We start from the raw sequence: 57,063 nt of genomic DNA, 5'->3' as shown, positions 1-57,063 counted from the left end.
GTACGAGGAGCTGGTCCAGCTGGTCCGCACCGGCCCGCCCCGCTTCTCGCCGTTCTCGCTGAAACAGGTCGACGAGTTGTCGAACACGGTCGAGTTCTACGTCCACGCGGAGGACGTCCGCCGGGCGCAGGCCGGCTGGACGCCGCGCGAGCTCGACCCGGTCTTCCAGGACACCCTGTGGTCCCGGCTGGAGCGCACCGCCCGCCTGATGGGCCGCAACGCCCCGACGGGCCTGGTGCTGCGCCGCCCGGACGGCCGGACGGCGGTCGCCCGCCGCGGCACGCCGGTGGTCACGGCGACCGGTGAGCCGTCCGAGCTGCTGCTGCTCCTGTACGGCCGGCAGGGCGCGGCGCGGGTGGCCCTGGACGGCGACCAGGACGCGATCGCGAAGCTGCACGGGGCGAAGCGGCTCGGCATCTGAGCGGCCGGCCCGCACCGGCGCGGAGGACCCGCCCGTGACCGGGGCCGCCCCGGCCCGTGCGTACGCCGACGCCGTGGCGGAGGCGTACGCCCTCCGCGCCGACGTCCCGGACCCCGGGACCCGCGCCCGCGCGGATCCGGGCGGCGGCGCGCCGTCCGCCGCGGTGGGCGCTCCCGCAGGGACCCGGCGGGTCCGGAACCGCTGCCGGGGATCCGGCGCGCCCGCGGTGCCGTCGGGGGCCGCGTCGCACACACGGACGGCGACCAGCAGCGGCCCGGACACGGCGATCAGCAGCCCGGCGTCACCGCACCGGGTGTCCCGCCTCCCGCAGCGTCTCCTTCACCTGGCCGATCCGCAGGTCCCCGAAGTGGAAGACGGACGCCGCCAGCACCGCGTCCGCGCCCGCCGCGACCGCCGGCGGGAAGTCGGCCGGCTTGCCGGCGCCGCCGGAGGCGATGACCGGGACGGTGACGTGCTTGCGGACCGCCGCGATCATCTCCAGGTCGTAGCCGTCCTTGGTGCCGTCGGCGTCCATGGAGTTCAGCAGGATCTCCCCCGCGCCCAGCTCCGCGGCCCGGTGGGCCCACTCCACCGCGTCGATGCCGGTGCCGCGGCGCCCGCCGTGCGTGGTCACCTCGAAGGTCCCGGACCCGGTGCGGCGCGCGTCCACCGACAGCACCAGCACCTGACGGCCGAAGCGCTCGGCGATCTCCCGGATCAGGTCGGGGCGGGCGATCGCGGCGGTGTTCACGCCGACCTTGTCGGCGCCCGCCCGCAGCAGCCTGTCCACGTCCTCGGCGGTGCGGACGCCGCCGCCGACCGTCAGCGGGATGAACACCTGCTCGGCGGTGCGGCGCACCACGTCGTACGTCGTCTCGCGGTTGCCGGACGACGCGGTGATGTCCAGGAACGTCAGCTCGTCGGCGCCTTCGGCGTCGTACACCTTGGCCATCTCGACGGGGTCGCCCGCGTCGCGCAGGTTCTGGAAGTTGACGCCCTTGACGACCCGGCCGCCGTCCACGTCCAGGCAGGGGATGACTCGGACCGCCAGGGTCATGAATCCACGGCTCCTCACAGATGCCGCCGGGGACGGCCGTCCCCGGCGGGAAGTCTTCAGCCTCTGAAGGCTTCCAGTTCCACCGACACCAGCACGCGCGGATCGACGAAGCCCTCCACCACCAGGAGGGTCGTCGCCGGGCGTACGGAGTCGAACAGTTCCTTGTGGGCCCGGCCCACCTCGTCGACGTCCCGCGGATGCGCCAGGTACACGCACGTGCGGATCACGGACCCGATGCCGAGCCCGAACTCGCCGATCGCCTCGACCGCCGTGGTGAAGGCCACCTTGGCCTGCTCGTAGGGGTCGCCCTCCCCGTACAGCACGTCGCCCTTGAAGGCCGTCGTGCCCGCCACCAGGACGCGGTCGCCCGCCGCGACGGCACGTGCGAAACCGAAGGACTCCTCCCAGGGGCTTCCGCTCTGCACACGCCGCACGGCTTCGTTCATGACGACACAGCCTCCAAGGCCTCTTCCAGGGTGAACGCCTTCGCATAGAGCGCCTTCCCGACGATGGCCCCTTCGACACCGAGCGGGACGAGGCCGGCGATCGCGCGCAGGTCGTCCAGCGACGACACGCCGCCGGAGGCCACCACCGGGCGGTCGGTCGCCGCGCAGACGTTCTTCAGCAGCTCGAGGTTGGGTCCCTGCAGCGTGCCGTCCTTGGCGATGTCGGTGACGACGTAGCGGGCGCAGCCCTCCCGGTTGAGGCGCTCCAGCGTCTCGTACAGGTCCCCGCCGTCGCGGGTCCAGCCGCGGCCGCGCAGCGTGGTGCCCCGCACGTCGAGGCCGACGGCGATCTTGTCGCCGTGCTCGGCGATGACCTTGGCGACCCACTCGGGGGTCTCCAGGGCGGCCGTGCCGAGGTTGACGCGGGTGCAGCCGGTGGCCAGGGCGGCGGCGAGGGTGTCGTCGTCGCGGATGCCGCCGGACAGCTCCACCTTGATGTCCATCGCCCGGGTGACCTCGGCGATCAGCTCCCGGTTGTCCCCGGTGCCGAACGCGGCGTCCAGGTCGACCAGGTGCAGCCACTCGGCGCCCGACCGCTGCCAGGCCAGGGCGGCCTCCAGGGGGGAGCCGTAGGAGGTCTCCGTGCCGGACTCGCCGTGCACCAGACGGACGGCCTGGCCGTCGCGGACGTCGACGGCGGGGAGGAGTTCGAGCTTGCTCACAGTGTTCCGATCCAGTTGGTGAGGAGCTGGGCTCCGGCGTCGCCGGACTTCTCGGGGTGGAACTGCGTGGCCCACAGGGCGCCGTTCTCCACGGCCGCGACGAACGGCTTGCCGTACGTGGACCAGGTGACCTTCGGGGCCGCCATCGTCGGGTTGTGCGTCTGGAGCCGCCAGTCGTGGACGGCGTAGGAGTGCACGAAGTAGAAGCGGGCGTCCGCGTCCAGTCCGGCGAACAGCTCCGAGCCGTCCGGCGCGTCCACGGTGTTCCAGCCCATGTGGGGCACGACCTCGGCCTCCAGCGGCTCCACCGAGCCGGGCCACTCGGCCAGGCCCTCGGTCTCGACGCCGTGCTCGATGCCGCGCGCGAAGAGGATCTGCATGCCGACGCAGATGCCCATCACGGGGCGGCCGCCGGACAGGCGGCGTTCGACGATCCAGTCGCCGCGCGCCTCCCTCAGCCCGTTCATGCAGGCGGCGAAGGCGCCGACGCCGGGCACCAGCAGGCCGTCGGCGTTCATGGCCCGGTCGTAGTCGCGGGTGATCTCGACGTCGGCCCCGGTGCGCGCGAGGGCGCGCTCGGCGGAGCGGACGTTGCCGAAGCCGTAGTCGAAGACCACGACCTTCTTGGCGGCGCTCATCAGTTCCACACCTCCAGCCGCATGACGCCTGCGAGCAGGCACATCGCGGCGCCGATCGAGAGCAGCACGACGAGGCTCTTCGGCATCTGCTGCTTGACGAAGGAGATGATCCCGCCGACCAGGAAGAGGCCGACGACGATCAGGACGGTCGACAGTCCGTTCATGGCCCTACAGCGCGCCCTTCGTGGACGGGAGGATCCCGGCCGCGCGCGGGTCCCGCTCGGACGCGTACCGCAGCGCCCGGGCGAGGGCCTTGAACTGGCACTCCACGATGTGGTGCGCGTTGCGCCCGTAGGGCACGTGCACGTGCAGCGCGACCTGGGCCTGCGCGACGAAGGACTCCAGGATGTGCCGGGTCATGGTGGTGTCGTACTCGCCGATCATCGGCGCCATGTTCTCGGGCTCGGTGTGCACGAGGTAGGGGCGGCCGGAGAGGTCGACGGTGACCTGGGCGAGGGACTCGTCCAGCGGGACCGTGCAGTTGCCGAAGCGGTAGATGCCCACCTTGTCGCCGAGGGCCTGCCGGAAGGCGGCGCCGAGGGCGAGGGCGGTGTCCTCGATGGTGTGGTGCGAGTCGATGTGCAGGTCGCCGTCGGTCTTCACGGTCAGGTCGAACAGGCCGTGCCGGCCGAGCTGGTCGAGCATGTGGTCGTAGAAGCCGACGCCCGTGGCGATGTCGGTCCTGCCGGTGCCGTCGAGGTCGATCTCGACCAGGACCGAGGTCTCCTTGGTGGTGCGCTCCACGCGTCCAACGCGGCTCATGTGCTCTGCTCCTTCTTCAACTCACGGACCGCGTCGAGGAACGCGTCGTTCTCGGCCGGCGTCCCGGCGGTGACCCGCAGCCATCCCGGTACCCCGTTGTCCCGGACCAGGACACCCCGGTCGAGGATCCTCCGCCAGGCGGCATGCGCGTCCTCGAACCGGCCGAACTGCACGAAGTTCGCGTCGGACTCGGTCACCTCGTAACCGATCGCGCGCAGCTCGGCGACCAGCCGGTCCCGCTCGGCCTTCAGCTGTTCCACGTAACCGAGCAGCGTGTCGGTGTGTTCCAGCGCGGCCAGCGCGGTCGCCTGCGTCACGGCCGACAGGTGGTACGGCAGCCGGACCAGCTGGACGGCGTCCACGACCGCCGGGTGCGCGGCGAGGTAGCCCAGGCGCAGGCCCGCCGCGCCGAACGCCTTCGACATCGTGCGGGAGACGACGAGGTGCGGGCGTCCGGCCAGCAGCGGCAGCAGCGAGTCGCCGTGGCTGAACTCGATGTACGCCTCGTCCACGATCACCATGGACGGCTTCGCCGCCTGCGCGGCCTCGTACAGGGCGAGGACCGTCGCGGCCGGGACCGCGTTGCCGGTGGGGTTGTTGGGGGTGGTGACGAAGACGACGTCGGGGCGGTGCTCGGCGATCGCCCGCTCGGCGGCGGCGAGGTCGATGGTGAAGTCCTCGCCCCGCGGCCCGGAGATCCAGCCGGTGCCCGTGCCGCGCGCGATCAGGGCGTGCATCGAGTACGACGGCTCGAAGCCGAGCGCGGTGCGGCCCGGCCCGCCGAAGGTCTGCAGCAGCTGCTGGATGACCTCGTTGGAGCCGTTGGCGGCCCAGACGCTCTCGACGCCGACGGCGTGCCCGGAGGTCTTCGTCAGGTACTCGGCCAGCCGGGTGCGCAGTTCGACCGCGTCCCGGTCCGGGTAGCGGTTGAGGCCGCGGGCGGCCTCGCGCACCCGCTCGGCGATCCGCTCGACCAGCGGCTCGGGCAGCGGGTAGGGGTTCTCGTTGGTGTTCAGCCGTACGGGGACGTCCAGCTGGGGCGCGCCGTAGGGGGACTTGCCGCGCAGCTCGTCCCGTACGGGGAGGTCGTCGATTCCGAACGTCACTTGCTCTCCGGCACCTTCCAGTCGAACCGGGCCTTGATCGCCGCGCCGTGCGCGGGCAGGTCCTCCGCCTCCGCCAGCGTCACCACGTGGTGCGCGACCTCGGCGAGGGCGTCCTTGGTGTAGTCGACGACGTGGATGCCGCGCAGGAAGGACTGGACGGACAGGCCCGAGGAGTGGCAGGCGCAGCCGCCGGTGGGCAGGACGTGGTTGGAGCCGGCCGCGTAGTCGCCCAGCGACACGGGCGCCCAGGGGCCGACGAAGATCGCGCCGGCGTTCCTGACCCGGTCGGCGACCGCGGCGGCGTCGGCGGTCTGGATCTCCAGGTGCTCCGCGCCGTACGCGTCGACCACGCGCAGGCCCTCGTCGACGCCGTCGACCAGCACGATCGCGGACTGCTGCCCGGACAGCGCCGGACGGATCCGGTCCTCGACGTGCTTGCTGGCGGCCACCTGCGGCTCCAGCTCCTTCTCCACCGCGTCCGCGAGCTCCGCGGAGTCGGTGACCAGGACGGCCGCCGCGAGCGGGTCGTGCTCGGCCTGGCTGATCAGGTCGGAGGCGATGTGCACCGGGTCGGCGGTGGAGTCCGCGAGGATCGCGATCTCGGTCGGGCCGGCCTCGGCGTCGATGCCGATCCTGCCGGTGAAGTAGCGCTTGGCGGCGGCGACCCAGATGTTGCCGGGGCCGGTGACCATGTTGGCGGGCGGGCAGGACTCGGTGCCGTACGCGAACATCGCGACGGCGGTGGCGCCGCCGGCCGCGTACACCTCGTCGACGCCGAGCAGCGCGCAGGCGGCGAGGATCGTCGGGTGCGGCAGGCCGCCGAACTCGGCCTGGGCCGGGGAGGCGAGCGCGATCGACTCCACCCCGGCCTCCTGCGCCGGGACGGCGTTCATGACGACGGAGGACGGATACACCGACCGGCCGCCGGGCGCGTACAGCCCGACCCGCTCGACCGGCACCCACTTCTCGGTGACCGAGCCGCCGGGCACCACCTGGGTGGTGTGGGTGGAGCGGCGCTGGGCGCGGTGGACGAGGCGGGCGCGGCGGATGGACTCCTCCAGGGCCGCGCGCACGGCCGGGTCGAGCTCCTCCAGGGCGCGGGTGAGGGCCGCGGCCGGGACCCGCACCTGGTCGAGCCGCACGCCGTCGAACTTCTCGGCGAAGTCGATCAACGCCGCGTCGCCCCGATGATGCACGGCCTCGCAGATGGGACGCACCTTCTCCAGGGCGGCCTGAACGTCGAAGTCGGCTCGGGGCAGCAGGTCGCGCAGGGCGGGGCCCTCGGGAAGGGCGTCGCCGCGCAGATCGATTCGGGAGATCACGGAACCAATTCTCTCAGACCCGCGTCGCGGCCCGTTCGCGCGTATCAGTGGCTGATACGCGTCCCTCGCGGACCGGCGGCCGGAACGGCCCCGCGCGGAACCCGGAAGATCTTCTTCACGTCTTGTGTTCGGGACGTCACCCACCGGGCATGAACGGCTGTACGAAAGCGGTGGGAGGCGAAATCCGTGGGAAGCCCGAGGACCAGGGAGGCGGACAGGGACGTGAGCGAGGAGACCGGCCTGCGCGCCGGGGATCCGCCGGAGAGCCTGACCGCAGCGGAGGCCGGCATGTGGCAGGCCTTCCGCAACGGCAGCGTGTACGACCTGAGCAGCGGGGACACGGTGCTGGACGATCCGCACGGCCTGCACCCCTGGGGCCCCGAGCGCACCGTGCGGGCCCGGGTCGTCTGCTGGCTGCTGCTGGACGGCCCGCCCGCGCTGGCCGGCCGGGTGCCCTCGCTGAAGCTCGTCGGCGTGCAGGTCAGCGGCACGGTCGATCTCGCGGGCGGCACCGTGGAGCCCTACGTCGAACTGCGGGGCTGCCGGTTCGAGCGGGAGATCCTGCTGCCGGAGACCCGGTTCACCACCGTACGGCTGGTGGACTGCTCGATACCGCGGCTGGAGGCGGCCCGGCTGCACACCGAGGGCGATCTGCACCTGCCGCGCTCCCGCTTCCACCGGGGCATCCGGCTCACCGACGCGCAGATCGGCACCGACCTGCTGCTCAACCAGGCGGTCGTGCACCGGGACCACAGCGGCCGGTCGATCGCCGGGGACGGCATGACGGTCGGGCAGGACCTGCAGGCCGAGATGCTGGAGTCGCACGGCGAGCTGAGCCTGCGCGGCGCCCAGATCGGCGTCTCGCTGAGCCTGCGCGGCGCCCGGCTGGCCAACCCCTCCGCGCGGCTCGCGCTGAACGCCCCCCAGCTGACCGTCGAGCGCACGCTGTACCTGACCCCGGCGGGCGTCGGCGCCCACGCGATGAGCGGGATGACCCCGGCGCGCGGGACGCGCGTCCAGCGGTTCGACTGCCAGGGCGGGGTCCGGCTGGACGACGGGCGGTTCGGGGACGCCGTCGACCTCGAGGACGCCCGGTTCACCCTCACGGACGACCAGGAGCTGTCGCTGCGCCGGGTGCAGACGCCGGAGTTACGGTTCCTCGGGGAGCATCCGGCGCGCGGCCGGGTGGTGCTGTCGGGGGCGCGGATCGTCAACCTGATGGACCGGGCGGACAGCTGGCCGGGCCCGGGCCGGCTGCACATGGGCGGCTTCTCCTACGAGAACCTGGTGCCGCGCGGCCCGTTCCCGCTGGCCGAGCGGCTGGAGTGGGTGGCCGCGGCGACCGCCGAGTACAACCCGGAGCCCTACGAGCGCCTGGCCACCGTGCTGCGGGCGGGCGGCGAGGACGAGGACGCCCGCGAGGTGCTGCTCGCCAAGCAGCGCCGCCGCCGCGAGAGCCTGCCGCTCGCCGCCAAGCTGTGGGGGTACGCGCAGGACTGGACGGTCGCCTACGGGTACCGGCCGGGCCGGGCCGCCGTGTGGATGGCGGTGCTGTGGGCGGCGGGGTCGGTGGCCTTCGCGTACGCCGCTCCCCCGCCGCTGAAGCGGGGCGAGCACCCGGCGTGGGACCCCGCCCTGTTCGCCCTGGACCTGCTGCTTCCGCTCATCGACCTCGGCCAGGTGGGCTTCTGGCGGCTGAGCGGCGGCTGGCAGTGGCTGGCGACGGCGATGATCCTGCTGGGCTGGATCCTGGCCACGGCGGTGGCGGCGGGGGCGACGCGGCTGCTGCGGCGGGGGTAGGGCCCTGGCGCTGGCGGCCGGACGCGGGCGGGCCGCGGGGGGGCGGGCGGGGCGGTGCGGGAGCGGAGAGGCGGCGGCGACGCGCGCGGCCCGGGACGCCGCCGTCGCAAAAGTTGTTGAACACTCACGTTTTTGCCGTTCCTTGACCACTCGGTGTACAACTTTCCGCGATTTCCCCGCACGCTCTGGCGCCGCCACCGGCTGCGGTCCTTCAATGGTCGGCACCATGGCTCTGCTCCGCCCGTTCATCCGGACGCCCCGGATGCCCAGAACCCCCTCCCGTCCCGCCACCGGGCCGCGCGCCGACGACGAGGTGCTCCTCGACGCGCCCGACGCCCGGCTGAGCCCGGCGCTGGTGGCCGCCGCGCAGGGCGACCACGGCCCGGCCGCCGGGCTGCTGTCCGGCACCCGCGCGGCGGCCGAGTGGGAGCGCCGCGACCGGTACGTGACCCGGCTGGCCGCCTTCGCGCACGCGCGCCCCCAGTGGTGCGAGGACTGGCTCGCCGCCGCCCCGCGCGATCCCGACGCCCTGCTGGTCGGGGCCCAGCTGGCCGTGGACCGCGCCTGGCGGTCGCCCGCCCGGGCCGAGCTGCTGCGCGAGGTGAGCCCGCTGATCACGGCCGCCGCGAAGGCCGACGACCGCGATCCGGTGCCGTGGCGGCTCGCGCTGGACCACGCGCGCGGGGCGCGCGCCGGGCACACGTACTTCGGGGAGCTGTGGGCGGCGGCGGTGCGCCGGGCCCCGCACCACTACGGCTGCCACGTGGCGGCGCTGCGGTACCTGGCCGAGTCCTGGCACGGTTCGCACCGCGAGTGCTTCGACTTCGCCGACCGCGCCGCGCAGGACGCGCCGGCCGACGCGCTCGTCCAGGCGCTGCCGCTGTGGGCGGCATTCGGCTACCTCACCGACGGGTGCGGTCCCGGGGTGCCGCGCGCGCGGCTGGACGCGGCGGCCGACCGGGCGATCGCGCTGTCCGCCCGGCTGGTGCCGGCCGACCCCTGGCCGGCCCGGATGCGGAATCTGCTGATCTTCGTCCTGGTGCGCCTGGAGCGCTGGTCGGACGCCTCGGAGCAGCTGCGGCTGACCGGCCCGTACGCCACCTCCTTCCCCTGGGACCGGGCCGCGGAGGACCCGCTCGGGCACTTCCTGCAGGTGCGCGCCGAGGTCCGGGCGGCGGCGCCCGGGCAGCGGTCGCGGCAGCCGCTGCCCGGGCTCGGCGGACACGCCCGCGCCGGCGACCATTAGGCTTCGCCTCGTGACCACCGTCCGGCTCCCCCTCTTCCCCCTGAACTCGGTGCTGTTCCCGGGGCTGGTGCTTCCGCTCAACGTCTTCGAGGAGCGCTACCGCGCCATGATGCGCGAGCTGCTGAAATCCCCCGAGGACGAGCCGCGCCGGTTCGCCGTCGTCGCGATCCGCGACGGCCACGAGGTGGCGCCGAGCGCCCCGGGCATGCCCGATCCGACGGCCCTGCCCGAGCGGGGCCCCGCCGCCGGGTTCGGCCCCGACCCGGCCAGGGCGTTCCACAAGGTGGGCTGCGTGGCGGACGCGGCGACGATCCGGGAGCGGGCCGACGGCACCTTCGAGGTGCTGGCGACCGGGACGACCCGGGTGCGGCTGCTGTCGGTGGACGCCTCGGGCCCGTTCCTGACCGCCGAGCTGGAACCGCTCGCCGAGACGCCCGGCGACGAGGCCGAGGCGCTGGCCGAGGGGACGCTGCGGGCCTTCCGGCAGTACCAGAAGCGGCTGGCGGGCGCGCGGGAGCGGTCGCTGGCGGCCGGCGCCGACCTGCCGGACGAGCCGGGCGTGGTCTCCTACCTGGTGGCCGCCGCGATGATGCTCGACACCCCGACCAAGCAGCGGCTGCTCCAGGCCCCGGACACCGCGTCCCGGCTGCGCGACGAGCTGAAACTCCTTCGCTCGGAGACGGCCATCCTCCGTACGCTGCCGTCGTTGCCGGCGTCGGACCTGACGCGCGGCCCGACAAGTCTGAACTGACGCACGAAACTGGCGAGGTGCCGGCCGGATATGGCGAAGAAGGCCAAGAAGCAGCAGTCGGGTGGGACCCCCGCGACCGTGGCCCTGGCGGCCGCGGGCATCACGTACACGGTCCACTCCTACGACCACGACCCGTCCCACCCGTCCTACGGCGAGGAGGCGGCCGAGGCGATGGGCGTCCCGCCGGACCGGGTCTTCAAGACGCTGGTCGCGGACGTGGACGGCGCCCTGACGGTCGCGGTGGTCCCGGTGGCGGGCCAGCTGGACCTGAAGGCGCTGGCGTCGGCGGCCGGCGGCAAGCGCGCCACGATGGCCGACCCGGCGCTCGCGGAACGCACCACCGGCTACGTCCGCGGCGGCATCTCCCCGCTGGGCCAGCGCAAGAAGCTCCCGACGGTCCTGGACGCCTCCGCCGCCCGGCACGACACGATCTGCGTCTCGGCCGGGCGCCGCGGCCTGGAGGTCGAGCTGTCGCCCGGCGACCTGGCCCGGCTGACGGACGCGGTCCTCGCTCCCATCGGACGCGCGTGATCCGTCGCCGGGCACGCCCCTCCCCCGGCCGGACGGGGCGCCCGCGCGGCCGGCCGGCGCACGCGGCGGGTCCGCGTACCACGGCCGCCGGCCGGCGTGCGGCCGTGGCGCGCGGACCCGCTCGGGGCGCCTACGCCGCCGGGGGCTTCCCGTACGGCTGCTGCCGCGCCTCGTACGGCTGCGGGTACGGATCCGGGTCCCGCGGCCCGAACAGCGCCGTCAGCCCGAGGTGGACGACCAGCGCCGCCAGCGGCCACGCCAGCAGCGCGCCCTTCGCCCCGAGCCGCAGCGGCGCCGGGAACGTCACGCCCTTGCCCACGGCCTTCGCGTGGGCGATCACGTCCTGGGCGGGCCCGAGCCACACCCCGACGCGCCACGCCAGCAGCGACCCGAGCAGCCCTCCGACGCCCAGCGCCACCACCAGCGGCACGCCCCCGCGCCGCCGCAGCAGGAAGACGGCGACGGCGCTCACCAGCCCGAAGGCCAGCGCCAGCAGCGTGAACGTGCCGTCCACGCCGACCGCCTGCTCGCCCTCGGTGTCCTTGAGGTAGACCACCCAGTTCCGGCCGGTCACGTCACCGACCAGCGGCACGCTCGGCGCCAGCCGCCACCACAGCACCCCGAGCAGCGCCCCGGTGAGCGCCACCGCCGCCGCGACCACGGCGGCCTCGCGCACTTCGGCCCTCGTCCCGGGGCCGTCCTGTCCGTACGCGTCCGACGGGGCGCCGCCGGCGGGCGGCGGCACCTGCCGTGCCCGGGGCGCCTGGGAGGCGGAGTGGTCGTGCGGGGGCGGAGGCGGAGTCAGAGGTGCGGTCACCCTGCCATCGTGCCAGGCCCGCCTGTGCGGCGCGGCACCGGAGGCGGGCCCGTCCGTCACCGCACGGCCGCCCGGCGGTACGCCCAGGTGGCCACCGCCAGCGACACCACGCCGACGGCCGCGCACACGGCGAGGTCGCCGATCACGAACGCCCAGTCGGGCCGGTCCCCGAAGGTCCGCGCGAACGCCTCCACGCCGTACGTCGAGGGCAGCAGGTCCCGGGCGAGGCGCACCGCCTCCGGCATCCGGTCGGCCGGCAGCACCCCCAGCAGCAGCGCCGCCGACATGCCCAGCTGCCCGAGCAGGGTGGCCAGCTCCGGCCGCGGCGCGAGCAGCCCGAGCGCCGCGCCCAGCCCCGCCAGCGCGGCGCCCGCGAGCGGGATCACGGCCGCGAGCACCCACAGGTGCGCCAGCGGCAGCCCGAACAGCACGCAGCCGAAGACGGCGGTCACCACGGTGCCCGGCACGGTGAACGAGGCGTACGCGCCCGCCGCGCCCAGCACCACCGCCGCCGGCGGCACCGGCAGCGTCGCGTAGTGGTCCAGCCCGCCGCTGGCCCGCAGCTGCCCGAAGTACTGGGCGAGCAGGTTCAGCGCGACGAAGGCCACGACGAGCACCGCGGACCCCGCCACGACGGCCTGCGCCTCGTCGCCGCCGTCCACCACCCCGCGCATCAGGATCATGATCCCGACCGACTGGAAGGTCGCCACGAACAGCAGCGGGATCCGCGCGACCCGGGCCCGGGACAGCTGCGCCCGGTACACCGCCGCCAGCGACGGCCACAGCCGCGCCCGCGGCCCGAGCTCGGCCGGCCCGGCGGCCTCCTCCACGGCCAGGGCGCGGCCCGGCAGGACATCTGCGGGTACGGCACTCACGTCGCGCTACTCCTCTTCGCTCCGGCCCCGTTCCGTACGGACACGGCGGCCGGCCCACTCAAGGCCCCTCGGTTCACACCTTCACCAGCCCCTGCTGCGCGGCGCCGCCCAGCGCCAGGTACACGTCCTCCAGGCTCGGCGTGGCCAGCGTGAAGTCGTCCAGGGCGGCGAAGGCGGCGCCGCCGGTGACGGTGGCGACGACCGTCCGGGCCTCCTCCGGCGCGAGCCGCAGGGTCCAGCGGCGGCCCGACTCGGCGGCCCGGTCGCGCAGCGCCGCGACCTCGGGGACGTGCAGCGGCGCCGTCTCGCGCCACACCAGTTCGACCCGCACCTCGCCGGCGACCTGCTCCTTGAGCCCGGCGGGCGTGTCGCAGGCGATCACCCGGCCCCGGTCGAGGACGGCGACCCGGTCCAGGACGGTCTCGGCCTCGATGACGTTGTGGGTGACGAGCAGCACGGTCGTGCCGCGCTCGGCCCGCCGCCGGTCGACGGCCGACCACACCGCGCGCCGCGCCACGGGGTCCATGCCGGTGGTCGGCTCGTCGAGGACGAGCAGCGGCCGCTCCCCCACCAGCGCGGCGGCGAAGCAGGCCAGGCGCCGCTGCCCGCCGGACAGCTTCTTCAGCGGGCGCCCGGCGATCGGCGCCAGGCCCAGCTCGTCCAGGACGGCGTCCCGCTCGGCCCGCGCCCGCCGCGCGTCCAGGCCGCGCAGCCGCCCGGTGGTCTCGGCGGCGAGGGACACGGTCAGCTCGTCGAGGGCGGTGGACTCCTGCCCGAGGTAGGCGAGGATCCGCGAGGCCCGCTCGGGGTGGCGCACGATGTCGTGCCCGAGGATCTCCACGCTGCCGGCGTCGGGCCGCATCAGCCCGGTCAGCTGCCGCACCAGGGTGGACTTGCCGGCGCCGTTCGGCCCGAGCAGCCCGAAGATCTCGCCGCGCCGGATGTCCAGCCGCACGCCGTCGGTGGCGCGCACCTCGGGCGTCGCGGGTGTGCCGCGCCGGCCGCGGACCGCGGGATAGGTCTTGGTCAGCCCGCGCACCACGCACACGACGTCGTCCCGGTGCCGGGGTGCCTGTGCCGCGCGCGTACTCACAAGGGACGAGCCTACGGGGTCGGTGCCGCCCGTCCGTGCCCGGGTCGGTCCACCGCGGCACGCCCGCCGGCGCGGATCTCACTCACCGGCGGGTGCGCGCTCGGTCCCCGTGCGCAGGTCGACCTCCCGCCAGAACCCGGCCCGGATGGCGTACCGGTCGTGCTCGTCGATCTGGTCGTCCTTGTGGGCGAGCAGCCCGAAGCGGGCCGCGTAACGCAGCAGTTCCCCGTCGATGCGGTGCGGGATGCGCGGATACATCCCGGACAGCTTCTGCAGCACGCTCCGGTCGCCGAGCCGCTCCACCCAGCGGCGGGCGAACACCTGGCCCACCTCGTACGGGTCGCCGCCGACGGTGGTGATGTCCTCCTCGCGGTCGGCCCACCGCTGCTCGGCCGTGGTGAGCTGGGCGAGCGTCGGCATCGAGGCGGCCTCGGGGGGCTCGGCGGGGGGCCGGTCGACCCAGCCCTTGTCGGAGGACCAGCGCAGGGTGGCGGTGGCGGGCACGGCCGGCTGGGGGCCGGGGGCACGCAGGGCGGCCAGGTCCTTCGGCGTGGGGACGGTCTTGGCGGCGGGCACGCGCTCCTCGGCGCCGTCGCGCACGGCGCCGTCCGCCGCCGGGTGCGCGGCTTCCTCGGCCGTCCGCCCGGCCGCCGCCGCGAGCGCGGACTCGGGCAGGGGCGCGGAGAGGATCGCGGCGATCTCGGGGCGGGGCGCGGGCGGCGGCGCGCACACGCCGGTGAGCTCCTTCGGGCGGACCGCCCTGGTGATCCACGTACGGTCCAGGACGCGCCGCTCGTCGGCCTCGGCGACCAGGTCCTCGGACTGGTTGTAGTCGCCGTCGGCGGCCTGGACGGCCCACAGGTGGACGGCGACGCCGTGCTCCTTGGCGGCCATCATGCCGGGCAGCAGGTCGCCGTCGCCGGTGACGAGCACGATGTCGGAGCAGGCGCGGTTGCGGGCCAGTTCGGTCAGTTCGGCGTGCATCGCGGCGTCCACGCCCTTCTGCGCCCAGCGGCCGTCGCTGCGGGTGAGCGCGCCGAGCCGGACGGTGACCCGGGGCATCACGCGCAGACGGCGGTGCTCGGGCTGGGGGACGCGGTCGGGGGCGCCGTCGAACCAGTAGATGCGCAGCAGGGGGCGGCGCGTGTCCGACTCGGCGCGTTCCCGCAGCCCTTGGACGAGAGCGGCGTGGTCCACGGTGATGCGGGACCGCGAGGGCTCCCCGGCGAGGAGACTGGCGGCGGCCCCCAGCAGATACCCGGCATCCACCAGGACGATGCAGCGGTCCACGCGATCCACCCTCTTTCCGGGAGGTTTGCTTCGGGCTTGCTTCGAGTCTGCCCGACCACGCGGGGGTTAACGGCTCGAACTCGATCTTCGGCGTGGCGTTTCGGCGCACGGCGGCCCGACGAACCCTGTCACAGAAGGTAATTGTCCGACATGCGTTCTTTATCCGCTTGTGTGAATCTGGTCCCGGCCCTGGCCCCTAGATCCCCCGCAGGAGGCAGATCACCATGGCCAAGAACAAGAGCCGTAACCGCAAGCAGCCGCAGGTCGAGCGTGCCGCGCAGGCGACCCGGCCGTCCGGGGTGGAACCGCAGGACGAGCAGCGCGCCCCGCAGGTGGTGCCCGGTGACACCGTCCGCAAGCGGCAGAAGCGCTTCGGTCACAACTGACGGCGGCGCTCCGGTCGCGACGGCCGCCGCGCGACGGCCGCGACGGACACCGCGCGGCGGCCCGTCGCACGGCGCGGCCCGTCCGCGGTCCGCGCCGTGCCGAGGGGCGCACCCCGCCGCGGGGTGCGCCCCTCGCGCGCGTCGGGCGTCCGCGGGCCTCAGCCCGCGAGGCAGGACGGGCCCAGCAGCACCTTCAGGTCGCCGTAGAGCGCCGGGTCCGGCTTCACCCGGTGCCGGTCCAGGCGCAGCACCGTCGTCTTGCCCGGGCCCTGGAGCTTGATCCGCACCTCGCTGTCGCCCTTGTGCTGGCTGAGGATCTCGCCGAGGCGGCTGACCATGGGCGGGGTGACCTTGACCGCGGGGATGGTGAGGACGACGGGCGCGTTGCTGCCCGCGGCCGACAGGTCGGGGACCATCAGCTCCATCGCGACGAGCCGGGGCACGTCCTCGCGCTTGTCGAGGCGGCCCTTGACGAAGACCACGGCGTCCTCGACGAGTTGGGTCGACACCAGCTGGTAGGTGGCCGGGAAGAACATGCACTCGATGGAGCCGGCCAGGTCCTCGACGGTGGCGATGGCCCAGGCGTTGCCCTGCTTGGTCATCTTGCGCTGCAGGCCGGAGATGATCCCGCCGATGGTGACGACCGCGCCGTCGGCGAAGTCGCCGCCGGTGAGCTGGGAGATGCCGGCGTCGGCCTTGTCGGCCAGGATGTTCTCCAGGCCGAACAGCGGGTGGTCGGAGACGTACAGACCGAGCATCTCCCGCTCCTGGGCGAGCAGGTAGGTCTTGTCCCACTCCTCGGTGGAGAACTCCACGTCCAGGCCGAAGCCGGGCTCGTCGCCGGTCTCCTCGCCCATGCCGCCGAACAGGTCGAACTGGCCCTCGGCCTCCTTGCGCTTGACCGCGACCACGTTGTCGATCATCGGTTCGTACTGCGCCATCAGGCCCTTGCGGGTGTGGCCGAGGGAGTCGAAGGCGCCCGCCTTGATCAGCGATTCGGTGGTGCGCTTGTTGCAGACCACCGCCTCGACCTTGTCCAGGTAGTCGGGGAAGGAGGTGTACTTCCCCTTGGACTTGCGGGTCCTGATGATCGACTCGACCACGTTGGTGCCGACGTTGCGGACGGCGGACAGGCCGAAGAGGATCACGTCGTCGCCCTGCGCGGCGAAGTTCGACTCGGACTCGTTGACGTTCGGCGGCAGCACCCGGATGCCCATGCGGCGGCACTCGTTGAGGTAGACGGCCGACTTGTCCTTGTCGTCCTTGACCGAGGTCAGCAGGGCGGCCATGTACTCGGCGGGGTGGTTGGCCTTCAGGTACGCGGTCCAGTAGGAGACCAGGCCGTACGCGGCGGAGTGGGCCTTGTTGAACGCGTAGCCGGCGAAGGGGACCAGCACGTCCCACAGCGCCTGGATCGCCTCGTCGCTGTAGCCGTTCTTGCGGGCGCCGGCCTGGAAGATGACGAAGTTCTTCTCCAGCTCCTCCGGCTTCTTCTTGCCCATGACGCGGCGGAGGATGTCGGCCTCGCCGAGCGAGTACCCGGCGATGATCTGGGCGGCCTTCTGCACCTGCTCCTGGTAGACGATCAGGCCGTAGGTGACGTCCAGGACCTCCCTGAGCGGCTCCTCCAGCTCCGGGTGGATCGGGGTGATCTCCTGCTGGCCGTTCTTGCGCAGGGCGTAGTTGATGTGCGAGTTCATGCCCATCGGGCCCGGCCGGTACAGGGCCGAGACGGCGGAGATGTCCTCGAAGTTGTCGGGCTTCATCATGCGCAGCAGGGAGCGCATGGGGCCGCCGTCGAACTGGAAGACGCCCAGGGTGTCGCCGCGCTGGAGCAGCTCGAAGGTCGTGGGGTCGTCGAGCGGGAGGCTCAGGAGATCGATGTCGATCCCCTTGTTGGCCTTCACCATCTTGACGGCGTCGTCCATGATCGTGAGGTTGCGCAGGCCCAGGAAGTCCATCTTCAGCAGGCCGAGCGACTCGCAGCTCGGATAGTCCCACTGCGTGATGGTCACGCCGTCGGTGTGCCTGACCCAGACCGGGACGTGCTCGGTGATCGTCTCGCTGGACATGATCACGCCGGCGGCGTGCACGCCCATCTGCCGCACTAGGCCCTCCACGCCGCGCGCGGTGTCGATGACCTTCTTCACGTCCGGCTCGTTCTCGTACATCGACCGCACCTCGCCCGCCTCCGAGTAGCGGGGGTGGCTGGGGTCGGTGATGCCGGACAGCGGGATGCCCTTGCCGAGGACGTCGGCGGGCATGGCCTTGGTGATGCGGTCGCCCATCGCGTACGGGTAGCCGAGCACGCGCGCGGCGTCCTTGATCGCGTTCTTGGCCTTGATGGTGCCGTAGGTGCCGATCTGGGCGACCTTGTCGGCGCCGTACTTCTCCGTCACGTACCGGATCACCTCGGCGCGCCGGCGCTCGTCGAAGTCGATGTCGACGTCGGGCATCGAGATGCGCTCGGGGTTGAGGAACCGCTCGAAGATCAGGCCGTGCGGGATCGGGTCGAGGTCGGTGATGCCGAGGGCGTAGGCGACGATCGAGCCGGCCGCGGAGCCGCGGCCGGGGCCGACGGCGATGCCCTGGCGCTTGGCCCACATGATGAAGTCGGCGACCACGAGGAAGTAGCCCGGGAACCCCATCTGGATGATGACGTCCATCTCGTACTCGGCCTGCTTCATGCGGTCCTCGGGGATGCCGCCCGGGTAGCGGCGCTCCATGCCGCGGCGGACCTCCTCCTGGAACCAGGTGACCTCGGTGTAGCCCTCCGGGATGTCGAACTTCGGCATCAGGTCCCGCTTCTGGAACATGCCGGTGGTGTCGACCATCTCGGCGATCAGCCGGGTGTTGGCGCAGCCCTCCTGCCAGGCGTCGGAGGAGTCGATGGCGTACATCTCCTCCGTGGACTTCAGGTAGTAGCCGGTGCCGTCGAACTTGAAGCGGTCCGGGTCGGAGAGGTTCTTGCCGGTCTGGATGCACAGCAGCGCGTCGTGCGCCTGGGCCTCGTGCGCGTAGGTGTAGTGCGAGTCGTTGGTGACCAGCGGGGGGATGCCGAGCTTCTTCCCGATCTCCAGCAGGCCGTCGCGGACCCGGCGCTCGATCTCGATGCCGTGGTCCATCAGCTCCAGGAAGTAGCGGTCCTTGCCGAAGATGTCCTGGTAGTCGGCGGCGGCCTTGAGGGCCTCGTCGAAGTGGCCGAGGCGCAGCCGGGTCTGCACCTCGCCGGAGGGGCAGCCGGTGGAGGCGACGAGCCCCTCGGACCACTGGGCGATGGTCTCCTTGTCCATCCGGGGCCACTTCTGCAGCCAGCCCTCGGCGTAGGCGTCGGAGGACAGCCGGAAGAGGTTGTGCAGGCCCGTCCTGTCGATCGCCCAGATCGTCTTGTGGGTGTAGCCGCCCGAGCCGGAGACGTCGTCCTTCTTCTGGTGCGGCTGGCCCCACAGGATCTTGCGCTTGTTGCGCCGCGACTCCGGGGCGACGTACGCCTCGATCCCGATGATCGGGGTGATCCCGGCCTTCTGCGCGGAGTGGAAGAAGTCGTACGCCCCGTGCAGGTTGCCGTGGTCGGACATGGCGATGTGCGTCATGCCCATCTCGTTGCAGGCGTCGAACATGTCCTTCAGCCGCGCGGCACCGTCCAGCAGCGAGTACTGGGTGTGGACGTGCAGGTGCGTGAACGGCGGCTTCGACACGTGCGGCCTCCAAGGGAAACGCCGGGCGACGGGGTGCGGACGGTCTGGGGGGACAGCGTCGAAGTCTATGCCTCGGCGCCGACGGACGCGGGCCCGACCCGCGTACCTTCGGGCGGGGGCCGCGGGCACTCCCGCGGACCGCCGCACGTTAGGCAGGGGACGGACCAGCCGTCCCCGAACGTCACGCACCAGGAGGCACCCAGCGATGCCGGTCCCGCAGCTCGACGACGAGCACCGCGGCGAGGAGATCCTCGCCGTCTTCGACACCGCCTTCGGCGAGCTCCTGGCCGCCGACCCGGCCGCGTTCCGCGTGAAGTTCCGGAAGATGGCGGCCTCGGCCTTCGCCTTCTACCGGGGCACGGCGTGCCTCTTCTACCACGACCTCGACCGGGAGGGCGCCGGGAGGGCGCTCGGCGGACCGTACCTGGACGAGCGCACCTCGCGCGTGTGGATCCACGGCGACCTGCACGCGGAGAACTTCGGCACGTACATGGACGCCACCGGCCGGCTGATCTTCAACGTCAACGACTTCGACGAGGCCTACGTCGGCCCCTTCACCTGGGACCTGCAGCGCTTCGCCGCCTCCATCGCGCTGATCGGCTACGCGAAGGCGCTCGGCGACGACCAGATCACCGACCTGGTGCGGGTGTACGCGGGCGCCTACCGGGAGCGGATCCACGCCCTGGCCACCGGCGCCAAGAGCGACGAGGTGCCGCCGTTCACCCTGGACACGGCCCAGGGCCCGCTGCTGGACGCGCTGCGGGACGCCCGCTCGCTGACCCGGTTCGGGCTGCTGGAGTCGATGACGGAGATCCGCGACTTCGAGCGCCGCTTCGCCCCGGGCGGCGGCTCCGTCGAGCTGGACGCGGCCACCCGCTACAAGGTCCTCGCCGCCTTCGACGGCTATCTGGAGACGCTGCCGGAGTCGTCGCTGGCCCGCCCCGACTCCTACCGGGTGAAGGACGTCGTCGGCCGCCGCGGCATCGGCATCGGCTCGGCCGGCCTGCCGTCGTACAACATCCTCCTGGAGGGCTCCACCGACGCCCTGGAGAACGACGTCGTGATCTACCTCAAGCAGGCCCAGACCCCGGCCGTCTCCCGGCATGTGACGGACCCCGCGATCCGCGGCTACTTCCAGCACGAGGGCCACCGCACGGTGATCTCCCAGCGCGCCCTGCAGGCGCACGCCGACCCGTGGCTGGGCTGGACCGAGCTGGACGGCGCGGGCCAGCTGGTCGCCGAGATCTCGCCGTACGCGGTGGACCTCGACTGGGGCGACATCGACGACCCGGCCGAGATCGCCCAGGTGGTCGCCGACCTCGGCCGGGCCACGGCGACGATGCACTCGGCGGCGGACGACCAGTCCGGGGAGTCCCTGGTGCCGTTCTCCACGGAGCGGGCCATCGACGCGGCGATCGCCGCCGACGAGGAGGGCTTCGCCCCGCTGCTGGTCGACTTCGCGCACGACTACGGCGCACGCGCGCGGGCCGACCACCAGATCTTCGTGGACCTGTTCCGCAACGGACGGATCCCGGGACTGTGACGGAAGGATCTCTCACAGCGATCCTTTAGGGTTCTCTTACCGGATCGCGTGACAGACTCTCCTCTCGCTATGGACATATCCGGGACCCAGCTCAGAGCCGTGCGCGCGGCGCTGTTCACGGCACTCGTCGTGACGCTCAGCACCGCGTCGCACGTGCTGCTGTCCCGGGTCCCGCTGCCGCTGAACACGGTGGCCGCGATCGCCGCCGCCGTGTTCGTCCTCGCGTACGCCCTGGCGGGCCGCGAGCGGGGCTTCGGGCGGATCGCCGCGCTGCTGATCCCGCTGGAGCTGGCCGCCGACACGGTCTTCACCACCGGCCAGCACGTCTGCTACGGCCGGGCGGGCGGCCCGGTCGCGGGCCCGCTGCGCTCGGTCGGCTTCGACGTGCTGTGCGGCGACGGCACCAGCGTGGGCGCCCCGCTGGCCCGGGTGACCGGCGCCCCCACCGGCGGCGACCGGCTCGCCGCCCTGCTCGCCCACGCCGAGCCGGGCACCGCCTGGCTGCTGCTCGGCGCACACGTCGGCGTCGGCCTCCTCGCCGCCGCCTGGCTGCGCCGCGGCGAGCGGGCGCTGGCCCAGCTGCTGCGGGCGGTGGCCGTGACCACGTTCCGGCCGCTGCTGCTGGCGGCCGCGGCGGTGACGGTGGGCCGGCCGCCGCGCGCGGGCCGCCCGCCGCGCCCCGGCCACCGCCCGGCCGTCACCCGCGGCCGGATCCTCGCGTACTCCCTGGGACGGCGCGGACCGCCGCGCTCGGCCGGCGCCGTCTGACCCGGCGCCACCGAAGCCCCCGCAGTCCCCCCGACCCACCCCGCACACGACGTGTGCGCGTCCCCATGGAGACACCACCATGAGCAAGCGGAACAGCCAGGCGGCGAAGACGGCGGCCCGTGAGCGGCTGCGCGCCGAGCGCGAGCGCGAGGCCAAGCGCGCCAAGGTCAAGCGCCAGATCGTCGTCGCCTGCTCCCTCGTCGGCGTCCTGGCGATAGCCGGCGGCATCGGCTACTGGGTCGTCCAGGCCAACAAGCCCGGCCACTGGGAGGCGGCCCAGGACGCCAAGCTCGTCAAGCCGGCCAACACCACCGGCGAGAACGGCACGACCGTCGTCATCGGCGAGTCGAGCGCCAAGAAGACCCTGGAGCTGTACGAGGACCCGCGCTGCCCGGTCTGCGCCCAGTTCGAGCAGGCCGTCGGCGAGACCGTCGAGAAGGACGTCGAGGACGGCAAGTACAAGGTCCAGTTCGTCGGCGCCACGTTCATCGACGACAGCACCAACGGCGAGGGCTCCAAGAACGCCCTCAGCGCCCTGGGCGCCGCGCTGGACGTCGGCCCGGAGGCGTTCCTGCAGTACAAGTCCGCGCTGTACTCGGCGAAGTGGCACCCGGAGGAGTCCGACGACAAGTTCAAGGACGACTCCTACCTGATCGAGGTGGCGGACACCGTCGACGCGCTGAAGGGCAACAAGGAGTTCCAGGACGCCGTGAAGAACGGCACCTACGACCGGTGGGCGCTGGAGATGTCGGAGAAGTTCGACGACAGCGGCGTGCGGGGCACCCCGACCCTGAAGATGGACGGCAAGGCGCTCACCACCTCCGCGGGCGGCCCCCCGATGACGGCGGAGGAGTTCACCACGGTCGTCGACGCGGCGCTCAAGGGCTGACCCGCCCCGTCACCGGTCCGCCGGCCGACCGCCGGGGAAAGAGCGGGCGAACTTTTGCCGGTTCGCCCGCTCTCGCGTGTACCGATCAGTAACCTGATCGGCCGTGACCAGTCGACACAGATCATCCGAGACCGTCCACGAGGCATCCGAACGCGCCCGCGGGACGGGCTCGTTCGCCCCGCGCCGCCGTACGGTCGTCAAGGCCGCGGCCGCCACCGCCGCGCTGACCGGCCCGCTCGCCGCCACGGTGCCCGCCCGCGCGGCCGCCGTCCCCGTCTTCCTGCACGGCGTCGCCTCCGGGGACCCGCTGCCCGACGGCGTCCTGCTGTGGACCCGGGTGACGCCCGCGCCCGAGGCGATACCCGGCTCCGGCCTCGGCCCGGACACCGAGGTCGGCTGGGTCGTCGCCCGGGACCGGGCGCTGACCGACGTCGTCGCCGAGGGCTCCGTCACCGCGACCGCCGCCTCCGACCACACCGTGAAGGCCGACGTCCGCGGCCTGGAACCGGCCACCGACTACTGGTTCCGCTTCACCGCCGGGGGCGCCGCCTCCCCCACCGGCCGCACCCGCACCGCCCCGGCGGCGGACGCGGCCGTGCCCAACCTCCGCTTCGGCGTGGTCTCCTGCGCCAACTGGGAGGCCGGCCACTTCGCCGCCTACCGCCATCTCGCGGCCCGCGGCGACCTGGACGCCTGGCTGCACCTGGGCGACTACATCTACGAGTACGGCACCGGCGAGTACGGCACGCGCGGCACGGTCGTGCGCCCCCACGCGCCCGCCCACGAGATCCTCACCCTCGCCGACTACCGCGTCCGGCACGCCCGTTACAAGACCGACCCCGATCTGCAGGCGCTGCACGCGGCGGCCCCGGTCGTCGCCGTCTGGGACGACCACGAGATCGCCAACGACGCCTGGTCGGGCGGTGCGGAGAACCACACCGAGGGCGCGGAGGGCGCCTGGTCCGCCCGCCAGGCCGCGGCCAAGCAGGCCTACTTCGAGTGGATGCCGGTGCGTCCGGCGCTCGCGGGCACCACCTACCGCCGGCTGCGCTTCGGCAGGCTCGCCGACCTCTCCCTGCTGGACCTGCGCTCCTTCCGCTCCCAGCAGGTCTCCCTCGGCGACGGCGGGGTCGACGACCCGGACCGCACGCTCACCGGCCGTGCCCAACTGGACTGGCTGAAGGCCGGGCTGGCCTCCTCCGACACCACCTGGCGGCTGGTCGGCAACTCGGTGATGATCGCGCCGTTCGCGATCGGCTCGCTCTCCGCCGATCTCCTCGAGCCGCTCGCCGAGCTGCTCGGGCTGCCCAAGGAGGGCCTCGCCCTCAACACCGACCAGTGGGACGGCTACACCGACGACCGCCGTGAACTGCTGGCCCACCTGCGCGCCCACGCCGTCCGCAACACGGTCTTCCTGACCGGCGACATCCACATGGCGTGGGCCAACGACGTGCCGGTGAACGCCGGGACGTATCCGCTGTCCGCCTCGGCCGCCACGGAGTTCGTCGTCACCTCGGTCACCTCCGACAACCTCGACGACCTCGTCGGGACGTCCGAGGGCGCGGTCTCCGCGATCGCCGCGCCGGTGATCCGCGCCGCCAACCGGCACGTCCACTGGGTCGACACCGACCGCCACGGCTACGGCGTCCTGGACGTCACCGCCGAGCGCGCGCAGATGGACTTCTACGTCCTGTCCGACCGCACCCGGCGCGACGCCGCCGCGACGTGGGTCCGCTCGTACCGCACGCGCAGCGGCACGCAGCGGGTCGAGCGGAGCTACGACCCCGTGTGATCCCGCTCCGGGGAGTCCTCCGCGGGCTCCGAGGGCTCCGGCGGCTCCTCCAGGGAGGCGAGGAAGCCGAGCGCCACCCGCCAGGTGGCCTCGGCGGCCTCCTCGTCGTAGTCCGGCAGGCCGGGGTCGGTGTACAGGTGGCCGGCCCCGGCGTACCGGTGGACCTCGACGTCGGCGCCGGTGCGGCCCATCTGCAGGTACCAGGCGCTCAGCCAGTCGTCCGTCTCGAACGGGTCCGGCTCGGCGACGTGCAGCTGCACCGGCAGGCCGTCCGCCCGGGCGTTGGGCGCGATGTCCGACGTGCCGTGCAGCAGCAGCAGCCCGCGCGCCCTGTCGTCGCCGAGGGCGAGGGTCTGCGCGACGGAGGCGCCGAGCGAGAACCCGGCGTACACCAGTCCCCGCCCGGAATAGGGGGCGGCGGCGAGGACGGCCCGCTTCAGCAGCTCCTCCCTGCCGATCCCGTCCTGGTGGGCCATGCCCTCCTCGACCGTGTCGAACGTGCGTCCCTCGAAGAGGTCCGGCGTCCACACCTGGTGACCGGCGTCACGCAGCCGGTCCGCGGCCTGGCGCACCGCGGGCCTGAGGCCGTAGGTCGAGTGAAAGAGCATGATGTTCATGAGGCCATGGTGCCAGGCGGGTGTGACGGCGCGGGACCGTGGCACTACCCGCGATCGCCGCGAAGTCACATGTTCATGCCCTCCCGGGGCCGGTTAGGTTCGCAGGCATGGAGAACCTGCTACGACCGCTGATCGTGGTCGGCGGCTCGGTCGTGCTCACACTGGCGCTCGGCTGGGCCGCCGACCTGCTGCTGCGCAAGGCGGACGAACGGCATCACGAGACCCCGCTGTGGGGCCTGCTGCGCCGTGGCCGCATCCCCTTCCAGCTCGTCCTGTGCGCGGCCCTGCTGAGGGGGGCGTACGACGAGGCGCAGCTGCTGGTGGACCACCGGGTCGCCGTCGGCCGGACGCTGACCCTGGTGCTGATCGGGGCGGCCGCCTGGCTGGTGATCCGCATCGCGGCCGCCGTCGTCGAGACGTCCTTCAGCCGCTACGCGCACGCCCGCGCCCACCGCGACCCGGCCCGGGTCCGCCGGGTGCGCACCCAGGTGACGCTGATCAGGCGGGTGGTCTCCGCGATCGTCGGGGTGGTGGCCGTGGCGGCGATGCTGCTGACGTTCCCGACGTTCCGCGCGGCGGGCGCCTCGCTGCTGGCCTCGGCCGGCATCCTCGGCGTCGTCGCCGGTGTCGCCGCCCAGTCCACGCTCAGCAACATGTTCGCCGGGCTGCAGATCGCCTTCGGGGACATGGTGCGCATCGGGGACACCGTGGTGGTGGAGGGCGAGTGGGGCACGGTCGAGGAGATAACGCTGACGTTCCTGACCGTGCGCACCTGGGACGAGCGGCGGATCACGATGCCGGTGTCGTACTTCACGTCGAAGCCGTTCGAGAACTGGTCGCGCGGCACCCCGCAGATGACCGGCATCGTCTACTGGCACCTCGACCACACGGCCCCGCTGGACGCGATGCGCGACAAGCTCCGGGACATCCTGCGCGAGTGCCCGGCCTGGGACGGCCGCGCCTACGGCCTGGACGTCACCGACACCACCCCGAGCACCCTGCAGGTGCGGGGCCTGGTGACGGCGAAGGACGCCGACGACCTGTGGACGCTGCGGGTCACGGTCCGCGAGCGGATGATCCGCTGGCTGGCCGAGGAGCACCCCTACGCCCTGCCCCGGGTCAACACGGCGGACGCGGTGCCGCCGCCGGGGCACGGCGGGCGCCGCCCGTCCCCGGACGGGGTGCCCGCCCAGCGCCGCTACCACGGACGGCCGGAGCGCTGAGCGCTCGGCGCCGGGGCGTTGCTCAGTGGCCGCGCTCGGCGCCGCCGTTGACCTGGATGATCTGCGAGGTGATGTGCCCGGCGGCCGGGGAGGCCAGCCAGTGCAGGGTCGCGGCGACGTCCCCGGGCCGCCCGGCCCGTCCCGTCGAGGTCTCGGCGACGAGCCGCGCCCGCCGCTCCTCGTCCATCGCGTCGCCGAAGAACTCGGTGTCCTCGACGTAGCCGGGCGCGACCACGTTCACGGTGACGCCGCGCGGCCCCAGCTCCCGGGCCAGGGCGTGGGCGTACGGGTGCAGCGCCGCCTTGGCCGCCGCGTACGCCCCTTTGCCGGAGCCCCGGTAGGCGGCGATGGAGCCGAGGAACAGCACCCGCCCCCCGGGATCGGCGAGCCGGTCCTTCAGGGCCTCGGTGAGCAGGACCGCGGTGAGGGTGTTGAGCCTGAAGTTGAGGGTCCAGTCGTGCAGCACGGCGTCGAGCGGATCGTCGCCGTCCGCCTCCGCCCCCGGCTCCCGGTACCCGGCGCCTCCGGCACTGTGGATCAGGACGTCCACGGTGCCCAGCTCCGCGGCCACGAACCGCTCCACCGCGCGTACGCCGCGCGGGTCGCCGAGGTCCGCCGCACAGGTGAGCGCGCCGGGCACCCCGGCCCGCTCCAGCACCGCGGCCCGCCGCCCGAGCAGCAGCACCCGGTCCCCGTCCGCCGCGAAGGCCCGGGCCGCGGCGAGTCCGATCCCCGTGCCCCCACCACTGATCACGACGTTGCGAGTCATGACCGGAGCCTATCGGGAGGACCGCGCGAAGGTCGGGCGAGCGAGCGGGCTCACCGCAGACTGCGCACGTCGAGATGGCGCAGCACCCGGTCCACGATCTCCGGGTCGGCCCCGGGTTCGCTGCGCGCGGCCAGCACCTCGTGCCGCGCGGCGCTCAGCATCTCCTGGTGGATCCGCCGGATCCGCTTCAGCCGCCGCACCCGCTGCCGGTGCGCCTCCCGCCGCTCCTCGTCCGCCAGGTCGGGACTGATCCGCACGCCGATCTCGAAGGCCCGCCGCAGCATCTGCTCGGACAGCTCCTCCGGCAGTTCCTCCGCCGACTCGATCTCCCGGAGCCGGCCGCGGGCCGCCCTGGCCGCCCGCACGGCGAGCTCCTTCTCGAACTCCTTCTCCCGCTCCGTGTCGGCCCGCACCCCGAGCCGCCTCACCAGCCAGGGCAGCGTCAGCCCCTGCACCACCAGCGTCGCCAGGATCACGCCGAACGCGATGAACACCATCTCGTTCCGGCCGGGGAAGGGCGCCCCGTCCCCGGTCGTCAGCGGAATCGCCAGCGCCAGCGCCACCGAGGCCACGCCGCGCATCCCCGACCACCACATGACGACGGTCTCCCGCCGGCTCACCGGAATGTCCTCGTCGTGGTCCCGGCGGGCGTGCAGCCGCTTGGTCAGCCAGGTCGCCGGCAGCAGCCACAGCAGCCGGACGAGGACGACCACGCCCACCACCGCCGCCGACCAGCCGAGCAGCTCGCCCCACCGCCCGGAGGCGGTGCGCAGCGCGTTGTGCAGCTCCAGCCCGATCAGCCCGAACGCCACCCCGGTGACGAGCGTGTCGACGACGCTCCAGAAGGTGTGCCCGGCCAGGCGGGTCATCACGTCGTCGGGGTCGGTGCCGTACTCGGCGAGGAACAGCGCGGTGGTGAGCACGGCGAGCACACCGGAGCCGTGCAGTTCCTCGGCCATGACGTAGGAGGCGTACGGCACCAGCAGCGTCAGCCCGATCTGCAGGGTCGCGTCCTCCAGCAGGTCCAGCAGGCGGTTGGCGCCCCAGCCCAGCGCGAGCCCCACCGCGACGGCGACGGCGGCGGACAGCACCAGCTCCAGCCCGGCCCGCCACGGCGAGAAGGTCCCGCTGACCGCGGCGGCGATCGCCACGTGGTACAGCACGATGGCCGTCACGTCGTTGAAGAGGCCCTCGCCCTCCAGGATGGACACCAGCCGGCGGGGCAGCCCGAGCCGCCCGGCGACGGCGGTGGCGGCGACCGGGTCCGGCGGCGCGATCAGCGCGCCGAGCGCGAACGCGGCGGCGAGCGGCAGCCCCGGCACGATCGCGTGGGCCACCACGGCCACGCACGTCATGGTGACGAACACCAGCGCCACCGCCAGCAGGAAGATCGGCCGTTTGTTGGCCGCGAACTGCCGCCAGGAGGTCCGCCGCACCGCGGCGTACAGCAGCGGCGGCAGCAGCAGGGGCAGGATCAGGTCCGGCGGGACGTCGACGTTCGGCACGAAGCCGGGCAGGGCCAGGGCGATCCCGAGCAGGGTCATCAGCACCGGCGCCGGCAGCCCGAGCCGGTCTCCGACCGGGACGCTCACCAGGGCCCCGAGCAGCAGCAGGAACAACAGGGCCAACTGGTCCACGGTCGGCGCTCCGGTGGCTCTCGGCGATCACAGGGCAGACTTCAAGACTGCCACGTCACCGCTCTCACCAGCCTCGTCGTCCCCTCGGGCTACAGGGCGCGCCGCATCGCCCGGTGGGGTATCCCCGCGTCGGGGAACTCGGGCCCGTACGCCTCGTACCCGAGCCGCTCGTAGAAGCCCAGGGCGTGCGTCTGCGCGTGCAGGTCGACCGCGGTGAGGCCCCGCGCGCGGGCGGCGTCCTCGACGGCCCGCACCAGGGCGGCGCCGACGCCCAGCCCGCGGGCGGCCTTCGTCACGGCCAGCCGCCCCAGCGACCCCACGGACGCGTCGCCGCCGGTCCTGGCGGCGGCCGCCGCGCCGTGCAGCAGCCGCCCGGTGCCGAGCGGCAGCCCGTCCTCCCGGACCGCCAGGACGTGCACGGCCCCGGCGTCGTACGCGTCGTACTCGATGTCCTCCGGGACGCCCTGCTCGGCGACGAAGACCTCCTTGCGCACGGCGAAGCACGCCTCGCGGTCGGCGGGGTCCTCCGCGATCCGCACCACGTACGGCGGGGCGCTCATGCGTAGGTCTCCTCACGGACCTGGTCCAGGGCCTGCTGCAGGTCCTGCGGGTAGTCGCAGGCGAACTCCGCCCACTCGCCGGTGCCGGGGTGCTCGAAGCCGAGCCGCACGGCGTGCAGCCACTGCCGGGTCAGGCCGAGGCGTTTGGCGAGGGTCGGGTCGGCGCCGTAGGTCAGGTCGCCGACGCAGGGGTGGCGGTGGGCGGCCATGTGGACGCGGATCTGGTGGGTGCGGCCGGTCTCCAGCTTCACGTCGAGCAGGGAGGCCGCGCGGAACGCCTCGATCAGGTCGTAGTGCGTGACGGAGGGCTTGCCGTCGGCGGTGACCGCCCACTTGTAGTCGTGGTTGGGGTGCCGGCCGATGGGCGCGTCGATGGTGCCGCTGGTCGGGTCGGGGTGGCCCTGGACGAGCGTGTGGTAGCGCTTGTCGACGGTGCGCTCCTTGAACTGGCGCTTGAGCGAGGTGTACGCGTACTCCGACTTGGCCACCACCATCAGCCCGGACGTGCCGACGTCGAGGCGGTGGACGATGCCCTGGCGCTCGGCGGCGCCGGAGGTGGAGATGCGGTACCCGGCGGCGGCGAGCCCGCCGATCACCGTCGGCCCGGTCCAGCCCGGCGACGGGTGGGCGGCGACGCCGACCGGCTTGACGATCACGACCACGTCGTCGTCGTCGTGCACGATCTCCATGCCCTCGACCGGCTCGGCGACCACCTGCACCGGCGCGGGCGCCTGCGGCATCTCGACCTCCAGCCAGGCCCCGCCGCGCACCCGCTCCGACTTGCCGACCACCGAGCCGTCGACCGTGACCTTCCCCGCCGCCGCCAGCTCGGCGGCCTTGGTGCGGGAGAAGCCGAACATGCGGGAGATGGCGGCGTCGACACGCTCGCCCTCCAGGCCGTCGGGCACGGGCAGGGTGCGGATCTCGGGAATCGTGCTCACCCGTCGAGTATGCCGGACGGGTCCGGCAGTCCCGTACGCGCGCCCGCGGGCCGGCGCCGGGCGCGGGCGTGAGCGGCGGCCGGGAGCGGCCGCGTACCCGCCCCCGCGGGCAGCTCCCGCAGGCCCGGCGGCCTCAGTCCTTGTGGACGGTCCCGTCCGGGTCGAGCCCCTTGAACGACAGCAGCACGATCAGGATGCCGCCGCACACGATCGCCGAGTCGGCGAGGTTGAACACCGCGAAGTGCTTGGGCGCGATGAAGTCGACGACCGCTCCCTGGAAGACGCCCGGCGACCGGAAGATCCGGTCGGTGAGGTTGCCGAGCGCGCCGCCGAGCAGCAGCCCGAGCGCGACCGCCCAGGGCAGGCTGTAGAGCTTGCGCGCGAGCCGGGCGATCACCACGATCACGGCCGCCGCGATCACCGTGAAGATCACGGTGAAGGCCTCGCCGAAGCCGAAGGCCGCGCCCGCGTTGCGGATCGCCTCGAACCGCAGCCAGTCCCCGACGATCTCGATGGGCGGGTGGTGCTCCAGCTTGGCGACCACGATCATCTTGCTGATCAGGTCGAGGGCGTAGGCGATGGCGGCGACCGCGAACAGCACGGCGACGCGCCGCTTCCCCCGGGGCCGCCCGGCCGCGCCGCCCGCCGTCCCGTCCGCGCCGGCCGCCTGCTCGTCCACGCCGGCCGGCGCCCCGGCCGTCCCGTCGGCGCCGGGGGCGCCGGCCGGGGTCCGTGCCGTCTCGGCGCCGGGCCGCTCACCCGACGCGTGTCCGCCGGGCCGCTGCTCCGCCCGTGCCGCGTCCGGGGTGTCGTCCGGCGTACCGATGATGCGCTCCGCCTCTGCCACGTGAGTCCCTCAACCTAGGTGCCTGACTGAGGACGAGGGTACGGCACGCCTTCCACGGCGCACGTGCTCAGGAGGCGCGCGGAGGGCCGGTCAGTACCGGCGCTCCTGCTTCTGCTTGCACTCGACGCACAGGGTGGCCCGCGGGAAGGCCTGCATCCGGGCCTTGCCGATGGGGTTGCCGCAGTTCTCGCACAGGCCGTAGGTGCCCGCGTCGAGGCGTTCGAGGGCGCGCTCGGTCTGGGTGAGCATCTCGCGCGCGTTGGCGGCGAGCGCCAGCTCGTGCTCCCGCGTGATGTTCTTGGTGCCGGTGTCCGCCTGGTCGTCGCCCGCGCCGTCCCCGGAATCCCGCATCAGGCCGGCGAGCGACCGCTCCGACGAGGTGATCTCCGCGCGCAGCCGGGCCTCCTCGGACTGCAGCTCGGTGCGGGCCTCCTCGACCTCTTCCGGGGTCCAGGGGTCCTCACCGGGGCGCACCGCCAGTTCACCCGGCTCCGCCGCGGCGAACCGTGCCTTCGGAACGGCGGTCTTCGCCGCCGTGGCCGTGCCAGGAGTCTTCTTCCCAACCACTGTCGTGGCTCCCGTCTGCTCCGCGGTCTGCGCCGCGTCCACCTTCTTGACCGTGCTCTTCCTGCCCGCGCCGGCCCTGGCGGTACTCCTCCCGGCCGCGCGTTTCCCGGTGCCGCCCCCGCCGGCACCGCCCTCCTCGGCCGCCTTCCCCGCCGCCCCCCGGGCGGCCGTCGCCCCGGGGACCGCCCCGGTGGCCGTCTCCCCTGGGGCCGTCGCGTCCGAGCCGGTCCTCCCGGCGCCCCCTTTCCCCCTCGTGCCCTTCCCCGGCGCCGCCTTCCGCGGCGAGGCCGCCTTCCCGGCCACCGCCTTCTCGACCGCCGCCTTCCTCACGGCCCCTTTCGCGGCGGCCGTCCTCCCCTCGGCCGTCCCCTCAGGTGCCGCGTCCTTCCCTTCGGGCACCGGCCTCCCGGCGACGGCCCTCCTCTCCGCCGCCGCCTTCCCCCCGCCGCCGGCCCCCCGCACCGCCTTCGCCGCATCCGTCCCGGCCGCCCCTGCCCGCGCGCTCTTCCTCCCCGCCCCGTCTCCGGCCGCGTCCGCGGAGGCACGCGTGCCCCCGGAGGCGTTCGCGGACCTGCCCGCCGACTGCTGTACGGCGGTCTTCTTCGCCACCATGGCCGCGGCCCCTTCACATATTGTGATCTTGCTCGCGAATCGTGCTGGGACGATAAATCGACTTGAGTCCCGCGGCAACGGGGCGAACCGACCGATCCGCACGCCCCGCGGATACCGCGCGGCGAGCCTGCATCCGTTGTGCCCAGCTCCCCGCCGGGTATGCCGCCGAGCCGCGTGTCCCGGGATGCGGGCAGGCGTACCGCGCCATTCGGGTCACGTCGGGCGATACGACGCCCCGCGCCCCGGGCAGCCGGAAACCGGTCGGCCGCCGCCCGCGCAGCGCCGTACACTGGGCGGAGCGAAAAGCGTGGATGGGGACGAGTAGCGGCGTACGCAGCCCAGAGCGACCCGGGGACGGTGTGAGCCCGGGGGCGAGCGCGACGTGAAGATCACCCCGGAGCCGCCGGAAGAAAGCCGCGGGGAGCACTCACGGCGAGTAGAACCGGCATCGCGACCTCAATGAGGGGGCTCACCGGTGCACACTCCGCGTCGGGGGGCCAAGGAGGGTGGTACCGCGGGAGCGCGCCGCAGACGGCGCCGGAAGACACAGCTCTCGTCCCTCCGACGGAAGGCAGCAAGTCCGTTGGAGGAAGCTCGCAGATGACAGAGCCGACGTACCGCCAGGTGCCCGCCCAGGTCGACCTGCCCGCCCTCGAGCACGCCGTGCTCGACTTCTGGCGCGAGCAGAAGATCTTCGCCAAGAGCCTGGAGCAGTCCGAGGGCCGCCCCGAGTGGGTGTTCTATGAGGGCCCGCCCACCGCCAACGGCATGCCCGGCGCCCACCACATCGAGGCGCGCGTCTTCAAGGACGTCTTCCCCCGTTTCCGCACCATGCGCGGCTACCACGTGGCCCGCAAGGCCGGCTGGGACTGCCACGGCCTGCCCGTGGAGCTCGCGGTGGAGAAGGAGCTCGGCTTCTCCGGCAAGAAGGACATCGAGGCGTACGGCATCGCCGAGTTCAACGCCAAGTGCCGCGAGTCCGTGCTCCGCCACACCGACGCCTTCTCCGAGCTGACGACCCGCATGGGCTACTGGGTCGACCTCGACGAGGCGTACATCACCATGAAGCCCGAGTACATCGAGTCCGTCTGGTGGTCGCTGAAGGAGATCTTCAACAAGGGGCTGCTGGTCCAGGACCACCGCGTCGCCCCCTGGTGCCCCCGCTGCGGCACCGGCCTGTCCGACCACGAGCTGGCGCAGGGCTACGAGACGGTCGTCGACCCGTCGGTGTACGTCCGCTTCCCCCTCACCTCCGGCCCGCTCGCCGGCCAGGCCGCCCTCCTGGTGTGGACGACCACGCCGTGGACGCTGGTCTCCAACACCGCGGTCGCCGCGCACCCCGAGGTCACCTACGTCGTCGCGACCAACGGCGAGGAGCAGCTCGTCGTGGCCGAACCGCTCCTGGCCAAGGCGCTCGGCGAGGGCTGGGAGGCCACCGGGCGGACCTTCACCGGCGCCGAGATGGAGCGCTGGACCTACCGGCGCCCGTTCGAGCTGGTGGAGTTCCCGGAGCCGGCCCACTTCGTGGTGAACGCCGAGTACGTCACCACCGAGGACGGCACCGGCCTGGTCCACCAGTCCCCCGCCTTCGGCGAGGACGACCTGAGGGTCTGCCGCTCCTACGGCCTGCCGGTGGTGAACCCGATCCGCCCGGACGGCACCTTCGCCGAGGACGTCCCCCTGGTCGGCGGCGTCTTCTTCAAGAAGGCGGACGAGAAGCTCACCGAGGACCTCCAGCAGCGCGGCCTGCTCTTCAAGCACCTCCCGTACGAGCACAGCTACCCGCACTGCTGGCGCTGCCACACCGCGCTCCTCTACTACGCGCAGCCGTCCTGGTACATCCGCACCACCGTCGTCAAGGACCGCCTCCTGGCGGAGAACGAGAGGACCAACTGGTTCCCGGAGACGGTCAAGCACGGCCGGTACGGCGACTGGCTGAACAACAACATCGACTGGGCGCTGTCCCGCAACCGCTACTGGGGCACCCCGCTGCCGATCTGGCGCTGCGCGGACGACCACCTCACCTGCGTCGGCTCGCTCACCGAGCTCACCGAGCTGACCGGCACCGACCAGTCGGGCCTCGACCCGCACCGTCCCTACATCGACGAGGTCACCTTCGCCTGCCCGCACGAGGGCTGCGGAAAGACCGCCACGCGCGTGCCTGAGGTCATCGACGCCTGGTACGACTCGGGCTCGATGCCGTTCGCGCAGTGGGGCTACCCCTACAAGAACAAGGAACTCTTCGAGTCCCGCTACCCGGCCCAGTTCATCAGCGAGGCCATCGACCAGACCCGCGGCTGGTTCTACACGCTGATGGCGGTCGGCACGCTCGTCTTCGACAGGTCGCCGTACGAGAACGTGGTCTGCCTCGGCCACATCCTCGCCGAGGACGGCCGGAAGATGTCCAAGCACCTGGGCAACATCCTCCAGCCGATCCCGCTCATGGACCAGCACGGCGCCGACGCGGTCCGCTGGTTCATGGCGGCCGGCGGCTCCCCCTGGGCGGCCCGCCGCGTCGGCCACAACACCATCCAGGAAGTGGTCCGCAAGACGCTCCTCACCTACTGGAACACGGTCGCCTTCCAGGCCCTGTACGCCCGTACCGCGGGCTGGGCGCCGGGCGAGGACGACCCGGCCCCGGCCGACCGCCCGCTGCTGGACCGCTGGCTGCTGTCCGAGCTGCACGCGCTCACCGACCAGGTCACCCGGTCCCTGGAGGGGTACGACACCCAGCGCGCCGGCAAGCTGCTGTCCGCGTTCGTCGACGACCTGTCCAACTGGTACGTGCGCCGCTCCCGGCGCCGCTTCTGGCAGGGCGACCGGGCCGCGCTGCGCACGCTGCACGAGGTGCTGGAGACCGTCACCAAGCTGATGGCGCCGATCACCCCGTTCATCACCGAGCGGGTGTGGCAGGACCTGGTCGTCCCGGTCACCCCGGGCGCCCCGGAGTCGGTGCACCTGTCCTCCTGGCCGGAGGCGGACCTGACCGCCATCGACCCGGAGCTGTCGCGGCAGATGGTGCTGGTCCGCCGGCTGGTCGAGCTGGGCCGTGCCACGCGCGCGGAGTCCGGCGTCAAGACGCGCCAGCCGCTGCGGCGCGCCCTGATCGCGGCCACCGGCTTCGACTCCCTCGACCCCGAGCTGCACACGCAGATCACCGAGGAGCTGAACGTCGAGTCCCTGGCGTCGCTGAGCGAGGTGGGCGGCTCCCTGGTGGACACCACCGCCAAGGCCAACTTCCGCGCGCTCGGCAAGCGGTTCGGCAAGCGCGTCCAGGACGTGGCCAAGGCCATCGCGAACGCCGACGCGGCCGCCCTGTCCCTGGCCCTGCGCGAGGGCACGGCGTCGGTCGAGGTCGACGGCGAGACGATCACCCTGGCCCCCGACGAGGTCATCATCACCGAGACCCCGCGCGAGGGCTGGTCGGTGGCCTCCGACGCGGGCGCCACAGTCGCCCTCGACCTGGAGATCACCGAGGAGCTGCGCCGGGCGGGCCTGGCCCGTGACGCGATCCGGCTGATCCAGGAGGCCCGCAAGAACAGCGGCCTCGACGTCGCCGACCGCATCGCCCTGCGCTGGACGGCCACGGACCCGGCGACCGTCGACGCCCTGACCGGCCACTCCGCCCTGATCGCCGACGAGGTCCTCGCCACCGACTTCGCCCAGGGCGAGGCGGACGACACCTACGGGGACCCGTTCACGGACGAGGGCCTGACGCTGACCTTCCGCCTGCGCAAGGCGTAACCGCGCGCGGCGTGACCGCGCACCCACCGGGGCCCGGGACCATCGAAGAAACCGATGGTCCCGGGCCTTCCGCGTCGCTTCCGTGCGCCCCCGCCCGCCCCCGGACGACCCCGCCCACGGCCCTCGAACGCGCGTAGCACAAGGGCGGGGCCCCGGACCGAAGTCCGGGGCCCCGCCCTGAACGCTGCCGACTCCTACGTCGCCCTGCGACCCGTCAGTTGTCGTCCTCGTCGATCAGGAACCCGCGCATCGGCGAGGGGGCCTGGCCCATCGGGGACGGGCTCTGCGGCCGGACCGGAGCCATCGGCTGGGTCATCGCCGGAGACATCTGCTGCTGACCGCCGTAGGACGGAGCGGACGGCGAGGGGCCGCCGCCCATGCCCTGGTTGCCGCCGTACGACGGGGCGCTCGCGCCGGCCGGGGCCATGGAGGGCGCCGGGGACGGCGGGAGGGAGGCCGTCGCGGGCGTGCGCGGCGGGGCGAGCGAGTCGTCGGCCTGGGTCTCCAGCTGGCGCAGCTGCGACTCCAGGTAGGACTTCAGCCGCGTGCGGTACTCGCGCTCGAAGCCGCGCAGGTCCTCGACCTTGCGCTCCAGCGTGGCGCGGGCGGACTCCAGGGAGCCCATCGCGACGCGGTGCTTCTCCTGCGCGTCCCGCTCCAGGGCGTCGGCCTTGGCACGGGCGTCCCGCTCCAGGCCCTCGGCGCGCGAACGGGCCTCGCCGACGATCTTGTTCGCCTCGGAGCGGGCCTCGGCGATCGCCTGGTCGGCGGTCTGCTGGGCCAGCGAGAGGACACGGGCGGCGCTGTCGCCGCCGGGACCCTGCCCCATCGGGCCGGGACCCATGGGTCCGCCCATCGGGCCGGGACCCATCTGGCCCTGCATCGGACCCTGACCCATCGGACCAGGACCCTGGCCCATCGGGCCGGGACCCTGCGGGCCACCCTGACCGCCGGGACCGGCGGGCAGCTGAGGAGCACCGCTCGGCAGCTGGGGGGGACCACCCATGGGGCCGCCCATCTGCTGCTGCGGCGGGCCCGATATGCCGGCGGGGACGGGAGCGCCGGGACCGCGCATGCCCTGCTGAGGCATGCCCTGCTGCTGGGGCATACCCTGCTGCTGGTCCTGCTGCTGCTCCGGAGGCTTGCGCATGTTCTGCTGGTTCTGCGCGGCGGCGCGCGTGGCGGCGGCCAGCTTGGCGCGCAGGTCCTCGTTCTCGCGGAGCAGGCGGGTCAGTTCGGCTTCGACCTCGTCGAGGAAGGCATCGACCTCGTCCTCGTCATAGCCTTCTCGGAGGCGGACGGTCGTGAACTGCTTGTTCCGCACGTCCTCGGGGGTCAACGGCATCTCTTCACCTCAACGTAGTCGTCGGCATTCGGCAAGCCCGTATCTCTCTCATCGCTCACAGCCGGCTCACGATCGAGATCAGGATGTAGACGATGATCATCAGTACGAAGAAGGACAGGTCGAGCGCCACGCCCCCGAGACGCAGCGGCGGGATGAACCGCCGCAGAAGCTTCAGCGGTGGATCGGTGACAGTGTAGGTGGCCTCCAGGACGACCACCATCGCCTTGCCGGGTTGCCACGAGCGGGCGAACTGGAAGACGTAGTCCATGACCAACCGGAAGATGAGCACGATGAGGAAGCACATCAGCGCGATGTAGACGACGTCCAGGACCACGCTCATGACCTGTACTTCCCTCTCCCCTGTGCCGTGCTGCTGGGTGCTGCTGTGTACTGCTGTTTCCGGTGGTGCGTCTCAGCTCTGGTTGAAGAACCCGCCCTCTGCGATGCGGGCCTTGTCCTCCGCCGTGACATCGACGTTAGCAGGCGACAACAGAAACACCTTCTGCGTCACCCGCTCGATACTGCCGTGAAGACCAAACACCAAACCGGCCGCAAAGTCGACAAGTCGCTTCGCGTCTGTGTCATCCATCTCAGTCAGATTCATGATCACCGGAGTGCCCTCACGGAAGTGTTCCCCGATGGTACGGGCCTCGTTGTAGGTCCGGGGGTGAAGCGTGGTGATCCGGTAAGGCTCTCGTTCGGACACGACCTTGGGCATGATGACCGGTGCGCTCTTTTCCAGGCTCGCGCGTTCTTGTGTGATGGATGCCACGGGCGCGATGCGCGCCGGACGGCTGGATTCCGCGGGTAGCGAAGCGGACCGTGCGACCGGCTCGCGCGGCGCGGGCGGCTGTACGACTCGTGCCTCTTCGTCCCTTTGGGGCTGATGTGAACCGTGGGACTGGTGCGACGGCTCGTGCCGCCGGTGGTCCCGCTCGGGTTCCGGGTCCAGTTCGGGCTCGAAGTCGTCGTCGGGGTCGAACCCCCGGCCGTCGTACCCATCGTCCTCCACGAGGCCGAGGTAGACCGCCATCTTGCGCATCGCGCCGGCCATTCTCTGAGTCCTCCGCTCTGTGGTGGATCGGCTGACGACTGCCAAGTCCTGCGATCCACGTGGTCGTTATGTCCGCTGTTCGGCGGTAATGACCATATTTTCTGCTGTGGTCCGACTTCCTGGCGACGTTACCCGAGCCTGGAGCGGACTCCGAGTACCGCGCTGCCGACGCGCACATGTGTCGCACCAGCCGTCACGGCCTGCTCGAGGTCCGCACTCATCCCTGCCGAGACCATGGTGGCAGCCGGATGGCTCCGGCGCAGGTCAGTCGACAAATCCATCAACCGATCGAACGCCGCCCGTTCGCGTCCCGCGTACTCCCCGGTGAGCGGGGCGACGGTCATCAGTCCGTCGAGCCGCAGTCCCGGAGCCCCGGCGACGAGATCGGCCAACTCCCCGATGCCATCGGGCGCCACCCCGCCCCGCTCGCCCCGTCCGTTCTCCCCCGCGTCGAGCGCGACCTGGACGAGGCACCCGATCTCGCGCCCGGCCCGCACGGCCTCCCGGGAGAGGACCGTGACGAGCTTGGCACGATCGACGGACTGCACGAAGTCCGCGTAACCGGCCACGGAGCGAACCTTGTTGGTCTGCAACTGACCCACGAAGTGCCAGGTAAGAGGCAGATCCGAGCAGGCGGCGGCCTTGGGCGCGGCGTCCTGGTCGCGGTTCTCGGCGACGTGGCGCACGCCGAGCTCCGCCAGGATCCGCACGTCGCTCGCGGGATAGGTCTTGGTGACCACGATCAGGGTCACCTCCTCGCGCTCCCGCCCGGCGGCGGCGCAGGCGGCCGCGATGCGCCTTTCGACTTTCGCCAGGTTCGCGGCGAGCTCGTCCTTACGGTCCGTCATCTCTCATCAATCCAGCCACACATAGCCCGCGAGCCGCCCGGTGGTGCGGTCGCGGCGGTACGAGAAGTGGTCGCGCGACTCCCGCGTGCACACCGGCGACTGCGCCTGGTCGCGCACCCCGAGCCGGTCGAGCTGCGCGCGCACCCCGGCGCTCACGTCGACCGCCGGCGTGCCCCAGCTCGTCTCGGCGTACGCCGCCGGCTCGACGGCGGCCACCTCGGCGCGCATCTCCTCCGGCACCTCGTAGCACCGGCCGCAGACCGCGGGCCCGGTGCGGGCGACGATCCGGTCCGGCTCGGCGCCGAGTTCGATCATGGCCCGCACGGCGGCGGGGACGACCCCGGCGATCATGCCGGGCCGGCCGGCGTGGGCCGCGGCGGCGATCCCGGCGACGGGGTCGGCGAGCAGCACGGGGGTGCAGTCGGCGGTGAGCACGGCGAGGGCGAGACCCCGCTCGGCCGTGACGACCGCGTCGACCTCCGGCACGGGGCGGTCCCCCCAGGGGCCGTCGACCACCGCCACGTCCGGCCCGTGCACCTGGTTCATCCAGACCACCCGGCCCGGGTCGAGGCCCAGGGACTCGGCCGCCAGCTCCCGGTTGGCACGTACGGCGCCGGGGTCGTCACCGACCGCTCCGCCGAGGTTGAGCTCCTCATACGGAGCGGCGCTCACTCCGCCCCACCGGTCGGTGAAGGCGAAGTGCGCGCCGCTCACGTTCTCGCGCTGTCCTATCACGTCAGGAGGATCACTTGAGGAAGTCCGGCACGTCCAGCTCCTCGGCCGCGCTGTCCGCGTAGGTCCGGGACGGCGGGACCGGCGGGGCGACCGGCGGGAGGTCGACGACCGGCTCCGGGGCGGGCTCGGGTTCCTCCTTCGGCTTGACGCTGCCGAGCGAGCCGAAGGACGGGCGGCTCTCGGGCTGCCGCACCGGAGCGGGCTCCTCGCGCTTGGCCGAGGACGAGCCGAGGACGTTGTCCCGGCGGGCCGGGGGCTGGCCCCCGTCGAAGCCGGCCGCGATCACGGTGACCCGGACCTCGTCGCCGAGGGCGTCGTCGATCACCGCGCCGAAGATGATGTTGGCTTCGGGGTGGGCGGCCTCACTGACCAGCTGGGCGGCCTCGTTGATCTCGAACAGGCCGAGGTCGGAGCCGCCGGAGATGGAGAGCAGCACACCGCGGGCGCCGTCGATGGAGGCCTCCAGCAGCGGCGAGGAGATCGCCATCTCGGCCGCGGCCACCGCGCGGTCGTCGCCGCGGGCCGAGCCGATGCCCATGAGGGCCGAACCGGCCTCGGACATGACCGACTTGACGTCGGCGAAGTCGAGGTTGATCAGGCCGGGGGTGGTGATGAGGTCGGTGATGCCCTGCACACCGGAGAGCAGGACCTGGTCGGCCGACTTGAAGGCGTCCAGGACCGAGACCTGGCGGTCCGAGATGGACAGCAGCCGGTCGTTCGGGATGACGATGAGGGTGTCGACCTCTTCGCGGAGTTCGGCGATGCCGTCCTCGGCCTGGTTGGCGCGGCGCCGCCCCTCGAAGGTGAACGGGCGCGTCACCACACCGATGGTGAGGGCGCCGAGGGAGCGGGCGATGTTGGCCACGACGGGCGCGCCGCCGGTGCCGGTGCCGCCGCCTTCACCGGCTGTCACGAAGACCATGTCGGCCCCCTTGAGGACCTCCTCGATCTCCTCGCGGTGGTCCTCGGCTGCCTTGCGGCCGACGGCCGGGTTGGCTCCGGCGCCGAGTCCGCGGGTGAGTTCACGGCCGACGTCCAGCTTGACGTCGGCGTCGCTCATCAACAGAGCTTGCGCGTCGGTGTTGATGGCGATGAACTCGACGCCCTTGAGACCGACCTCGATCATCCGGTTGATGGCATTGACACCACCGCCGCCGACACCGATGACTTTGATGACTGCGAGGTAGTTCTGCGGTGCTGCCACGTCGAAGGCCTCTCGCCTCGAGTTACGTGTCGCCGACCCGTCGAAGCACTGCTGCCCCGCGATCCGACGACTGATGCCGAATGGGACGGTCCGTTTCGCCGACCCGAACCCTAACGTTGAAGTTTAGGGTTACCAGTGTGTCTGTTCCCTGGAGTCTTCTGAACAGGACACTAAGTCGACAAGCGGCGCACGTTCAACGAACACGCCGAACCTCCCGTTTTTCTTTTCACCCTATGTGATCAGCCGTAGCGCTGCCCAGCCAGGGTGCTGGCCTGCGCGGATGTACGTCAACTTCCCGATGACGCGGGCGCGGTGGGGACACTGACGTCGAAGTGCCGCGCACCGGGCGCGCCTTTCATCAGGGCGGTGAGCGCGCGCGCCTTGCGCGCCCCCTTCTCGCCGCTCCCCCACGCCACGGTCCGGCCGCCGTCCAGCTCCAGGGAGATGTCGTCGTAGGAACGGACCTTGACGGTCCGGGTGTCGCGGGCGACCGCGGCCGGAAGGTGTCCGGCGACCCGCACGGCCTCCCGGACGAGCCGCCCCTCGCCGAAGCGGCGCAGGCTCGCGGCGGCGGAGCCGGACCGGGACACCGACAATTCCAGTCGGGGCACGCCTTTCGGCGCCTGGGAAACCGTGGCGAAATGGACGCCTTCTTTGTCCACTTCGACGAAGTTTCGCCCCTTTTGAACAACGAGAACCGGAGTACGCTCAGTCACTTTCAACTCGATTCCGTGGGGCCAGGAACGAACCACGTCCACCGCGCCAATTCGGGACAATTTTTGACGCAGCTGTGTCTCGATCCCTTCGGTGTCCACGGAAATCAACGGCTCCCCGACGGGAACGTCGGCGGTCCGGCGCACCTGCTCGGGCGTCAGGACACGGGTCCCGGAGACGGACACCCGCTCCACGCGCAGCCAGCCGGAGCCGTAGAACACCCAGCCCAGTCCGGCGGCGAGGAGCAGCAGGACGACGGCCAGGGCGACCGCCGTACGAGGACGGGGCGGCCGCAGCCGCCCCGCGGGGGGCGGCTGCGGGCCGGACGACCCCTGCTGGCGTTCACCGCGCTCGGCGGTGGTCGGTCCGGCCACGCTCCCTGCCTTCCGTCACACGTGCCTAGCGATGCGCGCGGCCGGCGGCGACCGCTTCGTACACCATGCCGACGAGCAGGTCGTCGGCGTCCCGGCGGCCGAACTCGCTCGCGGCGCGGGACATCTCGTACAGCCGGTGCGGGTCGGCGAGCACGGGCAGAACGTTCTGCTGCACCCACTCGGGGGTGAGGTCCGCGTCGTCGACCAGCAGGCCGCCGCCGGCCTTGACCACCGGCTGGGCGTTCAGCCGCTGCTCGCCGTTGCCGATGGGCAGCGGGACGTAGGCGGCCGGGAGCCCGACGGCGGAGAGCTCGGCGACGGTCATCGCGCCGGCGCGGCAGAGCATCATGTCGGCCGCGGCGTACGCGAGGTCCATCCGGTCCAGGTAACTCACCGGGATGTACGGCGGCATGCCCGGCATCTGGTGGACCTGCGGCAGCTCGTTCTTCGGGCCGACCGCGTGCAGGATCTGGATGCCGGCCTGCTGGAGGTAGGGCGCGACCGCCTGCGTCACCTCGTTGAGGCGGCGGGCGCCCTGCGAGCCGCCGGAGACCAGCAGCGTGGGCAGGTTGGGGTCGAGCCCGAACGTCGCGCGGGCCTCGGGGCGCACCGCGGCGCGGTCCAGGGTCGCGATGGAGCGGCGCAGCGGGATGCCGATGTAGCGGGCGCCCCGCAGCTTGCTGTCCGGCGTGGAGACGGCGACCTGGGAGGCGTACCGGGAGCCGATCTTGTTGGCCAGGCCCGGGCGGGCGTTGGCCTCGTGGATGACGATCGGCACGCCGAGCCGCTTGGCCGCGAGGTAGCCGGGCAGGGCGACGTAGCCGCCGAAGCCGACCACGACGTCCGCCTTGGTGCGCTCCAGGATCTGCTCGGTCGCCTTGATCGTGCCGCGCAGCCGGCCCGGGACGGTGATCAGCTCGGGGGTGGGCTTGCGCGGCAGCGGCACCGCGGGGATCAGCGCGAGCTCGTAACCGCGCTCGGGCACGAGCCGGGTCTCCAGACCGCGCTCCGTGCCCAGGGCCGTGATCCCCACCGTCGGGTCCTGCCTGCGCAGGGCGTCCGCGAGGGCGAGCGCGGGCTCGATGTGGCCGGCGGTCCCTCCACCGGCGAGGACGACATGCACCGAAATTCACCGCTCTCCGGACGTGCGCGCCGCCGAGGCGCGCCGTCGCATCGTGTTCCATCTCCGGGGGCTTCGGCCCGAGCCGGCTCCCCCAGCCCCCCGCTTTCTACCAAAGCGAGGTTGCCGCATCGCAAGCGCCGCCCGCGCAGCGGGCTCGTCACGCGCGAAGGCGATCAGCAGCCCGATGGCGAACATGGTCGGCAGCAGGGCGGATCCCCCGTAGGAGAACAGCGGGAGGGGGACGCCGGCGATCGGCAGCAGACCGAGCACCGCACCGATGTTGATCACGGCCTGCGCCGTGATCCAGGTGGTCACGCCTCCCGCGGCATACCTGACGAAGGGGTCCTCCGTGCGTCCGGCCACGCGGATACCCGCATAGCCTAGAGCCGCGAAGAGGGCGAGCACCGACAGCGTGCCCGCCAGGCCCAGTTCCTCACCGGTGACGGCGAAGATGAAGTCGGTGTGGGCTTCGGGAAGTTGTCCCCATTTTTCCACACTGGCGCCCAGGCCGGAGCCGAACAGTCCGCCGGAGGCCAGCGCGTAGATGCCGTGCACGGCCTGCCAGCAGGTGTCGTTGGGGCCGGGCTCGGTGGCGCCGATGCAGGAGAGGCGGGCCATCCGGTTGGGGCTGGTCCTGATCAGGATCACCCCGAGGACCGCGGCGATCGACAGCACCCCGGTGAACAGCCGGGTGGGCGCGCCCGCCAGCCACAGCAGGCCGAACAGGATCGCCGTCAGGATGATCGCGGTCCCCATGTCGCCGCCGATCATGATCAGCCCGAGCAGCATGAAGGCGACCGGCACGAGCGGCATCAGCATGTGCTTCCACTGCGTCAGCATCTTCCTGTCCTGCTTGCGGGCGAGCAGGTCCGCGCCCCACAGGACGAGGGCGAGCTTGCCGAACTCGCTGGGCTGGATCTGGAAGGAGCCGCCGAGGGAGATCCAGTTCTGGTTGCCGTTGACCGCCACCCCTATGCCCGGGACCTGCACCAGGACCATCAGGAAGACGGCGCCGGCGAGGATCGGGTAGGCCAGCGCCCGGTGCAGCTTCACCGGCATGCGCGAGGCCGCGAACAGCAGTCCGGCGCCGATCACGGCGGCCAGGAACTGCTTGCGGAAGAAGTACGACCCCGGCAGCGACAGTTGCAGCGCGGTGATCTGGGAGGCCGAGTAGACCATCACCAGGCCGAGCCCGGTGATCAGCAGACTGCCGCCGAGGATGAGGTAGTACGCGGTCAGCGGCCGGTCCCAGCCCTTGCGCGCGCGTGCGCAGAGGCGGACGACGGGATTGTCGCGCGGGGGCCGGGACGCCGCGGGCCTGCGCACGGCCCGCCGGGCGGGCGGCCGCCCGGTACGGCTACCGGGCACCGGCGCACACCGCCCCGCCGTGCGGGAACGCCCCGCGCGCGCCCCTCCCGGACGGCCGGGGCACGAGGGGAGCGACGGGCCGCCACAGCGCCGCGCCACCGGTTCGGAACCACCGACGAGTTCCCCGCCGCATCCGACTCACGCATCCCTCCAAGGGTCCCGTACCGGGGCACTCGCCGTGGCCGGGACCCGCCGTCAGGCGCCCGCGGCGAGTTCGCGGACCGCTTCCGCGAACGCGTCGCCGCGCTCGTTGTAGTTGGCGAACATGTCCATGGAGGCACAGGCGGGGGCCAGCAGCACCGTGTCGCCGGGCTCGGCGAGCCGCTTCGCCTCCTGGACGGCCCGGAGCATCGCCCCAGTGTCCGTCCGGTCGAGGTCGACGACGGGTACCCCGGGCGCGTGTCGCGCGAGGGCTTCACGGATCAGCGCGCGGTCGGCGCCGATCAGCACGGCCCCGCGCAGCCGCCCGGCCGACCTGGCGACCAGTTCGTCGAAGGTCGCGCCCTTCGCGAGCCCGCCCGCGATCCACACGACGGACTCGTACGCCGCCAACGAGGCCTCGGCCGCGTGGGTGTTGGTGGCCTTGGAGTCGTCGACGTACGCCACGCCGTCCACGTCGGCCACGTGCGCGATGCGGTGGGCGTCCGGGCGGAAGGCCCGCAGCCCGTCCCGTACGGCCGCCGCGGGCACGCCGAAGGCGCGGGCGAGGGCCGCCGCGGCGAGGGCGTTGGCGATGTTGTGCGGGGCCGGCGGGTCGACGTCCCCGACCTCGGCGAGTTCCTGGGCGTTCTTCTGCCGGTTCTCGACGAAGGCCCGGTCGACCAGGATGCCGTCCACGACGCCGAGTTGGGACGGGGCGGGCGTGCCCAGGGTGAAGCCGACGGCCCGGCAGCCCTCCTCGACGTCCGCCGCGCGCACCAGGTCCTCGGTGGCCTTGTCGGCGGCGTTGTAGACGCAGGCGATGCGATTGCCCTCGTAGATGCGGCCCTTGTCGCGCGCGTACGCCTCCATGGAGCCGTGCCAGTCGAGGTGGTCGGGGGCGAGGTTGAGCACGGCGGCCGAGTGGGCGCGCAGGGAGGGCGCCCAGTGGAGCTGGTAGCTGGACAGCTCCACGGCCAGGACGTCGTACTTCTCCTCGCCGAGCACCGCGTCCAGCAGCGAGACGCCGATGTTGCCGACGGCGGCCGTGCGCAGGCCCGCCGCCTTCAGGATGGCGGCGAGCATCTGGACGGTGGTGGTCTTGCCGTTGGTGCCCGTGACGGCCAGCCAGGGGGCGGCGCCGGGGCCGCGGAGCCGCCAGGCGAGCTCCACGTCGCCCCAGACCGGGACCCCGGCCCGCCCGGCCGCCGCGAACAGCGGCTTGTCGGGCTTCCAGCCGGGCGCGGTGACGACGAGCTCGGTGCCCTCGGGCAGGGTCGCGCCGTCGCCGAGGCGGACGGTGACGCCGAGCGCCTCCAACTCGGCGGCCTGGGCGCGGGCGCGCTCGTCGTCGCCGTCGTTGACGACCGTGACGTGCGCGCCCAGGCCGTGCAGCACCCTGGCCGCCGGGACGCCGGAGACGCCGAGTCCGGCGACGGTGACGTGCTTGCCCTGGAAGTCGGGGCGGTCCGAAGACACCGAGGAGGTCACTTGTGCGCTGCCCATCCCGCGTAGAAGAGGCCCAGTCCGACGATCACGCAGATGCCTTGGATGATCCAGAAGCGGACCACCACCAGGACCTCGGACCAGCCCTTGAGTTCGAAGTGGTGCTGGAGTGGCGCCATCCGGAAGACCCGCTTGCCGGTGAGCCGGAAGGAGCCGACCTGGATGACGACCGACATGGTGATCAGGACGAACAGGCCGCCGAGGATGGCGAGCAGCAGCTCGGTGCGGGAGCAGATCGCGAGCCCCGCGAGCACGCCGCCGAGCGCCAGCGAACCGGTGTCGCCCATGAAGATCTTGGCCGGCGAGGTGTTCCACCACAGGAAGCCCAGGCAGGCCCCCATGAGGGCGGAGGCGACCACCGCGAGGTCGAGGGGGTCGCGCACCTCGTAGCAGGCGTTGGGGTTGGTCAGCGTCTGGGCGTTGGCGCAGGACTCCTGGAACTGCCAGACGCCGATGAAGGTGTAGGCGCCGAAGACGAGGACGGAGGCGCCGGTGGCCAGGCCGTCCAGGCCGTCGGTCAGGTTCACGCCGTTCGACATCGCGAGGATCATGAACAGCGCCCAGACCACGAACAGCACCGGGCCGATCGACCAGCCGAAGTCCGTGATGAACGACAGCTTCGTGGAGGCCGGCGTGTTGCCGCGGTTGTCCGCGAACTGCAGCGAGAGCACCGCGAAGGCGACGCCGACGATCAGCTGGCCGGCCATCTTCGCCTTGGCCCGCAGGCCCAGCGAACGCCGCTTGACGATCTTGATGTAGTCGTCGAGGAAGCCGACCAGGCCCATGCCCACCATCAGGCCGAGCACCAGCAGGCCCGAGAAGGTCGGCGCCGTGTCGACGTCGGGGTCCTCCAGGTAGGCCGTGATCGCCTTGGCCAGGAAGTACGCCGCGACCGTCGCCAGGATGAAGGCGATGCCGCCCATGGTCGGCGTACCGCGCTTGCTGTGGTGCTCACGCGGGCCGTCGTCGCGGATGTACTGCCCGTAGCCCTTGCGGGCCAGCAGCTTGATCAGCAGCGGGGTGCCGACGAGGCTGAGGAACAGGCCAATGACTCCTGCGAACAGGATCTGCTTCATCATCGGGCGGCAACCTCACCCTCGGCACCGGTCTCGAGCAGCGCCTGCGCCACGCTCTCGAGCCCCACCGAACGGGACGCCTTCACGAGCACGACGTCCCCCGGGCGCAACTCGCTGCGCAACAGGTCGACCGCCGCCTGTGCGTCGGACACGTGCACCGACTCCTCACCCCACGAACCCTCGTTATATGCGCCCAGTTGCAGCCAGGCGGCTTCCCTGCCGCCGACCGCGACGAGCTTGCTGACGTTGAGCCGGACGGCGAGCCGTCCGACCGCGTCGTGCTCGGCGAGCGCCTCGTCCCCGAGCTCGGCCATCTTGCCGAGCACCGCCCACGTACGGCGCCCCTTGCCCATGGCCGCGAGCGCGCGCAGGGCGGCCCGCATGGACTCGGGGTTCGCGTTGTAGGCGTCGTTGACGACCGTCACGCCGTCCGGGCGCTCGGTGACCTCCATCCGCCAGCGGGAGAGGGAGCCCGCCTCGGAGAGCGCGACGGCGATCTCGTCTGCGGACATGCCCAGCTCGTGGGCGACGGCGGCCGCGGCGAGCGCGTTCGACACGTGGTGCTCACCGTACAGGCGCATGGTCACATCACTTGCACCGGAGGGTGTGTGAAGCCTGAAGGAGGGCTGTCCGCTGTCCGTGAGTCGCACGTTCTCGGCGCGAACGTCCGCTTCGTCGGACTCTCCGAAAAAGATCACCTTCGCCTTCGTACGGGAGGCCATGGCCCGGACGAACGGGTCGTCCGCGTTGAGGACCGCGACACCGCCGTCGGCCTCGGGGGGCAGCGCCTCCACGAGTTCGCCCTTGGCCTGCGCGATCTGCTCGCGCCCGCCGAACTCGCCGATGTGGGCGGAGCCGACGTTGAGCACCAGGCCGATCCTGGGCGGGGTGAGTTCGGTGAGGTACCGGATGTGGCCGATGCCGCGGGCGCCCATCTCCAGCACCAGGAAGCGGGTGTCCTGGGTGGCGTCGAGGGCGGTCAGCGGCAGCCCGATCTCGTTGTTGAGCGAGCCCGGCGTGAACACCGTCGGCGCCTTGCGCTGCAGCACCTGCGCGATGAGGTCCTTGGTGCTGGTCTTGCCCGCCGAGCCGGTGAGGGCCACGAGGGTGGCGCCGAGGCGTCGTACGACGTGGCGGGCGAGGGCGCCGAGGGCCGTCCGCACGTCGTCCACGACGATCGCGGGCACGCCGACCGGGCGGGAGCCGAGCACGGCCACCGCGCCCGCGCCGACGACCGCCTGCGCGAAGTCGTGGCCGTCCACGCGCTCGCCCACGAAGGCGACGAAGAGGCTGCCGGGCTCCACCTCACGGGAGTCCCGGACGACCGGTCCGGTGACCTGCACCGACGGGTCCGGTATGTCGTGCGTCTGCCCGCCGACGACTTCTGCGATCTCGGCGAGGGAGAGGGCGATCACAAGTTCATCCCCTGGGTCTTCTGGATTTTCATCCCTGGGTCTTCCGGATTGCTTCGCGAAGCACCTGGCGGTCGTCGAAGGGACGGACCACCCCGGCGATGTCCTGGCCCTGCTCGTGGCCCTTGCCCGCGACCAGCACGGTGTCGCCGGGCTCGGCCCGGGCGACGGCGGCGGCGATGGCGGCGGCCCGGTCCTCGAAGACCTGGACCTCGCCGCGCTCGTGCGCGGGCACGGAGGCCGCGCCCTGGAGCATGGTGGCGAGGATCGCGAGGGGGTCCTCGGAGCGGGGGTTGTCGGAGGTCAGCACGGCCGTGTCGGCGAGCCGGGCCGCGGCGGCGCCCATCGGGGCGCGCTTGGTGGTGTCGCGGTCGCCGCCGCAGCCGAGGACGACGTGCAGCCGGCCCTCGGTGACCTTGCGCAGCGCGCGGAGGACCGATTCGACGGCGTCCGTCTTGTGGGCGTAGTCGACCACCGCGAGATACGGCTGCCCGGCGTCCACCCGCTCCAGCCGGCCCGGCACGCCCGGTACGGCGGCCACGCCGTCGGCGGCGGCCTGCGGGTCGAGGCCGGCGGCGGCCAGGGCGACGATCGCGGCGAGGGTGTTCGCCACGTTGAAGGGGCCCGGCAGCGGCGACCTGGCGGCGACCCTCCGGCCCTCGGGGCCGACCACGGTGAACGTCGAGTCCAGCTGGCCGATCCGGACGTCCTCGGCGCGCCAGTCGGCGTCGGGGCGGCCCTCGGCGGAGTAGGTGACGACCGGGACGCCGGCCTCCTCGACGAGCCGGCGGCCGTACTCGTCGTCGGCGTTGACCACGCCGAGACGGCTGCGCTCCGGGGTGAACAGCTGCGCCTTGGCCCGGAAGTAGTCCTCCATGTCGGAGTGGAACTCCATGTGCTCCGGGCTGAGGTTGGTGAACACCGCGACGTCGAAGACGCAGCCGTCGACCCGGCCGAGCACCAGGGCGTGGCTGGAGACCTCCATGGCGACCGCCTCGACGCCGCGTTCGCGCATGACCGCGAACAGGGCCTGGAGGTCGGTGGCCTCGGGGGTGGTGCGCTCGGACTTGATGCGCTCGTCGCCGACGCGCATCTCGACGGTGCCGATCAGTCCGGTGGTGCGGGCCGTCCGCAGGCCGCCCTCGACGAGGTAGGCGGTGGTGGTCTTGCCGGAGGTGCCGGTGATGCCGATCTGGAGCAGATCGCGGCCGGGGTGGCCGTAGATCGCGGCCGCCAGTTCGCCCATCCGCGCGCGCGGGTCGTCGGTCACCAGGACCGGCAGGCCGGTCGCGGCGGCGCGCTCGGCGCCGGCCGGGTCGGTCAGCACGGCGGCCGCGCCGAGGCCGGCGGCCTGGGCGGCGAAGTCGGCGCCGTGCGCGCGGGCGCCGGGCAGGGCGGCGTACAGGTCGCCGGGGCGGACGGCGCGCGAGTCGTGGGTGATGCCCGTGATCCCGGCGGTGCTCTCCGGCGCGGTGATCCCCAGCCGGCCGGCGAGGTCCGCGAGAGGTGTGGCGGAGACCTGTACCGGCCTGGGCGGTCCCGGGTATGTCACGGGTTGACCCTTTGGGGTGGTTTGGGACTGATCAGCGTGTGGCACGGCGGTGAGCGTACCGGGCGCACCCGCCTGGGAGCTAAAAAGGGGCCCGCGCGCAGCGTGGACCGGCGCGGGGGACGGGGGGAGACGGGCGGCCGAGGGGCCGGGGGCGTTCTGGTTCCCGGGGTCGGGGGTGATCGTCGTCACGGAAGTGGTCCTGGTTGCTCGATGGTGCTCGGTGCCGGTCAGGGCTTGAAGGTGACGGGCAGGTTCGCGGGCTTGGCGCCGGTCGGCGGGACCTGGAGGGTCTTCAGGGCGAACTCCATCACCTGCTTGTAGACGGGTCCGCAGATCTGGCCGCCGAAGTAGCTGCCCTCGGTGGCGTTCTGGATGGCGCAGTAGACCGTGACGCGGGGCTTGTCGGCGGGCGCGAACCCGGCGAACGACGAGGTGTAGCCCTTGTACTTGCCGGTGGCCGGATCCACGCGGTTGGCCGTGCCCGTCTTGCCCGCCACACGGTAGCCGGGGATGCGCGCCCTGGTGCCGGTGCCCTCCTCGTCGTCCACGACGGACTCCAGCATCCGGGCGAGGGTCTTCGCCGTCTTCTCGCTGACGACCCGCGTCCGCTCGGGCTCGGGGGCGGGTGTGAAGCGCCCGTCGGGTCCCTTCGTGCCGCGTACGAGCGTGGGTTCGACGCGGACGCCGCCGTTGGCGATGGTCGAGTAGACGGACGCCGCCTGCATCGCGTTGATGGACACGCCCTGGCCGAAAGGAATCGTGTACTGCTGCGAGGTGGACCACTGGTCGGGCGGGGCGAGGATGCCCTTGGTCTCGCCGGGGAAGCCGAGGCCGGTGTAGCTGCCGAGGCCGAACCTGCGCAGGTAGTCGTAGAGGACCCGGTTGGCCTCGGCCTGCGTCCTGCCGAGCTGGCCGGTGGCCAGGATGGTGCCGATGTTGCTGGACTTGGCGAGCACGCCGTTGAGCGTGAGGTACCAGGTCGGGTGGTCGACGTCGTCCTTGAAGAGCCGGTCGCCGCGGTGCAGCCGGTTGGGCACGACGACGTGCGTCGTCGGCGTGGCGGCGTTCTCCTCCAGCACGGCGGCCATCGACAGCACCTTGGCGGTGGAGCCGGGCTCGTAGGCGTCCTGGAGGGCCGCGTTGCCGAGCGCCTCCGGGTCCGCGTCGGAGAGGTCGCCCGGGTCGAAGCCGGGCGCGTTGGCCATGGCGAGGATCTGGCCGGTCCGGGTGTCCTGCACGATCACGTAGCCGCGGTCCGCCTTCGACTTCTCGACCTGCTCGGTGATCGCGTCCTGCGCGGCCCACTGGATGTCCCGGTCGATGGTCAGCTCGACGTCGCTGCCGGGCACGGCGGGCGTCTCGTTGGAGCCGGCCGTGGGCACCTGGCGGCCGCCGGACTGGGCGTAGCGGATCTCGCCGTCCTTGCCGGACAGCACCTTGTCCAGCTGCTGCTCGACGCCTCCGCCGCCCTTGCCCTCGGCGTTGACCCAGCCCAGTATCCCGGCGGCGAGGTCGCCGTTGGGGTACACGCGCTTGCTGCTGGGATCGGCGAAGACGCCCGCGAGGACGTTGGCCGTGGACGGGTCCTCCTCCGCCTTCTTGGCCAGCGCCGTCTTCAGGTCCTTGATCTGGTTCCAGACCTGCGGGGTCTGGCGGCGGGACAGCAGGACGTACTGCGTGTCCGGCGTGCGCAGCTTCTCGGCGAGGTCGTCCTGGTCCTCGCCGAGGATCGGCGCGAGGAGCGCCGCGGCCTGCTCGGGCCCGTCGTCGGCCTTCAGCAGCTCGCGGGTGAACATCGTGGGGTCGGCCGTGATGTCGTAGGCGTCCACGCTGGTGGCGAGGGCCACGCCGGTGCGGTCGGTGATCCGGCCGCGCTCGGCGGCCAGGGTGTGGACGACGTACCGGTTCTTCTCCGCCTTGGCCGCGTACGTGCTCGCGTCGACGGCCTGCACCTGGAACAGGCGCACGACGAAGGCGGTCAGCACCAGGGTCAGCGCGAGACTGATCATGCGCAGGCGGGGGCGGGGGCTGCCCAGCCGGATGGTGCGCGGCGCGGCCGTCGCACGGGGCCGGCCCGGGCGGCGGGCCGGGCGGGCGCCGGGGCCCGGCCGACGGCTGCCGGGGGCGGGCCGTGCGGGGCCGGGCACGCGGCGGCGCGGCGGTTCCCTGTCGGACACTTCCGTCACCTGCCGTGGGTCGGGGTCGGGGCGGGCCGGGGGGTGGAGGCGGTGGTGCCGCGCGCATCCGTCGCGGTGAGCGCCTCGGGGGCGAGGACGAGGGGGGTGAACGCGGCGGGGGCGGGACCGGGCTCGCCCCTGACGGTGCCGTCGGGGCTCAGGAACACGGGATTCCCGCCCGGCACCATGCCGAGCTCGCGGGCGCGGCGCTGGAGGGCCTCGGGTGCGGAGTAGGCGTCGATGTCCCGCTGGAGGGCCTGTTCCTCGTCGGTGAGGCTCTTCGTCTCCCGTTCCAGGTCGTCGAGTCTGAACGAGCCCTCGCTCAGGGCGGAGTTCAGCATCAGCAGTCCGATGAGGCCGCCGCCGAGGAGGACGACGACGAGGAGGACGAAGGGCGTGCGGGCGGCCTGGCTCCGGCCCGCGGGGAAGAGCCGGGCGAGCCGCGCCGCCCTCCCCTTCAGTTCGGGTCTCCTGCTCACTCACCCTCCCCTGGACGAGACCTCTGGGGACGTCACCCGACGTCCTGCCTGTACCGGACCCCCGAGGGGCTCACTCCGCGTCCTCCCTGATGCGCTGGGCCGCGCGCAGCCGTGCCGGTGCCGCCCGCCGGTTCTCGGCGATCTCCTCCTCGGTGGGAAGTTCGGCACCGCGGGTGAGCAGCTTGAGCCGGGGCTCGTAGCGCTCGGGCACGACCGGCAGCCCGGGGGGCGCGGTGCTGGTGGCGCCGGCCGCGAGGACCTGCTTGACCAGCCGGTCCTCCAGGGAGTGGTACGACAGCACGACGATCCGCCCGCCCACGGCGAGCGCCTTGACGGCGGCCGGGACGGCCCGCTCCAGGACGGCGAGCTCGCCGTTGACCTCGATGCGCAGGGCCTGGAAGGTGCGCTTGGCCGGGTTGCCGCCGGTGCGCTTGGCGGCCTGCGGCAGCGCGTCGCGGATCAGCTCCACCAGCCGCGCGCTGGTGGTGAACGGCTCCTTCTGCCGCTCGCGCACGATCGCCGCGACGATCCGCTTGGCCTGCTTCTCCTCGCCGTACGCCCGCAGGATCCGCACCAGCTCGCCCGGCGGGTAGGTGTTGAGGACCTCGGCGGCGCTGACGCCGGTCGTCTGGTCCATGCGCATGTCCAGCGGGGCGTCCTGGGCGTAGGCGAAGCCGCGGCCGGCCTCGTCGAGCTGCATGGAGGAGACGCCGAGGTCGAACAGGACGCCCTGCACGCGCGCGACGCCGAGCCTCTCCAGCACCTCGGGCAGCTCGTCGTACACGGCGTGCACCAGGGTGGCGCGTTCCCCGTACGGGGCGAGGCGCTCGCCGGACAGGCGCAGGGCCTCCTTGTCGCGGTCGAGGCCGATCAGGCGCACCCCGGGGAACCGGCCGAGCAGCGCCTCGCTGTGCCCGCCGAGGCCGAGCGTGCAGTCGACGACCACGGCGTCCGGCCCCTCCAGGGCGGGCGCCAGCAGGTCCAGGCACCGCTGGAGCATCACCGGGACGTGTCGACTCTGGCTCAAGGGGCCCTCTCAGGTCCGGCGCCGGCGCACGCACCGCCGGTTCCCCGCCCTCCCCGGCCGACGCCGACGGACGCCCCGGCGAAGGGGAGGCCCGCCGGCGCCGGAAGCGTCAGCCGACCGGGAGCGGGAGGAGGCCGAGCCGTACGTACGCGCCGCGCACGTGGGGAGATCTCCGGGACATCGCCCAGGTCTCCGGGGAAATGCAGTCCAGCAGGGAGGTCCACGCCTCCCGCTTCGCGTCACTTTAGTCCACGGTGTCTCGCGGTCAATCAACCGGCCTGCGCGTCGCGGCGCCCCGCGCGCGGGAGGCGGCCCGGTGCGGGGAGCCGCGCTCGCGGGCGGACGCCCGGCCCCTGTGGGATGCCTCACAACAAGACTCGATGATGTTCTTTGTCCCCTTCCACAGCGGGCCGGAGCCGGGGGTGACCAGTACCGTCATGAATATGTCGACTTCTGCATCCGTTCCCGCAGGCCCCGAGGCGCCCCACGGCACCGTCACCGACCGTCTCGTCGAGGCCAACGCCCGGTATGCCGCCTCGTTCACCGATCCCGGGATGGACGCCCGTCCCGTCCTCCAGGTCGCCGTCGTGGCCTGCATGGACGCCCGCCTGGACCTGCACGCCGCGCTCGGCCTGCAGCTCGGTGACTGTCACACCATCCGCAACGCCGGCGGCGTCGTCACCGACGACGTGATCCGCTCGCTCACCATCAGCCAGCGCAAGCTGGGCACGCGCAGCGTCGTCCTGATCCACCACACCGGCTGCGGCCTGGAGTCCCTCACCGAGGACTTCCGCTCCGAGCTGGAGATGGAGGTCGGCCAGCGCCCGGCGTGGGCAGTGGAGGCCTTCCGGGACGTCGACCAGGACGTACGGCAGTCGATGCGGCGGGTGCGCACCTCGCCGTTCCTGCTGCACACCGACGACGTGCGAGGATTCGTCTTCGACGTGAAGACGGGCCTGCTGCGGGAGGTCGACCCCGCCTGACCTGGCCGCCCGCCCCGGAACTCGCCCGCCGCCCAGGCGGGCGAAACACCGCAAGACCCGACATGTCGCGGCCAGTTGTCCACAGGCGAGTGACACGAATCGGTAACGGCAGCAAGAATGCGGTGTGTGGCGTCACGCGGGACTCTTCACGCGTGGTGTCCGTGTTTCGGGCGGGCCGGTCCGCAGCGCGGAAGCATCGGCCCGGACAGTCGGGGTAACCCCTGCTCTTCGGAGAGCGTGGGAAAGGGCCGAGGAGGGCCGGGTGACGACCTATGACGATCGAGCGAGCCTCACTGATCTGACCGCGGTGGTCGAGCGGGTGCGCGGTTCGGTGGAAGGCGTGATCGAGGGCAAGCCCGAGGTCGTACGGCTCTCGCTGACCGTGCTGCTCGCCGAGGGACACCTGCTGATCGAGGACGTCCCCGGAGTCGGCAAGACCATGCTCGCCAAGGCGCTGGCGCGGTCCATCGACTGTTCGGTGCGGCGCATCCAGTTCACGCCGGACCTGCTGCCGTCGGACATCACCGGCGTGTCCATCTGGGACCAGCAGCGCCGGGACTTCGAGTTCAAGCCGGGCGCCGTCTTCGCGCAGGTGGTGATCGGCGACGAGATCAACCGCGCCTCGCCGAAGACCCAGTCCGCGCTGCTGGAGTCGATGGAGGAGCGCCAGGTCACCATCGACGGCAAGACCTACGAGCTGCCCAGCCCCTTCCTGGTGGTGGCGACGCAGAACCCGGTCGAGATGGAGGGCACCTATCCGCTGCCGGAGGCCCAGCGCGACCGCTTCATGGCCCGGGTCTCGGTCGGCTACCCCAGCCCCGAGGCCGAGCTGCGCATGCTGGACGTGCACGGCGGGGTCTCCCCGCTGGAGGACCTGCAGCCGGTGGCGCACGCGCACGAGATCGTGAAACTGATCGAGACCGTCCGCGGCGTCCACGTCGCCGAACCGGTGCGGCGCTACGCCGTGGACCTGGTCGCCGCCACGCGCACCCACCCCGACCTGAGACTGGGCGCCTCGCCGCGCGCCACGCTGCACCTGCTGCGCGCGGCGAAGGCGTCCGCCGCCCTCAGCGGCCGGGAGTACGTCCTGCCGGACGACGTCCAGGCCCTCGCCGCGGCCGTGCTGGCCCACCGCCTGCTGCCCACCGCCCAGGCCCAGCTGAACCGCCGTACCTCCGAGCAGGTCGTCCAGGAGATCCTGCAGCACACCCCGGTGCCCGCGGCGCCCGGGCGGCAGACCGGCCTCGGGCTGGGGCCCGGCGCGCCGGCCTACGGCCAGCAGCCGCCGCGGAGGCTGTGATGACCCCGGCGGGGACCGGTCCGGCCGAGGGCGACCGGAGCGGCCTGCGCACCGTCCTGGCCGGCCTGACCACCCGCGGACGCTCCTTCCTCGCCGCCGGCGTCGCGGCCGCGGTCTGCGCCTACGTGCTCGGGCAGAGCGACCTGCTCCGGGTCGGCCTGCTGCTGGCGGTGCTGCCGCTGGTGTGCGCGCTCGTGCTGTACCGCACGCGCTACCGGGTCGCGGGCAGCCGCCGGCTGTCCCCCGCGCGCGTGCCGGTCGGCGCCGAGGCCCGGGTGCAGCTGCGGATGGACAACGTCTCGCGGCTGCCCACGGGCCTGCTGATGCTCCAGGACCGGGTGCCGTACGTGCTCGGTCCGCGCCCCCGCTTCGTGCTCGACCGGGTCGAGGCGGGCGGCCGCCGCGAGGTGTCCTACCGGGTGCGCTCGGACCTGCGCGGCCGCTATCCGCTGGGGCCGCTCCAGCTGCGCCTGACCGATCCGTTCGGGATGTGCGAGCTGACCCGGTCCTTCTCCTCGTACGACACCCTGACCGTGATCCCGCGCGTGGAGCCGCTGCCGCCGGTGCGGCTGAGCGGCGAGGCGATGGGGTACGGCGACGGGCGGCAGCGCTCGCCGGCGCTGGCCGGCGAGGACGACGTGATCCCGCGCGGCTACCGCTACGGCGACGACCTGCGCCGGGTCCACTGGCGTTCCACCGCGCGCCACGGCGAGCTGATGGTGCGCCGCGAGGAGCAGCCGCAGCGCGCCCGCTGCACGGTGCTGCTCGACACCCGGGGCATCGCCTTCGAGGGCGCGGGCCCCGACTCGGCCTTCGAGTGGGCGGTGTCGGGCGCGGCCTCCGTGCTGGTGCACATGCTGGAGAGGGGTTTCTCCGTACGGCTGCTCACCGACACCGGCAGTTCGGTGCCCGGCGAGGGCGCCGACGGGTTCGCGGGCGCGAGCCAGGAGACGGCGGACGCGGCCGGGCTGATGATGGACACCCTCTCGGTGATCGACCACTCCGACGGCGCGGGCCTGTCCCGGGCCTACGACGCGCTGCGCGGCGGCGCCGAGGGGCTGCTGGTGGCCTTCCTCGGCGACCTCGACGAGGAGCAGGCCGCGGTGGCGGCGAGGATGCGGCAGCGCAGCGGGGCCGCGGTCGCCTTCCTGCTGGACGGCGACGGCTGGGGGCGGGGG

51 protein-coding genes (2 of these 51 only partly in view) are annotated in these 57,063 nt (G+C 72.8%); 15 read left to right on the top strand and 36 right to left on the bottom strand.

Annotated features, from left to right (window positions below):
- Window positions 1-421, top strand: the 3' portion of a protein-coding gene (locus tag ACIBAI_RS09450) for a TIGR03085 family metal-binding protein (RefSeq protein ID WP_399032484.1). Its footprint begins 215 nt before the window's first position; 421 of the gene's 636 nt are visible here — the last part of the coding sequence; its start codon lies beyond the left edge, outside the window; its stop codon occupies window positions 419-421.
- A gap of 301 nt (window positions 422-722) precedes the next feature.
- On the opposite strand, the gene hisF is transcribed toward ACIBAI_RS09450, so the two are convergent.
- From hisF to hisD, 8 genes are read right to left on the bottom strand one after another with little or no spacing between them, the layout of a single operon-like run.
- On the bottom strand, window positions 723-1,478 hold the full coding sequence (hisF, locus tag ACIBAI_RS09445; protein ID WP_399032482.1) for an imidazole glycerol phosphate synthase subunit HisF: 756 nt from the start codon (window positions 1,476-1,478) through the stop codon (window positions 723-725).
- Window positions 1,479-1,534: 56 nt separating this feature from the next.
- Entirely contained in the window at window positions 1,535-1,924 is a 390-nt protein-coding gene (locus ACIBAI_RS09440; RefSeq protein WP_399032479.1) for a RidA family protein, read from the bottom strand.
- A complete protein-coding gene (priA, locus tag ACIBAI_RS09435) occupies window positions 1,921-2,646 on the bottom strand; it encodes a bifunctional 1-(5-phosphoribosyl)-5-((5-phosphoribosylamino)methylideneamino)imidazole-4-carboxamide isomerase/phosphoribosylanthranilate isomerase PriA (protein WP_344601073.1) in 726 nt (241 codons plus the stop codon). Before priA ends, ACIBAI_RS09440 begins: the two co-directional genes overlap by 4 nt.
- A complete protein-coding gene (hisH, locus tag ACIBAI_RS09430) occupies window positions 2,643-3,284 on the bottom strand; it encodes an imidazole glycerol phosphate synthase subunit HisH (RefSeq protein WP_399032477.1) in 642 nt (213 codons plus the stop codon). Before hisH ends, priA begins: the two co-directional genes overlap by 4 nt.
- Entirely contained in the window at window positions 3,284-3,448 is a 165-nt protein-coding gene (locus ACIBAI_RS09425) for a hypothetical protein (protein WP_344601077.1), read from the bottom strand. The genes hisH and ACIBAI_RS09425 overlap by 1 nt, the downstream gene beginning before the upstream one ends.
- A gap of 4 nt (window positions 3,449-3,452) precedes the next feature.
- Entirely contained in the window at window positions 3,453-4,046 is a 594-nt protein-coding gene (hisB, locus tag ACIBAI_RS09420; protein ID WP_143636382.1) for an imidazoleglycerol-phosphate dehydratase HisB, read from the bottom strand.
- A complete protein-coding gene (locus ACIBAI_RS09415) occupies window positions 4,043-5,152 on the bottom strand; it encodes a histidinol-phosphate transaminase (RefSeq protein ID WP_399032475.1) in 1,110 nt (369 codons plus the stop codon). Before ACIBAI_RS09415 ends, hisB begins: the two co-directional genes overlap by 4 nt.
- Entirely contained in the window at window positions 5,149-6,474 is a 1,326-nt protein-coding gene (hisD, locus tag ACIBAI_RS09410) for a histidinol dehydrogenase (RefSeq protein WP_399032473.1), read from the bottom strand. Before hisD ends, ACIBAI_RS09415 begins: the two co-directional genes overlap by 4 nt.
- A 222-nt stretch (window positions 6,475-6,696) precedes the next feature.
- Here hisD and ACIBAI_RS09405 point away from each other — a divergent pair, with 222 nt between their 5' ends.
- The 4 genes from ACIBAI_RS09405 (at window position 6,697) to ybaK (ending at window position 10,802) form a co-directional block, all read left to right on the top strand.
- Complete coding sequence (locus ACIBAI_RS09405) at window positions 6,697-8,274, top strand: oxidoreductase (RefSeq protein ID WP_399032471.1); 1,578 nt, start codon at window positions 6,697-6,699, stop codon at window positions 8,272-8,274.
- Between the two features lie 214 nt (window positions 8,275-8,488).
- Complete coding sequence (locus tag ACIBAI_RS09400) at window positions 8,489-9,520, top strand: hypothetical protein (RefSeq protein ID WP_399032469.1); 1,032 nt, start codon at window positions 8,489-8,491, stop codon at window positions 9,518-9,520.
- A 10-nt stretch (window positions 9,521-9,530) separates the two neighbouring features.
- Window positions 9,531-10,271 carry an LON peptidase substrate-binding domain-containing protein gene (locus tag ACIBAI_RS09395; RefSeq protein ID WP_399032467.1) on the top strand — a complete coding sequence of 247 codons (741 nt, stop codon included), beginning with the start codon at window positions 9,531-9,533 and terminating at the stop codon, window positions 10,269-10,271.
- 30 nt (window positions 10,272-10,301) lie between these two features.
- Window positions 10,302-10,802 carry a Cys-tRNA(Pro) deacylase gene (gene ybaK / locus ACIBAI_RS09390; RefSeq protein ID WP_399032465.1) on the top strand — a complete coding sequence of 167 codons (501 nt, stop codon included), beginning with the start codon at window positions 10,302-10,304 and terminating at the stop codon, window positions 10,800-10,802.
- A 130-nt stretch (window positions 10,803-10,932) separates the two neighbouring features.
- On the opposite strand, the gene ACIBAI_RS09385 is transcribed toward ybaK, so the two are convergent.
- The 4 genes from ACIBAI_RS09385 to ACIBAI_RS09370 form a co-directional block, all read right to left on the bottom strand.
- Complete coding sequence (locus ACIBAI_RS09385; protein WP_399032464.1) at window positions 10,933-11,619, bottom strand: AAA family ATPase; 687 nt, start codon at window positions 11,617-11,619, stop codon at window positions 10,933-10,935.
- Window positions 11,620-11,675: 56 nt separating this feature from the next.
- Window positions 11,676-12,494, bottom strand: a complete 819-nt coding sequence (locus tag ACIBAI_RS09380; protein WP_399032462.1) for an ABC transporter permease — start codon at window positions 12,492-12,494, stop codon at window positions 11,676-11,678.
- A gap of 73 nt (window positions 12,495-12,567) precedes the next feature.
- Window positions 12,568-13,542 (bottom strand): ABC transporter ATP-binding protein, encoded by a 975-nt coding sequence (locus ACIBAI_RS09375; RefSeq protein ID WP_399032890.1) that lies wholly within the window; start codon window positions 13,540-13,542, stop codon window positions 12,568-12,570.
- 123 nt (window positions 13,543-13,665) lie between these two features.
- Window positions 13,666-14,877, bottom strand: coding sequence for an NYN domain-containing protein (locus tag ACIBAI_RS09370; RefSeq protein ID WP_399032460.1), 1,212 nt, complete (start codon window positions 14,875-14,877; stop codon window positions 13,666-13,668).
- A 224-nt stretch (window positions 14,878-15,101) separates the two neighbouring features.
- Between ACIBAI_RS09370 and ACIBAI_RS09365 the strand changes: the two genes are divergently transcribed.
- On the top strand, window positions 15,102-15,263 hold the full coding sequence (locus tag ACIBAI_RS09365; protein ID WP_399032458.1) for a hypothetical protein: 162 nt from the start codon (window positions 15,102-15,104) through the stop codon (window positions 15,261-15,263).
- Window positions 15,264-15,421: 158 nt separating this feature from the next.
- Here ACIBAI_RS09365 and dnaE read toward each other — a convergent pair whose 3' ends face one another.
- Window positions 15,422-18,961 carry a DNA polymerase III subunit alpha gene (gene dnaE, locus ACIBAI_RS09360; RefSeq protein ID WP_399032456.1) on the bottom strand — a complete coding sequence of 1,180 codons (3,540 nt, stop codon included), beginning with the start codon at window positions 18,959-18,961 and terminating at the stop codon, window positions 15,422-15,424.
- A 205-nt stretch (window positions 18,962-19,166) separates the two neighbouring features.
- Between dnaE and ACIBAI_RS09355 the strand changes: the two genes are divergently transcribed.
- From ACIBAI_RS09355 to ACIBAI_RS09340, 4 genes are all read left to right on the top strand, one after another.
- Entirely contained in the window at window positions 19,167-20,504 is a 1,338-nt protein-coding gene (locus tag ACIBAI_RS09355; RefSeq protein ID WP_399032454.1) for a DUF2252 domain-containing protein, read from the top strand.
- A gap of 69 nt (window positions 20,505-20,573) precedes the next feature.
- The gene (locus ACIBAI_RS09350; RefSeq protein ID WP_399032452.1) at window positions 20,574-21,272 is read left to right on the top strand and encodes a hypothetical protein; all 699 of its coding nucleotides are present in this window, start codon (window positions 20,574-20,576) and stop codon (window positions 21,270-21,272) included.
- 79 nt (window positions 21,273-21,351) lie between these two features.
- Entirely contained in the window at window positions 21,352-22,161 is an 810-nt protein-coding gene (locus tag ACIBAI_RS09345) for a DsbA family protein (RefSeq protein WP_399032450.1), read from the top strand.
- Between the two features lie 103 nt (window positions 22,162-22,264).
- Entirely contained in the window at window positions 22,265-23,953 is a 1,689-nt protein-coding gene (locus ACIBAI_RS09340) for an alkaline phosphatase D family protein (RefSeq protein ID WP_399032448.1), read from the top strand.
- Here the strand turns inward: ACIBAI_RS09340 and ACIBAI_RS09335 are convergent.
- Window positions 23,938-24,615: a dienelactone hydrolase family protein gene (locus ACIBAI_RS09335; RefSeq protein ID WP_399032446.1), complete on the bottom strand. Its 678-nt coding sequence runs from the start codon at window positions 24,613-24,615 to the stop codon at window positions 23,938-23,940. The genes ACIBAI_RS09340 and ACIBAI_RS09335 overlap by 16 nt on opposite strands.
- Before the next feature lie 62 nt (window positions 24,616-24,677).
- Between ACIBAI_RS09335 and ACIBAI_RS09330 the strand changes: the two genes are divergently transcribed.
- Entirely contained in the window at window positions 24,678-25,793 is a 1,116-nt protein-coding gene (locus tag ACIBAI_RS09330; RefSeq protein ID WP_399032444.1) for a mechanosensitive ion channel family protein, read from the top strand.
- 22 nt (window positions 25,794-25,815) lie between these two features.
- On the opposite strand, the gene ACIBAI_RS09325 is transcribed toward ACIBAI_RS09330, so the two are convergent.
- The 6 genes from ACIBAI_RS09325 to ACIBAI_RS09300 form a co-directional block, all read right to left on the bottom strand.
- Complete coding sequence (locus tag ACIBAI_RS09325; protein WP_399032442.1) at window positions 25,816-26,562, bottom strand: SDR family NAD(P)-dependent oxidoreductase; 747 nt, start codon at window positions 26,560-26,562, stop codon at window positions 25,816-25,818.
- Between the two features lie 50 nt (window positions 26,563-26,612).
- Window positions 26,613-28,199, bottom strand: a complete 1,587-nt coding sequence (locus ACIBAI_RS09320) for a Na+/H+ antiporter (RefSeq protein ID WP_399032440.1) — start codon at window positions 28,197-28,199, stop codon at window positions 26,613-26,615.
- 89 nt (window positions 28,200-28,288) lie between these two features.
- Window positions 28,289-28,759, bottom strand: a complete 471-nt coding sequence (locus ACIBAI_RS09315; protein ID WP_399032438.1) for a GNAT family N-acetyltransferase — start codon at window positions 28,757-28,759, stop codon at window positions 28,289-28,291.
- Complete coding sequence (locus ACIBAI_RS09310; protein ID WP_399032436.1) at window positions 28,756-29,700, bottom strand: RluA family pseudouridine synthase; 945 nt, start codon at window positions 29,698-29,700, stop codon at window positions 28,756-28,758. Before ACIBAI_RS09310 ends, ACIBAI_RS09315 begins: the two co-directional genes overlap by 4 nt.
- A gap of 133 nt (window positions 29,701-29,833) precedes the next feature.
- Window positions 29,834-30,547 (bottom strand): signal peptidase II, encoded by a 714-nt coding sequence (gene lspA, locus ACIBAI_RS09305; RefSeq protein ID WP_399032435.1) that lies wholly within the window; start codon window positions 30,545-30,547, stop codon window positions 29,834-29,836.
- 90 nt (window positions 30,548-30,637) lie between these two features.
- The gene (locus ACIBAI_RS09300; RefSeq protein WP_399032433.1) at window positions 30,638-31,726 is read right to left on the bottom strand and encodes a TraR/DksA family transcriptional regulator; all 1,089 of its coding nucleotides are present in this window, start codon (window positions 31,724-31,726) and stop codon (window positions 30,638-30,640) included.
- A 600-nt stretch (window positions 31,727-32,326) separates the two neighbouring features.
- On the opposite strand from ACIBAI_RS09300, the gene ileS reads away from it, so the two are divergent.
- Window positions 32,327-35,470, top strand: coding sequence for an isoleucine--tRNA ligase (gene ileS, locus ACIBAI_RS09295; protein WP_399032431.1), 3,144 nt, complete (start codon window positions 32,327-32,329; stop codon window positions 35,468-35,470).
- Between the two features lie 214 nt (window positions 35,471-35,684).
- Here the strand turns inward: ileS and ACIBAI_RS09290 are convergent, their stop codons facing one another.
- The 16 genes from ACIBAI_RS09290 to rsmH form a co-directional block, all read right to left on the bottom strand.
- Window positions 35,685-36,815: a DivIVA domain-containing protein gene (locus ACIBAI_RS09290; protein ID WP_399032429.1), complete on the bottom strand. Its 1,131-nt coding sequence runs from the start codon at window positions 36,813-36,815 to the stop codon at window positions 35,685-35,687.
- A 55-nt stretch (window positions 36,816-36,870) separates the two neighbouring features.
- Complete coding sequence (locus ACIBAI_RS09285; RefSeq protein WP_007448661.1) at window positions 36,871-37,155, bottom strand: YggT family protein; 285 nt, start codon at window positions 37,153-37,155, stop codon at window positions 36,871-36,873.
- 72 nt (window positions 37,156-37,227) lie between these two features.
- Window positions 37,228-37,869, bottom strand: coding sequence for a cell division protein SepF (locus ACIBAI_RS09280; protein ID WP_344601128.1), 642 nt, complete (start codon window positions 37,867-37,869; stop codon window positions 37,228-37,230).
- Between the two features lie 128 nt (window positions 37,870-37,997).
- The gene (locus tag ACIBAI_RS09275) at window positions 37,998-38,717 is read right to left on the bottom strand and encodes a YggS family pyridoxal phosphate-dependent enzyme (RefSeq protein ID WP_399032427.1); all 720 of its coding nucleotides are present in this window, start codon (window positions 38,715-38,717) and stop codon (window positions 37,998-38,000) included.
- A gap of 6 nt (window positions 38,718-38,723) precedes the next feature.
- Complete coding sequence (gene pgeF / locus ACIBAI_RS09270; RefSeq protein ID WP_399032425.1) at window positions 38,724-39,452, bottom strand: peptidoglycan editing factor PgeF; 729 nt, start codon at window positions 39,450-39,452, stop codon at window positions 38,724-38,726.
- A gap of 10 nt (window positions 39,453-39,462) precedes the next feature.
- Window positions 39,463-40,656: a cell division protein FtsZ gene (gene ftsZ, locus ACIBAI_RS09265; protein WP_344601134.1), complete on the bottom strand. Its 1,194-nt coding sequence runs from the start codon at window positions 40,654-40,656 to the stop codon at window positions 39,463-39,465.
- A 287-nt stretch (window positions 40,657-40,943) separates the two neighbouring features.
- Window positions 40,944-41,744 (bottom strand): cell division protein FtsQ/DivIB, encoded by an 801-nt coding sequence (locus ACIBAI_RS09260; RefSeq protein ID WP_399032423.1) that lies wholly within the window; start codon window positions 41,742-41,744, stop codon window positions 40,944-40,946.
- 25 nt (window positions 41,745-41,769) lie between these two features.
- Window positions 41,770-42,867 carry an undecaprenyldiphospho-muramoylpentapeptide beta-N-acetylglucosaminyltransferase gene (murG, locus tag ACIBAI_RS09255; protein ID WP_399032421.1) on the bottom strand — a complete coding sequence of 366 codons (1,098 nt, stop codon included), beginning with the start codon at window positions 42,865-42,867 and terminating at the stop codon, window positions 41,770-41,772.
- A gap of 6 nt (window positions 42,868-42,873) precedes the next feature.
- Window positions 42,874-44,235: a putative lipid II flippase FtsW gene (gene ftsW / locus ACIBAI_RS09250; RefSeq protein WP_399032419.1), complete on the bottom strand. Its 1,362-nt coding sequence runs from the start codon at window positions 44,233-44,235 to the stop codon at window positions 42,874-42,876.
- A gap of 195 nt (window positions 44,236-44,430) precedes the next feature.
- Entirely contained in the window at window positions 44,431-45,879 is a 1,449-nt protein-coding gene (gene murD, locus ACIBAI_RS09245) for a UDP-N-acetylmuramoyl-L-alanine--D-glutamate ligase (protein ID WP_399032417.1), read from the bottom strand.
- Window positions 45,861-46,955 carry a phospho-N-acetylmuramoyl-pentapeptide-transferase gene (mraY, locus tag ACIBAI_RS09240; RefSeq protein ID WP_344601162.1) on the bottom strand — a complete coding sequence of 365 codons (1,095 nt, stop codon included), beginning with the start codon at window positions 46,953-46,955 and terminating at the stop codon, window positions 45,861-45,863. The genes murD and mraY overlap by 19 nt, the downstream gene beginning before the upstream one ends.
- Window positions 46,955-48,370 carry a UDP-N-acetylmuramoyl-tripeptide--D-alanyl-D-alanine ligase gene (gene murF / locus ACIBAI_RS09235; protein ID WP_399032415.1) on the bottom strand — a complete coding sequence of 472 codons (1,416 nt, stop codon included), beginning with the start codon at window positions 48,368-48,370 and terminating at the stop codon, window positions 46,955-46,957. Before murF ends, mraY begins: the two co-directional genes overlap by 1 nt.
- A gap of 28 nt (window positions 48,371-48,398) precedes the next feature.
- Complete coding sequence (locus tag ACIBAI_RS09230) at window positions 48,399-49,919, bottom strand: UDP-N-acetylmuramoyl-L-alanyl-D-glutamate--2,6-diaminopimelate ligase (RefSeq protein WP_399032413.1); 1,521 nt, start codon at window positions 49,917-49,919, stop codon at window positions 48,399-48,401.
- Between the two features lie 227 nt (window positions 49,920-50,146).
- Window positions 50,147-52,105, bottom strand: a complete 1,959-nt coding sequence (locus tag ACIBAI_RS09225; RefSeq protein ID WP_399032411.1) for a peptidoglycan D,D-transpeptidase FtsI family protein — start codon at window positions 52,103-52,105, stop codon at window positions 50,147-50,149.
- Window positions 52,102-52,575 carry a hypothetical protein gene (locus ACIBAI_RS09220; RefSeq protein WP_399032409.1) on the bottom strand — a complete coding sequence of 158 codons (474 nt, stop codon included), beginning with the start codon at window positions 52,573-52,575 and terminating at the stop codon, window positions 52,102-52,104. The genes ACIBAI_RS09225 and ACIBAI_RS09220 overlap by 4 nt, the downstream gene beginning before the upstream one ends.
- 70 nt (window positions 52,576-52,645) lie before the next feature.
- Complete coding sequence (rsmH, locus tag ACIBAI_RS09215; RefSeq protein WP_399032407.1) at window positions 52,646-53,602, bottom strand: 16S rRNA (cytosine(1402)-N(4))-methyltransferase RsmH; 957 nt, start codon at window positions 53,600-53,602, stop codon at window positions 52,646-52,648.
- 380 nt (window positions 53,603-53,982) lie between these two features.
- On the opposite strand from rsmH, the gene ACIBAI_RS09210 reads away from it, so the two are divergent.
- The 3 genes from ACIBAI_RS09210 to ACIBAI_RS09200 all read left to right on the top strand — a co-directional run.
- Window positions 53,983-54,585, top strand: a complete 603-nt coding sequence (locus ACIBAI_RS09210) for a beta-class carbonic anhydrase (protein ID WP_399032405.1) — start codon at window positions 53,983-53,985, stop codon at window positions 54,583-54,585.
- A 262-nt stretch (window positions 54,586-54,847) separates the two neighbouring features.
- On the top strand, window positions 54,848-55,885 hold the full coding sequence (locus ACIBAI_RS09205) for an AAA family ATPase (RefSeq protein ID WP_399032403.1): 1,038 nt from the start codon (window positions 54,848-54,850) through the stop codon (window positions 55,883-55,885).
- Window positions 55,885-57,063: the 5' portion of a DUF58 domain-containing protein gene (locus tag ACIBAI_RS09200; RefSeq protein ID WP_399032401.1), read on the top strand. The gene runs 177 nt beyond the window's last position; the window shows 1,179 of its 1,356 coding nt (coding positions 1-1,179); it begins with the start codon at window positions 55,885-55,887; its stop codon lies beyond the right edge, outside the window. The genes ACIBAI_RS09205 and ACIBAI_RS09200 overlap by 1 nt, the downstream gene beginning before the upstream one ends.

This window comes from Streptomyces sp. NPDC051041 (genome assembly GCF_044456065.1).
GTDB lineage: Bacteria > Actinomycetota > Actinomycetes > Streptomycetales > Streptomycetaceae > Streptomyces > Streptomyces glaucus.
The sequence above is the reverse complement of the archived record's forward strand: the minus strand, read 5'-3'. Positions and strand labels throughout refer to the sequence as shown.

Excerpts from the sequence above, each read along its gene's own strand:
- hisF (WP_399032482.1), bottom strand. The coding sequence starts at position 1,478 with ATGACCCTGGCGGTCCGAGTCATCCCCTGCCTGGACGTGGACGGCGGC.
- ACIBAI_RS09440 (WP_399032479.1), bottom strand. The coding sequence starts at position 1,924 with ATGAACGAAGCCGTGCGGCGTGTGCAGAGCGGAAGCCCCTGGGAGGAG.
- hisH (WP_399032477.1), bottom strand. The coding sequence starts at position 3,284 with ATGAGCGCCGCCAAGAAGGTCGTGGTCTTCGACTACGGCTTCGGCAAC.
- ACIBAI_RS09425 (WP_344601077.1), bottom strand. The coding sequence starts at position 3,448 with ATGAACGGACTGTCGACCGTCCTGATCGTCGTCGGCCTCTTCCTGGTC.
- hisB (WP_143636382.1), bottom strand. The coding sequence starts at position 4,046 with ATGAGCCGCGTTGGACGCGTGGAGCGCACCACCAAGGAGACCTCGGTC.
- ACIBAI_RS09400 (WP_399032469.1), top strand. The coding sequence starts at position 8,489 with ATGGTCGGCACCATGGCTCTGCTCCGCCCGTTCATCCGGACGCCCCGG.
- ybaK (WP_399032465.1), top strand. The coding sequence starts at position 10,302 with ATGGCGAAGAAGGCCAAGAAGCAGCAGTCGGGTGGGACCCCCGCGACC.
- ACIBAI_RS09365 (WP_399032458.1), top strand. The coding sequence starts at position 15,102 with ATGGCCAAGAACAAGAGCCGTAACCGCAAGCAGCCGCAGGTCGAGCGT.
- ACIBAI_RS09355 (WP_399032454.1), top strand. The coding sequence starts at position 19,167 with ATGCCGGTCCCGCAGCTCGACGACGAGCACCGCGGCGAGGAGATCCTC.
- ACIBAI_RS09350 (WP_399032452.1), top strand. The coding sequence starts at position 20,574 with ATGGACATATCCGGGACCCAGCTCAGAGCCGTGCGCGCGGCGCTGTTC.
- ACIBAI_RS09345 (WP_399032450.1), top strand. The coding sequence starts at position 21,352 with ATGAGCAAGCGGAACAGCCAGGCGGCGAAGACGGCGGCCCGTGAGCGG.
- ACIBAI_RS09330 (WP_399032444.1), top strand. The coding sequence starts at position 24,678 with ATGGAGAACCTGCTACGACCGCTGATCGTGGTCGGCGGCTCGGTCGTG.
- ACIBAI_RS09325 (WP_399032442.1), bottom strand. The coding sequence starts at position 26,562 with ATGACTCGCAACGTCGTGATCAGTGGTGGGGGCACGGGGATCGGACTC.
- ACIBAI_RS09315 (WP_399032438.1), bottom strand. The coding sequence starts at position 28,759 with ATGAGCGCCCCGCCGTACGTGGTGCGGATCGCGGAGGACCCCGCCGAC.
- ACIBAI_RS09300 (WP_399032433.1), bottom strand. The coding sequence starts at position 31,726 with ATGGTGGCGAAGAAGACCGCCGTACAGCAGTCGGCGGGCAGGTCCGCG.
- ileS (WP_399032431.1), top strand. The coding sequence starts at position 32,327 with ATGACAGAGCCGACGTACCGCCAGGTGCCCGCCCAGGTCGACCTGCCC.
- ACIBAI_RS09290 (WP_399032429.1), bottom strand. The coding sequence starts at position 36,815 with ATGCCGTTGACCCCCGAGGACGTGCGGAACAAGCAGTTCACGACCGTC.
- ACIBAI_RS09285 (WP_007448661.1), bottom strand. The coding sequence starts at position 37,155 with ATGAGCGTGGTCCTGGACGTCGTCTACATCGCGCTGATGTGCTTCCTC.
- ACIBAI_RS09280 (WP_344601128.1), bottom strand. The coding sequence starts at position 37,869 with ATGGCCGGCGCGATGCGCAAGATGGCGGTCTACCTCGGCCTCGTGGAG.
- ACIBAI_RS09275 (WP_399032427.1), bottom strand. The coding sequence starts at position 38,717 with ATGACGGACCGTAAGGACGAGCTCGCCGCGAACCTGGCGAAAGTCGAA.
- murD (WP_399032417.1), bottom strand. The coding sequence starts at position 45,879 with ATGGGCAGCGCACAAGTGACCTCCTCGGTGTCTTCGGACCGCCCCGAC.
- mraY (WP_344601162.1), bottom strand. The coding sequence starts at position 46,955 with ATGAAGCAGATCCTGTTCGCAGGAGTCATTGGCCTGTTCCTCAGCCTC.
- ACIBAI_RS09210 (WP_399032405.1), top strand. The coding sequence starts at position 53,983 with ATGATGTTCTTTGTCCCCTTCCACAGCGGGCCGGAGCCGGGGGTGACC.